54 protein-coding genes (2 of these 54 only partly in view) are annotated in these 57671 nt (G+C 44.9%); 28 read left to right on the top strand and 26 right to left on the bottom strand.

The features are described from left to right. Both araA and LDX50_RS27780 read left to right on the top strand, forming a co-directional pair. Window positions 1-1066, top strand: partial view of an L-arabinose isomerase gene (gene araA, locus LDX50_RS27785; protein WP_225699576.1) — the 3' portion only. Its footprint begins 425 nt before the window's first position; 1066 of the gene's 1491 nt are visible here — the last part of the coding sequence; its start codon lies off the left edge, out of view; the stop codon is at window positions 1064-1066. Window positions 1067-1069: 3 nt separating this feature from the next. Continuing rightward, window positions 1070-2230: an aldose epimerase family protein gene (locus tag LDX50_RS27780; protein WP_225699557.1), complete on the top strand. Its 1161-nt coding sequence runs from the start codon at window positions 1070-1072 to the stop codon at window positions 2228-2230. A gap of 20 nt (window positions 2231-2250) precedes the next feature. On the opposite strand, the gene LDX50_RS27775 is transcribed toward LDX50_RS27780, so the two are convergent. Then, on the bottom strand, window positions 2251-3573 hold the full coding sequence (locus LDX50_RS27775) for a Gfo/Idh/MocA family protein (RefSeq protein WP_225699556.1): 1323 nt from the start codon (window positions 3571-3573) through the stop codon (window positions 2251-2253). 9 nt (window positions 3574-3582) lie between these two features. Further along, window positions 3583-4968, bottom strand: a complete 1386-nt coding sequence (locus tag LDX50_RS27770) for a 3-keto-disaccharide hydrolase (protein ID WP_225699555.1) — start codon at window positions 4966-4968, stop codon at window positions 3583-3585. Window positions 4969-5152: 184 nt separating this feature from the next. Here LDX50_RS27770 and LDX50_RS31065 point away from each other — a divergent pair, with 184 nt between their 5' ends. The 10 genes from LDX50_RS31065 (at window position 5153) to LDX50_RS27720 (ending at window position 15042) form a co-directional block, all read left to right on the top strand. Beyond that, a complete protein-coding gene (locus LDX50_RS31065) occupies window positions 5153-5827 on the top strand; it encodes an NUDIX hydrolase (protein WP_225699554.1) in 675 nt (224 codons plus the stop codon). Between the two features lie 138 nt (window positions 5828-5965). After that, window positions 5966-6802, top strand: a complete 837-nt coding sequence (locus tag LDX50_RS27760) for an SDR family oxidoreductase (protein WP_225699553.1) — start codon at window positions 5966-5968, stop codon at window positions 6800-6802. A gap of 12 nt (window positions 6803-6814) precedes the next feature. After that, window positions 6815-8056, top strand: coding sequence for a tagaturonate epimerase family protein (locus tag LDX50_RS27755; protein ID WP_225699552.1), 1242 nt, complete (start codon window positions 6815-6817; stop codon window positions 8054-8056). Then, window positions 8053-9240: a mannonate dehydratase gene (gene uxuA, locus LDX50_RS27750; protein ID WP_225699551.1), complete on the top strand. Its 1188-nt coding sequence runs from the start codon at window positions 8053-8055 to the stop codon at window positions 9238-9240. Before LDX50_RS27755 ends, uxuA begins: the two co-directional genes overlap by 4 nt. Next, window positions 9237-10643, top strand: a complete 1407-nt coding sequence (gene uxaC, locus LDX50_RS27745) for a glucuronate isomerase (RefSeq protein ID WP_225699550.1) — start codon at window positions 9237-9239, stop codon at window positions 10641-10643. Before uxuA ends, uxaC begins: the two co-directional genes overlap by 4 nt. 8 nt (window positions 10644-10651) lie before the next feature. Next, entirely contained in the window at window positions 10652-11665 is a 1014-nt protein-coding gene (locus LDX50_RS27740) for a sugar kinase (RefSeq protein ID WP_225699549.1), read from the top strand. Window positions 11666-11669: 4 nt separating this feature from the next. Then, window positions 11670-12323: a bifunctional 4-hydroxy-2-oxoglutarate aldolase/2-dehydro-3-deoxy-phosphogluconate aldolase gene (locus LDX50_RS27735; protein WP_225699548.1), complete on the top strand. Its 654-nt coding sequence runs from the start codon at window positions 11670-11672 to the stop codon at window positions 12321-12323. After that, entirely contained in the window at window positions 12316-13290 is a 975-nt protein-coding gene (locus LDX50_RS27730) for a TRAP transporter substrate-binding protein (RefSeq protein ID WP_225699547.1), read from the top strand. Before LDX50_RS27735 ends, LDX50_RS27730 begins: the two co-directional genes overlap by 8 nt. Continuing rightward, window positions 13287-13760 carry a TRAP transporter small permease gene (locus LDX50_RS27725; protein ID WP_225699546.1) on the top strand — a complete coding sequence of 158 codons (474 nt, stop codon included), beginning with the start codon at window positions 13287-13289 and terminating at the stop codon, window positions 13758-13760. The genes LDX50_RS27730 and LDX50_RS27725 overlap by 4 nt, the downstream gene beginning before the upstream one ends. Continuing rightward, on the top strand, window positions 13750-15042 hold the full coding sequence (locus tag LDX50_RS27720) for a TRAP transporter large permease (RefSeq protein ID WP_225699545.1): 1293 nt from the start codon (window positions 13750-13752) through the stop codon (window positions 15040-15042). Before LDX50_RS27725 ends, LDX50_RS27720 begins: the two co-directional genes overlap by 11 nt. Window positions 15043-15049: 7 nt before the next feature. Here LDX50_RS27720 and LDX50_RS27715 read toward each other — a convergent pair whose 3' ends face one another. Next, complete coding sequence (locus LDX50_RS27715; protein WP_225699544.1) at window positions 15050-16117, bottom strand: endonuclease/exonuclease/phosphatase family protein; 1068 nt, start codon at window positions 16115-16117, stop codon at window positions 15050-15052. Window positions 16118-16511: 394 nt separating this feature from the next. Between LDX50_RS27715 and LDX50_RS27710 the strand changes: the two genes are divergently transcribed. Together LDX50_RS27710 and LDX50_RS27705 are read left to right on the top strand one after the other, a co-directional pair. Beyond that, the gene (locus LDX50_RS27710) at window positions 16512-18035 is read left to right on the top strand and encodes a hypothetical protein (RefSeq protein WP_225699543.1); all 1524 of its coding nucleotides are present in this window, start codon (window positions 16512-16514) and stop codon (window positions 18033-18035) included. Window positions 18036-18047: 12 nt separating this feature from the next. Next, a complete protein-coding gene (locus LDX50_RS27705) occupies window positions 18048-19526 on the top strand; it encodes an O-antigen ligase family protein (RefSeq protein WP_225699542.1) in 1479 nt (492 codons plus the stop codon). A gap of 3 nt (window positions 19527-19529) precedes the next feature. On the opposite strand, the gene LDX50_RS27700 is transcribed toward LDX50_RS27705, so the two are convergent. From LDX50_RS27700 to LDX50_RS27690, 3 genes are all read right to left on the bottom strand, one after another. Then, window positions 19530-21143, bottom strand: a complete 1614-nt coding sequence (locus tag LDX50_RS27700; RefSeq protein ID WP_225699541.1) for a hypothetical protein — start codon at window positions 21141-21143, stop codon at window positions 19530-19532. Window positions 21144-21270: 127 nt separating this feature from the next. Beyond that, on the bottom strand, window positions 21271-22053 hold the full coding sequence (locus LDX50_RS27695; protein ID WP_225699540.1) for a Stf0 family sulfotransferase: 783 nt from the start codon (window positions 22051-22053) through the stop codon (window positions 21271-21273). Window positions 22054-22141: 88 nt separating this feature from the next. Then, window positions 22142-22876, bottom strand: a complete 735-nt coding sequence (locus LDX50_RS27690; RefSeq protein ID WP_225699539.1) for a hypothetical protein — start codon at window positions 22874-22876, stop codon at window positions 22142-22144. 241 nt (window positions 22877-23117) lie between these two features. Between LDX50_RS27690 and ftsH the strand changes: the two genes are divergently transcribed. The 3 genes from ftsH (at window position 23118) to LDX50_RS27675 (ending at window position 26040) form a co-directional block, all read left to right on the top strand. Continuing rightward, window positions 23118-25052, top strand: a complete 1935-nt coding sequence (ftsH, locus tag LDX50_RS27685; protein ID WP_225699538.1) for an ATP-dependent zinc metalloprotease FtsH — start codon at window positions 23118-23120, stop codon at window positions 25050-25052. Next, a complete protein-coding gene (locus LDX50_RS27680) occupies window positions 25049-25510 on the top strand; it encodes a hypothetical protein (RefSeq protein ID WP_225699537.1) in 462 nt (153 codons plus the stop codon). The genes ftsH and LDX50_RS27680 overlap by 4 nt, the downstream gene beginning before the upstream one ends. A 65-nt stretch (window positions 25511-25575) precedes the next feature. Next, window positions 25576-26040 (top strand): MaoC family dehydratase, encoded by a 465-nt coding sequence (locus tag LDX50_RS27675; RefSeq protein ID WP_225699536.1) that lies wholly within the window; start codon window positions 25576-25578, stop codon window positions 26038-26040. On the opposite strand, the gene LDX50_RS27670 is transcribed toward LDX50_RS27675, so the two are convergent. The 5 genes from LDX50_RS27670 to LDX50_RS27650 all read right to left on the bottom strand — a co-directional run bounded on the left by LDX50_RS27670 (window position 26037) and on the right by LDX50_RS27650 (window position 33917). Beyond that, a complete protein-coding gene (locus LDX50_RS27670; protein ID WP_225699535.1) occupies window positions 26037-26609 on the bottom strand; it encodes a hypothetical protein in 573 nt (190 codons plus the stop codon). The genes LDX50_RS27675 and LDX50_RS27670 overlap by 4 nt on opposite strands. Then, window positions 26606-28129 carry a 2,3-bisphosphoglycerate-independent phosphoglycerate mutase gene (gene gpmI / locus LDX50_RS27665; protein WP_225699534.1) on the bottom strand — a complete coding sequence of 508 codons (1524 nt, stop codon included), beginning with the start codon at window positions 28127-28129 and terminating at the stop codon, window positions 26606-26608. Before gpmI ends, LDX50_RS27670 begins: the two co-directional genes overlap by 4 nt. 63 nt (window positions 28130-28192) lie before the next feature. Next, window positions 28193-30073: a DUF3857 domain-containing protein gene (locus LDX50_RS27660; protein WP_225699533.1), complete on the bottom strand. Its 1881-nt coding sequence runs from the start codon at window positions 30071-30073 to the stop codon at window positions 28193-28195. A gap of 5 nt (window positions 30074-30078) precedes the next feature. Beyond that, window positions 30079-31989 carry a DUF3857 domain-containing protein gene (locus LDX50_RS27655; RefSeq protein WP_225699532.1) on the bottom strand — a complete coding sequence of 637 codons (1911 nt, stop codon included), beginning with the start codon at window positions 31987-31989 and terminating at the stop codon, window positions 30079-30081. Further along, window positions 31986-33917, bottom strand: a complete 1932-nt coding sequence (locus tag LDX50_RS27650) for a DUF3857 domain-containing protein (protein ID WP_225699531.1) — start codon at window positions 33915-33917, stop codon at window positions 31986-31988. Before LDX50_RS27650 ends, LDX50_RS27655 begins: the two co-directional genes overlap by 4 nt. A 94-nt stretch (window positions 33918-34011) precedes the next feature. Here LDX50_RS27650 and radA point away from each other — a divergent pair, with 94 nt between their 5' ends. Further along, window positions 34012-35379 (top strand): DNA repair protein RadA, encoded by a 1368-nt coding sequence (gene radA / locus LDX50_RS27645; RefSeq protein ID WP_225699530.1) that lies wholly within the window; start codon window positions 34012-34014, stop codon window positions 35377-35379. A gap of 5 nt (window positions 35380-35384) precedes the next feature. Beyond that, a complete protein-coding gene (locus tag LDX50_RS27640) occupies window positions 35385-35996 on the top strand; it encodes a DUF2179 domain-containing protein (protein WP_225699529.1) in 612 nt (203 codons plus the stop codon). Here the strand turns inward: LDX50_RS27640 and LDX50_RS27635 are convergent. Continuing rightward, window positions 35983-36909: a 1-aminocyclopropane-1-carboxylate deaminase/D-cysteine desulfhydrase gene (locus tag LDX50_RS27635; RefSeq protein WP_225699528.1), complete on the bottom strand. Its 927-nt coding sequence runs from the start codon at window positions 36907-36909 to the stop codon at window positions 35983-35985. The genes LDX50_RS27640 and LDX50_RS27635 overlap by 14 nt on opposite strands. A 107-nt stretch (window positions 36910-37016) precedes the next feature. Here LDX50_RS27635 and LDX50_RS27630 point away from each other — a divergent pair, with 107 nt between their 5' ends. From LDX50_RS27630 to LDX50_RS27605, 6 genes are read left to right on the top strand one after another with little or no spacing between them, the layout of a single operon-like run. Then, window positions 37017-37598 (top strand): DUF6134 family protein, encoded by a 582-nt coding sequence (locus LDX50_RS27630; protein WP_225699527.1) that lies wholly within the window; start codon window positions 37017-37019, stop codon window positions 37596-37598. Between the two features lie 52 nt (window positions 37599-37650). Then, on the top strand, window positions 37651-38562 hold the full coding sequence (locus LDX50_RS27625) for a sterol desaturase family protein (RefSeq protein WP_225699526.1): 912 nt from the start codon (window positions 37651-37653) through the stop codon (window positions 38560-38562). Next, window positions 38540-38860, top strand: coding sequence for a Rieske (2Fe-2S) protein (locus LDX50_RS27620; protein WP_225699525.1), 321 nt, complete (start codon window positions 38540-38542; stop codon window positions 38858-38860). The genes LDX50_RS27625 and LDX50_RS27620 overlap by 23 nt, the downstream gene beginning before the upstream one ends. Window positions 38861-38863: 3 nt before the next feature. Further along, the gene (locus LDX50_RS27615) at window positions 38864-39280 is read left to right on the top strand and encodes a VOC family protein (RefSeq protein ID WP_225699524.1); all 417 of its coding nucleotides are present in this window, start codon (window positions 38864-38866) and stop codon (window positions 39278-39280) included. After that, complete coding sequence (locus tag LDX50_RS27610; protein WP_225699523.1) at window positions 39280-40296, top strand: hypothetical protein; 1017 nt, start codon at window positions 39280-39282, stop codon at window positions 40294-40296. Before LDX50_RS27615 ends, LDX50_RS27610 begins: the two co-directional genes overlap by 1 nt. A gap of 30 nt (window positions 40297-40326) precedes the next feature. Further along, window positions 40327-41592: a metal-dependent hydrolase family protein gene (locus LDX50_RS27605; RefSeq protein WP_225699522.1), complete on the top strand. Its 1266-nt coding sequence runs from the start codon at window positions 40327-40329 to the stop codon at window positions 41590-41592. Between the two features lie 25 nt (window positions 41593-41617). On the opposite strand, the gene LDX50_RS27600 is transcribed toward LDX50_RS27605, so the two are convergent. Both LDX50_RS27600 and dxs read right to left on the bottom strand, forming a co-directional pair. Beyond that, on the bottom strand, window positions 41618-42367 hold the full coding sequence (locus LDX50_RS27600; RefSeq protein WP_225699521.1) for an alpha/beta fold hydrolase: 750 nt from the start codon (window positions 42365-42367) through the stop codon (window positions 41618-41620). A 3-nt stretch (window positions 42368-42370) separates the two neighbouring features. Further along, window positions 42371-44293 carry a 1-deoxy-D-xylulose-5-phosphate synthase gene (dxs, locus tag LDX50_RS27595; protein WP_225699520.1) on the bottom strand — a complete coding sequence of 641 codons (1923 nt, stop codon included), beginning with the start codon at window positions 44291-44293 and terminating at the stop codon, window positions 42371-42373. Window positions 44294-44489: 196 nt separating this feature from the next. Here dxs and LDX50_RS27590 point away from each other — a divergent pair, with 196 nt between their 5' ends. Both LDX50_RS27590 and LDX50_RS27585 read left to right on the top strand, forming a co-directional pair. Beyond that, window positions 44490-45239 (top strand): segregation and condensation protein A, encoded by a 750-nt coding sequence (locus tag LDX50_RS27590; protein ID WP_225699519.1) that lies wholly within the window; start codon window positions 44490-44492, stop codon window positions 45237-45239. Continuing rightward, on the top strand, window positions 45240-46292 hold the full coding sequence (locus tag LDX50_RS27585) for a lysylphosphatidylglycerol synthase transmembrane domain-containing protein (RefSeq protein ID WP_225699518.1): 1053 nt from the start codon (window positions 45240-45242) through the stop codon (window positions 46290-46292). Here the strand turns inward: LDX50_RS27585 and coaE are convergent. The 7 genes from coaE to LDX50_RS27550 all read right to left on the bottom strand — a co-directional run bounded on the left by coaE (window position 46283) and on the right by LDX50_RS27550 (window position 51437). Continuing rightward, window positions 46283-46867: a dephospho-CoA kinase gene (gene coaE, locus LDX50_RS27580; protein ID WP_225699517.1), complete on the bottom strand. Its 585-nt coding sequence runs from the start codon at window positions 46865-46867 to the stop codon at window positions 46283-46285. The two genes, LDX50_RS27585 and coaE, sit on opposite strands and share 10 nt — an antisense overlap. Continuing rightward, window positions 46864-47820, bottom strand: a complete 957-nt coding sequence (locus LDX50_RS27575) for a YbbR-like domain-containing protein (protein ID WP_225699516.1) — start codon at window positions 47818-47820, stop codon at window positions 46864-46866. Before LDX50_RS27575 ends, coaE begins: the two co-directional genes overlap by 4 nt. Then, on the bottom strand, window positions 47821-48138 hold the full coding sequence (gene yajC / locus LDX50_RS27570) for a preprotein translocase subunit YajC (protein WP_225699515.1): 318 nt from the start codon (window positions 48136-48138) through the stop codon (window positions 47821-47823). A 102-nt stretch (window positions 48139-48240) separates the two neighbouring features. Further along, window positions 48241-48759, bottom strand: a complete 519-nt coding sequence (locus tag LDX50_RS27565; protein ID WP_225699514.1) for a DUF1573 domain-containing protein — start codon at window positions 48757-48759, stop codon at window positions 48241-48243. A 58-nt stretch (window positions 48760-48817) separates the two neighbouring features. Beyond that, window positions 48818-49126, bottom strand: coding sequence for a YtxH domain-containing protein (locus LDX50_RS27560; protein WP_225699513.1), 309 nt, complete (start codon window positions 49124-49126; stop codon window positions 48818-48820). Between the two features lie 15 nt (window positions 49127-49141). Beyond that, window positions 49142-50278, bottom strand: a complete 1137-nt coding sequence (gene nusB / locus LDX50_RS27555; protein ID WP_225699512.1) for a transcription antitermination factor NusB — start codon at window positions 50276-50278, stop codon at window positions 49142-49144. 58 nt (window positions 50279-50336) lie between these two features. After that, a complete protein-coding gene (locus LDX50_RS27550) occupies window positions 50337-51437 on the bottom strand; it encodes a Glu/Leu/Phe/Val family dehydrogenase (RefSeq protein WP_275951760.1) in 1101 nt (366 codons plus the stop codon). A gap of 167 nt (window positions 51438-51604) precedes the next feature. Between LDX50_RS27550 and LDX50_RS27545 the strand changes: the two genes are divergently transcribed. Next, window positions 51605-53395: an ABC transporter ATP-binding protein gene (locus tag LDX50_RS27545; protein WP_225699511.1), complete on the top strand. Its 1791-nt coding sequence runs from the start codon at window positions 51605-51607 to the stop codon at window positions 53393-53395. On the opposite strand, the gene LDX50_RS27540 is transcribed toward LDX50_RS27545, so the two are convergent. The 5 genes in view from LDX50_RS27540 to truA are tightly spaced (at most 51 nt apart) and all read right to left on the bottom strand, a layout consistent with a single transcriptional unit that may run on beyond the window. Continuing rightward, entirely contained in the window at window positions 53396-53902 is a 507-nt protein-coding gene (locus LDX50_RS27540) for a hypothetical protein (protein WP_225699510.1), read from the bottom strand. A 12-nt stretch (window positions 53903-53914) separates the two neighbouring features. Further along, window positions 53915-54511 (bottom strand): hypothetical protein, encoded by a 597-nt coding sequence (locus LDX50_RS27535; protein ID WP_225699509.1) that lies wholly within the window; start codon window positions 54509-54511, stop codon window positions 53915-53917. A gap of 16 nt (window positions 54512-54527) precedes the next feature. Next, on the bottom strand, window positions 54528-55241 hold the full coding sequence (locus LDX50_RS27530) for a hypothetical protein (RefSeq protein WP_225699508.1): 714 nt from the start codon (window positions 55239-55241) through the stop codon (window positions 54528-54530). Between the two features lie 51 nt (window positions 55242-55292). Then, window positions 55293-57071: an ABC transporter ATP-binding protein gene (locus tag LDX50_RS27525; protein ID WP_225699574.1), complete on the bottom strand. Its 1779-nt coding sequence runs from the start codon at window positions 57069-57071 to the stop codon at window positions 55293-55295. Continuing rightward, a protein-coding gene (gene truA, locus LDX50_RS27520; protein ID WP_225699507.1) for a tRNA pseudouridine(38-40) synthase TruA crosses the window boundary here: on the bottom strand, window positions 57068-57671 show its 3' portion. It continues 161 nt past the right edge of the window; the window shows 604 of its 765 coding nt (coding positions 162-765); the start codon falls outside the window, past its right edge; it ends in the stop codon at window positions 57068-57070. Before truA ends, LDX50_RS27525 begins: the two co-directional genes overlap by 4 nt.

Here is a 57671-nt window from a genome sequence, read left to right as displayed (position 1 = left end):
CAGAAGGAAGGTGATTGTAGGTCACTGGAAGGAGCGATCGGTAACCGAAAAACTGGCGCAATGGTCCCGGACCGCTGCCGGCTGGAATGCCCTGCAACAAACCAAAGTCGCCCGTATCGGTGATAACATGCGTGAGGTTTCTGTAACCGAAGGTGATAAGGTCGAAGCACAAATAAAACTGGGCATATCGGTAAATGGGTATGGCGCTGGAGACCTGGTCCGATATGTAAATAATATTTCCGATTCAGCGATTCGGCAATTGACCGAGGAATATGCACAGAACTACGTCATGTCCGACGACGTCCGGAATAGCGAGTCCCTGAAAGAAGCAGCCAGGATCGAACTCGGACTCAGGGCATTTTTATCGGAAGGCGGATTCCATGCCTTCACCGATACGTTCGAAAATCTCCACGGCCTCCGTCAGCTCCCCGGAATTGCGGCACAACGGTTGATGATGGACGGCTATGGTTTTGGCGCCGAAGGGGATTGGAAGACTGCCGCCCTGGTATATGCAGTTAAGGTTATGGACCAGGGTCTGTCGGGCGGGTCTTCCTTCATGGAAGATTATACCTATGATTTCAGCGGCGACCGGTCCCGGGTTCTTGGATCCCACATGCTGGAAATTTGTCCGTCGATCGCTTCCGGCAAGCCGTCCTGCCAAGTGCATCCACTCAGTATCGGTGGAAAAGAGGATCCTGCCAGGCTGGTCTTCGATGTAGATTCCGGGCCTGCCATTAATGTGTCACTCATCGATATGGGGACCCGCTTTCGCCTTTTGGTGAATGAAGTAGAGGTAGTAAAGCCGGAACAATCGCTTCCGAAACTTCCCGTAGCCCGGGTTTTATGGGATCCGCAACCAAACCTGGATATTGCCGCTCAGGCGTGGATACTTGCGGGAGGAGCCCATCACACGGTTTTTAGCAAGGCAATCTCAATGGATTATATCGAAGACCTGGCCGAGATGGCCGGCATAGAGCTGGTAGTCATTGACAAGGAAACCAAAATGCGCATGTTCAAGGAATCGCTACGCATGAATGAAGTATATTATCACATATTCAACTCTTAGTACATGAAGAATTACATACTGCTGCTTTTCACGGTTATTTTTCTCGCGGCTTGCGGAACAAAGAATTCTACAAATGAAGAATCTTCCGAACCGGAAATGAGTTTACCGTCGATAGAATCACGATCATTCGGGAGTCTCCCGGACGGACAGGAAATTCAGGAGTATACGCTCAGGAACAGCTCAGGAATCGAAATGAGCGTTATTACCTATGGCGGGATCATCCGAACGCTCATGCTGCCCGACAGAAACGGGGAAATGGCTGATGTCGTGCTGGGCTATGATAACATCGAGGGATACCTGGCGCAATCACCCTATTTCGGAGCCATTATCGGCCGGTATGGAAACCGTATCGCCAGTGCAAAATTCAGCCTTGATGGTGTTGAATATCAATTGGCTGCCAACGATGGCAGCAACCATTTACATGGTGGACTAAAGGGGTTCGACAAGGTGGTATGGCAAGCAGAGCCTGTTGAAACCGAAGATGCTGTAAGCCTGATAATGACCTACAGAAGTACGGATATGGAAGAAGGCTATCCGGGAAACCTCGATGTGACAGTTACCTATACGCTGAACAATAAAGATGAACTCATTTTCGATTATTCCGCCACAACGGATAAAAAAACGGTGGTGAATCTTACCAACCACGCTTATTACAACCTGACTGGTAAGGAAGGAACTATACTGGATCATGAGCTGAAGCTGAACGCACCGGAATATCTTCCGGTGAGTGCTTCATTAATTCCCACCGGTGTAGAATCTGTCAGCGGCACTCCATTTGATTTTTCAGACTATAAAGCCATCGGTAAGGATATCAATGATGAGAATGAACAAATATCCAATGGTGGAGGCTATGACCATTGCTGGGTGCTTTATGAAGGTGAAGAATCATTAAACATGGCAGCCTCCATTATTGAACCCGTTTCGGGCCGGCGCATGGATGTTTATACGTCAGAGCCTGGAATCCAGTTTTACACCGGAAATTTTCTTGACGGCACCATTACCGGAAAGTATGGAATCAACTATGGTTATCGATCGGGATTTTGCCTGGAAACACAGCACTTTCCTGACTCACCCAACCAGCCCGAATTTCCGTCGGTAGTTTTGAATCCTGGTGATACCTATCATTCCCAAACGTTAACGAGATTCATGGTTGAGCAGCCATAGAAATCGCGAATTACCGGTTTCTAGACCTTAGGTTCCCAGCCGGGTTCGTATTCGCGACCCCATAATTTCATCGCATCGGCATCATCGATATGTCCGTTTTCCGGATTTACTTTGAAGGCCTTTTTCTTGCGATAGGCAATATTAGCCAGGTGACACAGCAGTGTGCTCTTCGCTCCTTCGTCGATGGGCGAATTGAGTTTCTCCTTCCCGCGGATCGTTTCGAAGAAATTATTCAGGTGGAGTGTAGACATGGAGCCGCCACCGCCAAGTGCTGTTCCCTGTTCATCTCCGTTTCCAAGTCCTTCAGAAACCTGTTTCCCATAGCGGTCGAACATCCTGTACCCGTTACGGTTCACAAATACAGATCCTTCGGTACCATAAATAATGGTTCCCCGGTCTGACCCGTAGGTCTGAAATGCATTTCTGCTTTTCCCGTCCCAGTTGATCACCCGGTCATTTCCAAAATCAAAAGTGGCATACATCGTATCATACATTTCCCAACCGTCATCAACGAAGTGCTGTTTGGAGGCGTCCACATGTACATATTCAGGAAAATCAACCTGAAGTGCCCACCGCGCAATATCCAGCTCATGTGTCGCATTATTTCCGGTTTCTGCGGTTCCCCACTTCCAGCCATACCAGTGCCAGTTGTAATCCCAGGTGTCATGACGGTAGGATTCTCGTGGCGCCGGACCCTGGAACAACTCCCAGTTAAGGTCTTCGGGAGGCGGGGCCGCCTTCGGAACCGGTACTTCACCGCGTCCGTTACTGTAGAATGCGATAGCTTTATACGCCCTTCCGATAGCACCCTTATGTATTTCTTTAATCACCTCAATGCTTCGGGGGGCCGAACGCTGCTGGTTTCCCATCTGTACAACACGGTCATATTTTTGTTGGAAATGAACCAGTAATTCTCCCTCCCTCGGATTATGCCCGCAAGGTTTTTCCACATACACATGCTTGCCGGCCTCCATCGCCATCCAGGCGCCAGGGGCGTGCCAATGGTCAGGCGTTGCATTGAGAATCGCATCTACTTTTTTATCAGCAATTACTTCCCGCACATCATCGGTTTGTTTTGGCTTGTAGGAAATCCTGTCACCCAGATCTGCAGCCGCTTTTGTACGCTGGCTCGCTTTCACATCACAGAGATAGGAAAGTTCCACATTGTAATCCTTGTGCAGAATATCATAGTAAGCACCAACCCTCCGGCCCAGTCCAATAAACGCAATATGAATTCGGTCGTTGGCACCCATGATCCGTCCGTAGCTTTTTGCTGAAAGACCCAGTGCCAGTCCGCCGGCGCCCAGCGCAGATTTTAGAATGAAGTTTCTCCTGTTATCCATAATGTCTGATTAAAATTCACGGATTTTGATGTTTTTAAAAGAAACGGTATTTCCATGATCCTGCAGCAGGATCGGACCTTCCGGGATACGCCCGAAATTCTCCCATTTCTGATACTTGCTATAGGCGACGAGTGCTTTGAATATCTGGGAAAAACGGTCATATTCCACTACTTTCTCATTGTTCAGCCAGTGTTCCACATGACCATTTTTTGAAACGATACGTGCACGGTTCCACTGACCCACACCCTTGAACTGTTTCGACCGACCTGGTACCGAAAGATTCTCCGCAGTGATGAGATCGTACAATGATCCTATGGTTCGGTTTCCTTGAACTCCCATTTTCGCGTCGGGATGCTGCCGATCATCAAGGATCTGGAATTCACAACCGATGGCGGAACCCTCGGCCTTGTTGAGTTCAGGATCCACAAAATATTTGATCCCACTATTAGCCCCTTCGGTAATTCTGAAATCCACAATCAGCTCGAAATCTGAAAATGATTCCGTTGTGATGATATCCCCCGGACCCGCCGCTTCACCGCCGTCTGTCGCAAGCACAGTAAGTTCACCATTTTCTATTTCCCAGCCGGATTCAGGAAAGCCATCAAGCTTCGCGCCCTTCCAGCCGTTAGAAGTTTTACCGTCCCAAAGCAGACGCCATCCATGATCCTTTTCATAGTCGCTCAGTTTATTGTCCAGAAAGCTCAACTCAACCACCGTCGGATCGGTTTCCCACCGGAGATGTTCAAGATTGGTGGTGGCGATACGAATGTTCTTCCATTTTACTTTGGCACCTTCAAGGCTTTTATCATTGCCAATGGAGTGGATCTGCAAAGCGATGAATCCTTCAGAAGTGAGGTCATCCACAAGACGTGCACACTGCACCCCGTTGATCCATGTATTAAGCGTATTTCCAATAAATTCTATGCGGAACTTGTTCCATGCCGACATCTTAAACGCCGGCATCGCCTTGGTATTCCTGGAAAGAGGGTACATCCAGCCCCGTCGGGCTTCGTCATATATTCCCCCGCTGAAGGCCCGGTCGCTCGGGTCAATCTCAACCTGGTACCCATGTGCACGACCATCCATGTAATCGTCATAGCTGTTTGAGCGAACCAGTATACCGCTGTTTAACTGTGTATCACAATATACCTCAAACTCAAGAATGAAATCGGTATAGGTTTCTTTGGTTGCCAGAAATGAATTCGGTGAATCCGTGACAGCCGTACCTATCAGGACACCGTCCTCCACCCTAAAAGGGGCCTTGCCGTTTACCAATTCCCAGTTCGAAAGCTTATTTCCGGAGATCAGCTCTTTCCAATCCGATTGAGCGTGAACCATTACGGAATTTCCTGCTATCAGCAGAAAAACCAACACCCTGATTCCAATCCTAGTCATATAAATCAAATTTAATACTGTGTAATTTATACACACTTGTTAGTTTTTGCAAGCGTATTTCACACAAACGGAATATAAAAATTCCTTCGCACTTTCCGGTTCACATTCATATTTAGTTTAAAAGAGAATCATTGATACTCAATTTTTGTTAAACTTGAATTACCAATAATTTTAAACTTCACGCGTGCCTTCTGCATTACCTCACTTCCGAAAAACAATTAGCAGTATTGACCAGGAATCCTATGCCTGTCCGATTACGGTAGATTGTGCCATATTCGGTTTTCAGGAAGGGGAACTACAGCTTCTGCTTGTAAAAAGGGCCATCGAACCCTACAAGGACATGTGGCTTCTTCCCGGTGGTGCCGTAGAAGAGGGACAGTCACTGAATGAAGCAATGGATGCAGTCCTCTATCATCTCACGGGGATTAATGGAATCCATAAGGAACAAGTAAAGTGTTATGGTGATGTGAACCGCCATCCGGTACGACGGGTAATTACGCTATGCTACTATGCCCTCATCAAGCCTGAAAATCATCCGGCCATTCCCAGCAGTTACATCTCGGAAGTAAAATGGTTTCCCTTCTCAAAAATACCAGGGCTTGCTTTCGATCATGACCAGCTTGTTCAGGATGCTCACGAACTGCTACAGCGAAACCTGGAGGAAAAGCTTCTTTTTGATGAACTGCTCCCGGAAAAATTTACGCTCAAGGAATTGCAGGATCTCTATGAATCTATTCTGGGTGTTTCACTCGATCGAAGAAATTTCCGTAAGAAGATGATCCAGAAAGAATTACTGATAAACACCGGGGAAAAAAAGCCAGGCTTGCGCGGAGGGCCCGAACTCTACCGGCTTAAATAGTTGGCAATCCCATTGTTTAATTTTTATTCTGTGTATATATTACACACAAAGATATTTCGTCCCCCGGCAGACATTATATTTCTATTCATAAGGGTTTAGCTTATATTTTGTGGGGGACGTTTTTTTTAACTCATCGTCATGGTTCCTGCTTACTCAGATTATATCGGAAAGAATGTGGTTATCACTGGTGGCGCTGGCGTGATTTGCAGTCATATGGCACACACCTTTGCCAGCCAGGGAGCCAATGTCGCCATTCTGGATATAGACCAGGCGGCTGCCAACCAAATCGCTGCAGAAATCACGAATAAAGGAGGATCCGCTATTGCCATCGCAGCAGATGTTCTCTCGAAGCAAAGCCTGTTAAACGCAAGGCAAATACTTCATGACCGTTTTGGCCCCTGCCAGATCCTGATCAACGGGGCCGGCGGAAATCACCCGAAGGGCACGACCGGAATGCTGGAGCACGATGAAACCCAAAAATCACTTACGTCCTTTTTTGATCTTGACCCGGAAGGGATTCAATTTGTATTTAACCTGAATTTCATCGGGACGCTCTTACCTACGCAGGTCTTTGCCGAAGATATGGTGAACAACGAGGGAAGTGTAATCCTCAATATTTCATCCATGAATGCTTTCAGGCCGCTTACCAAGATCCCTGCATACAGCGGTGCGAAGGCAGCGGTCTCGAATTTCACCGAATGGCTGGCAGTTTACTTTGCCAAGAGCAACATACGGGTAAACGCACTGGCCCCCGGGTTTTTCCTTACCAACCAGAATCGTGCCCTCCTCCTCGATGAAAATGAGCAGCTCACACCACGCGGACGGACCATCCTGGGTCATACTCCGCAAGGACGCTTCGGTGAACCGGAGGATCTGGACGGAGCGATGCTTTGGATATGCAGTGAGAGCGCCAGGTTTGTTACGGGCATCGTCCTGCCAGTCGACGGAGGATTCAATGCCTTCAGTGGGGTATAAAAATGAGGTTATATGGAGCTTTCAAAATATTCGTTTGGTATTGGAGATCGGTTCGGGATGCAGGGCTCAAACCAGCTGAAAGCCTTTATAAACCTGGCCGAACAAGGGATTTCTGTTACTCCTGTCTGGAATAAATCACACCGTGAACACAGTACCGTCGGCACCGAGCCCCTATCAGTCATGGAAGAAGCCAAAAATGCCGTTCATGAAACAGATTGGAAGGATCCCTACCACGTCGATGCAGATCATATCACTCTTCAGACTGTTTATGATTACCTTGAACATGCCGACTTTTTTACGATCGATGTCGCTGCACAGATTGGCGTTCACCTCGGTCGCGAGGAAATGGATCACTACCTGGAATTCTTTTCTCCCTTTTCTGGCAGCATGCAAATCGGGGGTTCCGTATCCTGTGAGGTAGATGATACCATGCTGCGCAAACTGGGGAATAACTACTGGAAGGCAGCTGTCGAGGCCGGTAAGATCTACTCGGTCATTTCTGAAGTTAAAGGAACCAATGCATTCATTGCCGAAATTTCAATGGACGAGGTACCTCAGCCCCAGAATCCGGTTGACCTGTTCTTCATCCTGAAAATGATGGAGCTCAATGGCGTCCGGCTTCAAACCATTGCTCCGCGTTTCCCCGGAAAATTTAATAAGGGTATCGATTATATTGGAAATCCCGATGAATTCGAAACCGTTTTTCGCCAGTATCTCACTGTCGTTAAGTCGGCCATTTCCCACTTCAAATTGCCTGAAAATCTTAAATTGAGTATTCATACGGGAAGCGATAAATTTTCACTTTACCCGATCATGAACAGACTGATCAAGGAGCAGAATATGGGAATTCATGTGAAGACTGCGGGCACCACCTGGCTCGAAGAGGCCATTGGCCTTGCCGAAAGCGGTGGAGAAGCATCGGAATTCATTGCAGACATCTATTCGCAGGCATATCATCGTATTGATGAATTAACGGCTAACTATTCCACCGTATTGAGCATTGATCGGGCCGAATTAAAGTTGCCGGAAGTGTTTTCTGCCCTTTCTCCTGCAGACATGGCAGCTACATTCAGACATGACCCACAGGATATGCGTTATAATCCAAACATCCGGCAACTCATGCACACGGCCTACAAGATAGCCGGAGAAAATAACCGGCAATTCATGCGACTGGTAAAAAGACATCAGGAAATCATTGGCAACAATGTTTACCATAACATTATGAACCGACATCTGAAACCTCTATTCTCATGAGCCTTGAACAAACATGGCGCTGGTACGGTCCGAATGACCCTGTAAGTCTCGATGACATAAAGCAGGCAGGAGCAACGGGAATTGTAACTGCCCTGCATCATATTCCGAATGGTGAGCTTTGGGATACCGCCGAAATTGAAAAGCGAAAAGCTATCATAGAACAGGCCGGACTGAAATGGTCGGTCGTTGAAAGTATTCCTGTTCACGAGGATATCAAAAAACGCACGGGGAATTACGAAAGGTATATCGAGAATTATTGTAACAGTATCCGAAACCTGGGAAAATCAGGAATCGACATTGTCTGCTACAATTTCATGCCCGTCCTGGACTGGACCCGGACAGATCTTGCCTATGAAATGCCGGATGGTTCCAGGGCGTTGTATTTCAACAAAACAGCGTTTGCAGCATTCGAATTATTCCTGCTGTCCCGGCCAGGGGCACAATCGGCCTACGCGAAAGAGGAAAAGGAAGCAGCAAAGAAACTTCTTGACAGCATGAGTCGTGAAGACAGGACCATTCTTATCAATAATATTATTGCCGGTCTGCCCGGTGCCGAAGAAGGTTATTCACTCGATTCCTTCAACGATGTGCTGGCTGGTTACGATGGCATCGGGGAATCAGTACTGCGTGAAAACCTGAAATATTTTCTGAAGAGAATCATTCCGGTCGCAGAGAAAGCAGGTGTTTTGATGGCCATACATCCGGATGATCCTCCCTACCCGATACTCGGACTACCGCGTGTAGTTAGCACGGAGAGTGATGCGGTGGAATTGCTTAACGCTGTTGACAGTCCGTCGAACGGGCTTTGTTTCTGCACCGGATCCTATGGGGTGCGTGCCGACAATGATCTCGCGGGCATGGTACAGCGTCTTGGTCACCGAATCAATTTTATTCATTTGCGAAGTACCCGTCGTGATGAACATGGCAATTTTTATGAAGCCGATCACCTTGATGGCGACGTCGATATGTACAGTGTGATGAAATACCTTTTACTGGAACAGGCGAGACGGCAGCAGGAAGGACGGGCCGATCAAAGAATGCCAATGCGTCCCGATCACGGTCATCAGATGCTCGATGATCTGAAGAAAAAGACCAATCCCGGCTATTCAGCAATAGGGAGATTGCGGGGCCTGGCAGAATTACGTGGATTGGCATTGGGAATCAGTAAATCACTCGGATTATGAAAGAATTTCTCGACAAGAATTTCCTGCTTGATTCCAAAACGGCTGAAATGCTTTTCCACACATTTGCCGAAGAAATGCCCATCATCGATTATCATAACCATCTTTCACCTAAGGATATCGCAGAGGACAAGCAATTCAAAAATTTGACCGAGGCCTGGCTGGAGGGTGATCATTATAAATGGCGTGCCATGAGAGCCAATGGCATCGATGAAAAATTTATAACAGGGGATGCACCTCCCGGGGATAAATTCCTGAAATGGGCGGAAACCGTACCGAATACTTTACGGAATCCTTTATATCACTGGACACACCTGGAATTACGAAGGTATTTCGGAATTCATACATTGCTCAACGAGAAAACCGCTTCATCGGTATATGATACCGCGGGTCAATATCTTTCAAAACCTGAATTCGGCTGCCGGGGTCTTTTAAAAATGATGAATGTAAAGCTGGTCTGCACGACCGATGACCCCATCGATGACCTGCGATACCACCGGATGATGGATGATCCTGATCTTCATATGCTGCCATCATTCCGGCCGGATAAAATTTTCAGAATAAATGAAAAAGATCATTTCGAAAATTACCTGGGTGCGCTTGAAGAGATAAGCGACAGCAATATTCACACCTTCGACGATTTACTGGCTGCACTGGAAAACAGGATTCGGTTCTTTCATGATACTGGCTGCCGCCTGGCTGATCATGGGCTCGAGCAGTTATATCCGTTGAATTTTACCGCATCTGACATTCGCACCATTTTCAACAACGCGCGTGCGGGTAAATCAATTTCAGTTGCCGAAAAGGAACAGTTCACTATGGCTGTCCTTCTTGAAGTATGCAAAATTTATAATCGTCTTGGCTGGACACAGCAGTTCCACCTGGGTGCACTTAGAAACAACAGTAGCAGAATGATGCAAACACTGGGGCCAGATACCGGTTTCGATTCCATTGGCGATTTCTCGCAGGCTAAAAATCTGTCGGCTTTTCTAAATTCACTGGATAGTACGAATGAATTGGCACAGACCATTTTGTATAATCTGAATCCCCGGGATAATGAAGTCATGGCGGCCATGGCTGGTAATTTTAACGATGGAACAATTCCCGGCAAGATCCAGTACGGGGCGGCCTGGTGGTTCCTGGATCAAAAAGACGGAATTGAAAAGCAGCTCGACGCCCTGTCCAATGTAGGATTACTTAGCAGATTCATTGGCATGCTTACAGATTCAAGAAGCTTCCTTTCATTCCCCCGTCATGAATATTTTCGAAGAATTTTATGTAATCTCCTGGGTAATGAAATAGAGAAAGGGCAGCTTCCCGATGAACCTGAGCTGGTAGGCGGAATGATCCGAAACATCTGTTTTTACAATGCAGTCAGGTATTTTTCTTTCAATGAATTAAAGTAAATTGAGTTATGGTATTAAGTCTGGGTGAATTAATTCTGCGGTTCGGCACGATCAATCAGGAAAAGTTTGAGCAGGCATCGCAATTCGGGGTATCCTACGGGGGCTCAGAAGCGAATGTGCTGATTGCGCTGGGCCAGTTTGAAATGGCCGGGAGAATGCTGTCAAGGGTAACGGATAATCCGATTGGGCAAACGGCCTGCCGAAAACTGCATGCATTCGGGATAGATACCTCTTATATTTCCTACGGCGGCGACCGGATGGGTCTGTATTATCTCGAACATGGGGCATCCGTACGTGCGGGTAATATTATCTATGACCGAAAAAACGCTTCCTTCAATACCCTTAGAGTGGAGGATGTGAATTGGGATTCCCTGTTCGAGGGAATTACCTGGTTTCACTGGTCGGGAATTACCCCGGCATTATCGCAAAACGCGGCTGATCTTTGCAGGAAGTCTGTCGAAGAGGCGGCCAGCAGAGAAATCCCTATTTCCTGTGATTTGCACTTCAGAAAAACACTTTGGGATTATGGCATTTCGCCCCTCGACGTAATTCCGGAATTACTTGGTAAAACTTCTTTACTTGTTGGAGATCCGCTGACCATCGCCCGGATGACCGGTGACGAATTTGCAAATGAAAGTGCACATCTGGATGACAAGGAAATACTTGAATTTTTCAGGAAGACCAGCGAATCCTTTCCTTCTATTCAGACATTGGCAATGTTGTCCCGGGAAGTTATCAGTGCAAGTGACAATAAATTAAAAGGAATACTTTTCGAAGGTCAGCCCTACCTCTCTTCAACTTACCGGGTAAGTCCGATCGTCGACCGAATCGGTGGGGGCGACGCATTTATGGCGGGTTTGATCTATGGAAAAATAAATGAACAGCCGTTGCAGGAAACAATTGAATTCGCGACAGCAGCTGGCGCATACAAGCACACGGTCTCCGGTGATCATCTGGTGGGTAGCGCTGATGATATTAAGTCAATAATCAGTGCATCGCACAGGGGAAAATTAAACAGGTAGGATCTTGAAGAACTGTATCGAAAGAATGCACGAGTCCGGTATGGTACCGGTATTTTATCACCCTGACCCGGAAATTTCAAAAAAGGTCATGGGGGCCTGCTATGATGCTGGAATTCGGGTTTTTGAATTTACCAACAGGGGAGAAAATGCAATGAGGGTTTTCGAAGCATTGAACATATCAAGAAAAAATTCGATGCCAGACATGTTCCTGGGGGCTGGTTCAGTTATGGATAGTGAAACAGCAGATGCCTTCATTCAACAGGGTGCTGATTTCATTGTCGCTCCGCTTTATTCTGAAGAAGTCAACCAGGCTTGTAATGAAATGGGTGTGCCCTATATCCCTGGTTGCGGATCAGTAACGGAAGTGGGCAATGCCCAGCAAAAAGGGGCTTCACTGGTAAAACTTTTCCCGGCGAATGTTCTGGGTCCCGGATTTATCGGGGCGTTACTCGGGCCAATGCCCTGGAGCAGGATCATGCCTACCGGAGGGGTCAAGCCCGAAAGGGAAAACCTTAAACAATGGTTTGATGCAGGGGCCTATTGTGTCGGGATGGGTTCAGCCTTGTTTTCTGAGGAGCTTGTACGAAGTTCCGCGGAAGTCATTACTGCAAAAATCAGGGAGGTTTGTAATATGATCAGGGAGGTTCGGAATGTTTAGGTATATTCTTTTTGTCGGCAGTATTTTTCTTTTATTCGGTTGCGGACAGGAAAGCACAATTAAGGAATTAAAGCTTGCGCACGGACTGGATGTGACGCACCCGGTTCACAAAGGCATCGTCGATTTTGCACGGCGTGTGGAAGAAAAATCTGGAGGTAATCTTACCGTCCGTATCTATCCCAACGGTCAGCTTGGCAATGAACGTGAGTGCCTGGAATTGCTTCAGATCGGTAGTGTGGCGATTACGAAAGTGTCAGCGGCAGTGATGGAAAACTTTGTACCAAGTTACAGAGTTTTGGGGCTGCCCTATTTATTCCGTGACGGCGACCATCTGTTCGATGTATTGGAAGGTCCGATTGGCGAAGATCTGCTGGAGCAGGGCGGACGTTTTCGTCTTCGCGGGTTATGTTTCTACGATGCCGGAAGCAGAAGCTTTTACACCAAAGATGTTCCCGTGAACAGTCCGGAAGACCTCGACGGACTCAAGCTGCGCGTAATGAAAAGCAACACCGCAGTAAACATGGTGACCGCCCTCGGTGGTTCGCCCACACCCATCTCTTTCGGGGAATTATATACAGCGCTTCAGCAGGGTGTTGTTGATGGTGCCGAAAATAATCCGCCAAGCTTTTATTCGGCGCGTCACTACGAGGTTTGCAAGTACTATTCACTGGATGAGCATACCATGGTGCCGGATGTATTGCTGATCAGTACCGAATGGTGGGACCGTCTTTCAGAAGAAGAGAAAACCTGGGTTACTGAAGCGGCCAGGGAGTCTGTCTCCTATCAGCGCCAGGTCTGGGCTGAATCGGTTCAGGAATCCTTAAAAAAGGTCCAGGAAGCCGGTGTTGAAATCATTTATCCGGATAAGGAAAAATTCAGCCGGGAGGTAATGTCGATACACGAGTCATACCGTGATCAGCCGGAGCTGTATAAAATGATCACCGACATTAAAAAAACCGGCCTATGAGGGAACGTGTCGATTCTATTCTTGCGCGTATCCTGGTTATCCTGATGGGGATTATGGTCCTCAATGTTCTATGGCAGGTATTTTCACGATACGTCCTGAATGACCCCAGCAGTTTCACCGACGAACTGGCGGGATTTCTCATGATCTGGACAGGCCTTCTCGGGGCTGCCTTTGCTTCAGGCAAGGGCCTTCATCTTGCCATCGATATAGTTCAGGACATGTCGAACGATCGCTGGAAAACCCGGCTGGATTATATCATCAATTCCCTGGTGATAGTATTTGCACTCACCGTTCTTACCATCGGCGGAGGTCGCCTGGTATATCTTACGTTATACCTTGAGCAGTATTCGGCAAACCTCAATATTCCGGTGGGATATGTATATATCGTTTTACCCCTGAGTGGAATTCTGATTGTTTATTACAGTATTTCCAACATCATAAAACTTAAGTATTCGGGAGATGGGGGTTAATGAAGTATTGATATTACTCCTGAGCTTTTTTGTACTACTGGCCATCGGTGTTCCTGTAGCATACAGCATCGGACTTTCTTCCCTGTTCACGCTGCTGGTTAGCATGCCCTCACTGCCCGCCGTAACCACGTTAGCACAACGTATTGCCACCGGGCTCGACAGCTTTGCGCTGTTGGCCATCCCATTCTTCATTCTTTCCGGTCAGCTGATGAACCGTGGAGGAATTGCCACCCGCCTTATTGATTTTGCCAAGGTCCTCGTCGGTCGGTTACCGGGCGGACTTGCTTACGTGAACATCCTGGCGTGTATGCTTTTTGGTGCTATTTCGGGATCTGCCGTAGCAGCGGCATCCGCGATTGGCGGATTCATGATTCCCAGGATGGAAGAAGAGGGGTATGATAAGTCTTTCAGTGCTGCGGTAAACCTCACCAGTGCGACAACCGGGCTGATCATTCCACCAAGCAACATTCTGATCATCTATTCACTCGCCAGCGGCGGGGCATCTATTGCCGCTTTATTTCTGGCCGGCTATATTCCCGGCCTACTTATTGGCGCAGCCCTGATGGTCGTGGCCGGGATTCTTTCGCGAAAGACAAAAGTTAAGACCGAACGCATTACCATATCGAGGGGATTGCATATTATGCTGCGTGCACTGCCGAGCCTGGTCCTTTTACTCATTGTAATCGGAGGAATTGTGGCGGGAATATTTACAGCAACGGAAGCTTCAGCGATTGCCGTGCTATATACCTTTATTCTGGCCTTTCTCTACAAAGAAATCACGACCCGGGATATACCTTCGATCCTGCTTGAAACCGTCAAGACAACATCCATCGTCATGCTGCTGATCGGCACATCGATGGGTATGTCATGGGTTATGTCGTACGAGAACATTCCGCAGGATCTGACCTCATTCATGATGGGGATCAGTGACAATCCGATCATCATTTTACTCATCATTAATGCAATTTTACTTGCGGTTGGTATTTTCATGGATATAACACCGTCGGTACTCATTTTTACACCCATATTCCTGCCCGTAGTTACGGAGCTTGGGATGAGTCCAATCCATTTTGGAATTATTATGGTGATGAACCTGTGCATCGGACTATGCACACCCCCGGTTGGTTCCGTTCTTTTTGTCGGTTGCAGTGTAGCGGGTGTAAAGATCCGCCAGGTTCTTCGTCCGCTCGTGCCTATGTTTCTGGCCATGCTTGTAGTACTGTTGCTTACTACTTTTATTCCCTCGCTCAGCACCTGGATTCCGTCTCTATTCGGTTTCTGATTTCCATTCAGGCACTTCCTCTGTCTATGGCATTCTCAATTTTTGTCTGCGCTATGTCGTGATCCTCCTCATCTGCTTCCTCAGGCATAAATTCGGGACCTTCGGGCGGATTGAATTCGAGTGAAATAAAGAGCGGAAAATGATCAGATCCGATGTGACGAAGCCGTTCAATCTTTCGTACGGCAAAATGCTCCGAGTGATATACGTGATCCAGCGGCCAGCGTAAGAGGGGAAGTTTAGCATTAAATGTATTGAAAAAGCCGCGCCCGATCCGCGGGTCCAGTAGTCTGCTGAGTCGCTGAAACCTTCGGGTAGACCGGGACCACGCAACGTCGTTGAGGTCTCCGGCGATAATGACCGGCGTGTCCAGTTGTTGAATCTCATATGCGAGCATGAACAACTCCCCGTCCCGTTCGGTACTTTCCTCATTTTCCGTGGGACTTGGGGGCTTGGGGTGCACCGCATAGAGAGTAATCGGACCTTTACCATGGGGCTGAATTTCAGTAACAATCGAGGGGACATCATCTTCAACTACATACCTGACGCGCAGCTGAAATAGCTCAAACTTTGAATACAAATGCATCCCATACATATTTGAAAGCGGAATTTTACAGGAATACGGATAGGATTTCTCCAGAATTTTCAATGCTTCTTCCCACTGATCGTCTGATTCGAGTGTTATGAATATATCGGGGTTTCGTTCATTAACTAAGGCGGTAAACTGGTCATATTGCCGGTTATTCATGTAAACATTTGAAATAAGTATCGAAAGACCCTGTTTCTGACGGGATTCCGGAACACGTGGCACCTGTTTTGGATATAAGGGCGTGAATGGCAGAATTACAATGGACTCATAAACAATGGCAAGAAATAATATGATCGCTGTTACCCAATGATACCAAACGGTAAATGAAAAGAGGTAAATGTCAACACCCAGCAACAAAACGCAAAGTACAAGGATCTGCACCTGCGGAAAATCGAAAAATCGAATGGCCCAATGGGGGTTCCTGGCCATTTTTGTTACAACAAACAGCGTCACCAGGAAACTTAATGAAAGGGCGATGATCTCTGTCATCCTGAAATAAGTATGGATATTTTACCCTGAAGCATCATTAAAAACTTTTAAGATCATTTATCAAATGTCATTGAATTTGTTGTTGGGGAAACCCTTATTAATCAGATCATCCGGCAAATGCACATGTTTCGGTGTATTTTAGTAATCTTTATGGTTACAATTTAGCTTTTTAGATGATTGATCTACGTAAACCCGGGTATTGTTTCAATAGCCGTGTAGGATCGGATATTGATCAGAATAAACTTAAAAGAATTTTATGCGATTCATGAGGTTTTTAATAATTCCTGTTCTTTTGGTCACAGTCATCGGATTTTATTTTATTAAAGATACTTCCGGGCCCCGTACATTTAATGAGTGCATAAATTCATTTGACGAATTTTTAAGCATTAATTCTGTGCGGGAAGACAGGCAGCCATGGCTGGAAGATCAGTACAAGGTAGCATTAAACCACAGGGTTTTTGCAATGAATGCTATGACCTTCACAGGAGAAGAGGTTTTGAAAGGCGCGAATGGCCGATTCTATATTGTTGACCTGACCGTCCCTCATGATGAATATCCGAATGATAAAATGGGTTTCAATCCCGCCAGGGGAGCGAATGGTTTCAACTTCGACAAATTCCTTTCTGAAATGAAAAAGAACGGAATGAGCAGTATACCGGTGCTGAATGGAAACCTGCTGTATACCGATGTCGAACAGGATACGCTCATTCCGCAGGGACAACTTCCCTGGGATACCAATGGAAACAGAAAAAACCCCATGGATTATAAGGCCTTCAGTTCTTTTCTGTATCAATTCGCAGCACGATATGGAAAAAATCAATTCACGGAGGATGGAGGGACCATCGACCGGAACTTAATAAAGGTGATTGACAGTAATGAAAAGCTTGCAGGTCTGGATCTGATTGAAGCCATAGAGCCAGGCAATGAAATGGACCGTAATTGGTTTACAGATAAGGAAGAAGCTTCACCGGGTGATATGGCGGCATTTCTTTCGGCAGCGATTGACGGACATATGGGCTTGATGGGGCCAGGTCATGGTATCCGCAATGCAGATCCTTCTATGAAAATCGTTTTTCCCGGACTTATCGATATAAAAGAAGACTATTTTCTGGATGTACGCGATGAACTACTTGATCTGCGGAAGGATGCTGAAAAATATGGATACCCGATTAATCCACTTACGAATTTTGTGATTAATGTTCATAAGTATCCGGAATATGGACGTATTTACCGAAAACTGAATGACACAAAAGGAAGGCCGCAATTTGAGGATACTGATATCTATGAACAATCGGTACGATTTGTAAATGAAATGAGGGAAGAATTTCCTGATTGTGATATCTGGATGACCGAAAGCGGTTATGATAAAATGACGGCAGAAGAGGGGCGTATGGGAACCCCAACAGCACCGGGTGATTCTGTAACCGATATGGGTATCAGTCCGAAAGCACAGGCACGTCAATTGGCCAGGCTGTCATTATCCATGTATGGATCGGGCTTCGACAGGCTTTACTTATTTACACTTAAGGATCCGAAAGCCATTGGTGCAGGCTACTATAAAGTCCAGTTCAGCACTTCCGGTTTAATCCGTAAGAACGGTCAAAAGGATCTGGCCTGGTATGTAGTAAACGGAATGAGATCGAAATTAAGCGGATATTTCCTCAGGAATTATGAAATTGTGGATGGCATGCATATCATGACATTTTCAAAGAATGGGGAAAGCGATATTCAGGCATTATGGCTGGCCAGTGTTACCGGGGCAAGTACCGAAAAAATGATCAATGGAGACAATAAAGGCGGTATGTCTGTATTCGCGCTTGAAAAATCGGAAGATCCGGATTGGTTATCCGGTGAAACCTATGAAAAAAACTCCATTGAAGTGAAAGTAACCGAGTTTCCAATTCTTGTACAATTGTAATTGACCGGGTGAATGAATCAGGATAGGAATTCCATCGGCAACTGGCTTCAGGAAAAGGTCATCAAAGAGAAATTCAATAATTGGTTTGGATTCGCGATTCTCCTGCTGCTCGGACTTTCAATTGCATACTTCATATCGGGACAAGGCAAGGAAGTTTCATTGATTGCATTGATGGGTATCATTGCAATTCCTGTTATCACCATAAGTTTGATATCCTTACGGGTTGGGTTTTATATCCTGTTTATACTCACCTCATTTTTGCCCATCATTGAGCGAATTTTCTATCTAAATGTGAAATCCGGAACCATCATCGATATTTATATTTATGTATTGATGTTTGCGGTTTTAATGCGAAAGGCGGTGAAAACGCACGAGTGGTCTTTTATGAAAGAACCCATCACGATCGTTCTCCTGATCATATTTGGATATGACCTCCTTCAGGTCTTTAACATCAATGGTAACTTTACTGCCTGGTTTTTCGGCGCGAGACTTTCTTTTCGAACCATTTGTATCTATCTGATTGCAGAAGGAATATTTGAAACGAGGAAGGACATTTTTACCTTCCTGAAAGTCTGGTTAGGAGTTGCCGTTCTTGCTTCATTTTACTGCTTTTATCAGGAATTTGTAGGACTTCCAAAATTTGACCTGGACTGGGCATCGAAGACCACAGAAAGAATTAACCTGCTTTTCATTGGGGGCAAATGGAGAAAATGGTCCTTTATATCTGATGTTGCCACATTTGGATTATTTATGTCATTTGCCGGTATGATGGCATTTACGCTTGCACTCGCGAAGTTTGTCTGGTACAAGCGGGTTATGTTATTTATTGCCGGGATCCTGTTTTGGACAGCCATGCTTTATTCCGGAACACGTACAGCCTATGTCATCGTTCCTATTGGTGTCGCCATTTATGTTTTACTCAATATCAACAAAGTTAAAACTCTTGCATTTGCTGTAATTGCCGGCGTTGTATTCGTTTCACTTTATTTCGCCCCGATTTACAACCCAACACTAACCCGGCTAAGGTCTGCCTTTAACCCATCGCAGGATGCTTCCATGAATGTTCGTGATATGAACAGGGCACGAATTCGTCCGTATATTTTCAGTCATCCTTTCGGTGGTGGCCTTCTTACAACAGGTGATGGTGGCGAAGAACATTATCCGGGTCATCCGCTTGCAGGATTTCCGCCAGACAGCGGCTTTCTTCAAACGCTCCTTGAAACCGGTTGGCCGGGTCTTATGCTGGAAATGTTTTTGTTCATTGTGGTACTGGGCACAGGTGTGAGAAACTATTACACCATCAGGGATCCGATCCTGAAGGGCTATTATCTTGCCTTTATTGCGTCCTTTTTTGCGCTGACCGTTTCACTGTATTCGCAGATGTCGATGGACGGATTTCCGCTTTTATTCATTTATCTGGCCAACTATGTTTTTATGTACCGGCTTAAAAAACTTGATCAGGCACCAGAAGATTCTGCGGAAACGATATAATCATTATTTCTGTTTCCGTTCATAAACCTCTATCGTAGAAAATTCAGGGATTCTGGGAGCCATAAATGTCTTGACAAGATTGTATTCGGTCATCAAACATTCTCTAACCGCAGGCGGGTAAAAATCATTGAGATTCGGAATGATTTCAAAAAGCACAATGTCATATTCCTGATTTTGGATGGCTGAACAAAGTTTCAATTGTTCACGCTCGAATACAGAAACATTTCGGTGGAACCATAAAGGAAAATCCGCCCCGGAATCAGGGGTGATCCCGAGTTCATAATAAAGCTGGGGAAGTTCACTCATATTCAGCAATCTCAATGAAGCATTATCTCCATATTGTTCAACGATCCAACCGAATCCTTCTACCGTTTCTTTGGGCATGGTGACCTGTTTAAGGGATGCAAACCCGGAGGTTATCCAATCCGACCTGTCGGATTTAACCGTATCAGTTTTAAGAATGTAGGTATGTTTATTTACAACATCCCCTGTGTTCGCTGCAGATGGAAAGGTTCGCTGCAGAATTCTTTTCGAATATTTCCATGCGTCCTGTGACCAGACGAAACCCACCAGAATGATCATCATCGCGAGATAGTATTTTCTGGAAAGATTGACATAAAAATCCTGAATTATCTGAAGGACAAATACGATAAAGAAGGTGTGAAAGTAGAAATGTGCATTCAGCGGAACATAGGAAGTCACGCCTGCCAGTATGGACTGAGTAAGGGAGCCAATGGTTAAAATGAACAGTATTGCATATTCCCTTGACTTTTCCCTGGACATTGTTCGGCTCAGGAGACAGAACATCGCACCAATCATTGCGATGAAATACAGGCGGTAGATGAGGTTGACCTCGCTGAAGATCTCGTCGAAGTAATCCATGCCTGAAATTCTTGTAGAATGAGGATCCTGGCCATAATTATACCAGTAACCAAATTCGTATTCGGTAAGGGGCCAAATCAGCAACAGGCCGAATAGTACCACTGACGAGAGATAGACTAATCCCGTTTTAAAATCCCGGCTGAAATAAAAGTCAGTCGCGATCACCGCAATAGCCAGAAAAACTCCCAGAGCACCTATGTCCTGTTTGGTAAAGACGGAAAGGAACCCGAACATACCGGCAAGGCCCGCCCAAATGATCTTTTTAATACCGACAGATCGGAATGAAGCGACCAAGAAGGCAAGTGATATCCATTCATAAACATAGACAGTATGATTATACCACGGCCAGAAATGGATGAACACGTAAGTAAGGCAGAATATTACCGTGCCAATAGTTCTGGTCACCTGGCTAACCCCAATGTTTTTCCATAGCAGATTCAGAGCCAGAATAGACAGTAAATTGATCAAAACCTGGGCTTTGATAAGGGAAGACATGAACGGTCCGAAAATTTTAAAAAACAGCGCAGGAATAATCCAGAATCCATATCCCAGCGGCATTCCGAAGTCACGGAACGGGACTTGCCCTTCAGACATTCGAAAGGCACCTTCCCAGGCGAGGTAGAGGTTAATTTTATAGGGGAAGGTGATAAATAATGGAAGGCAACAGAAGATCAGGGAGAAAGCGACCTGAATGCCCAGAAGTTGACGATCCGTCAGAATTTTGTTAGCCAACATAAATGTTACGGTAATTATTAATTTGTAGCCCTTACCTCGTTGTAAGTCAGTCTCTTTATATCATTAAAGGTATAAAGGTATCCACCATTCTCCAATTTAAATTGACACAGTATTATCAGAAGAATATTTAATTCTCCGGGGCGGATTGTGACCCCGTGTAAATACTCCATCGGGTATTATTCAGTCTCGAACGAACTTCCTGGAAATTCGAGACATATGTTTCGATGGGGCCTTCGTGCTGCCGGTGAAGAACAGAATGCAGCCGGCATGGTTCGACGCCTAAAAATAGCTGGATCTTGTGCAATTCTTCCTGTGGCTCAGCAACGAGATCTTCATAATACACAGTAAGCATCTTCCTGCCTGAAAGATATTCATCATATTCCTTTTCCCAGGATTCGAGCTTAACCAGGTCATGAAGTAACTCCTCAACATTCAGCTCTACGGGGAGGCGTTCAGATTCTGATCCGGTCCATGCGCTGGTCGCCCTGGCAATCTGATAGCTAATGGCTGTCCTTAATTTATTTCTGCGTTTAAGATGGATAAACAATAATTCTGGATCAGAAAGCATAAGATCCAGAATTTCCTGACCCCCGGACAATTCCTCGTATTGATAAAAATATTTAAACCCTACCGCGTTAATAATTCGGGGAAAAGGACTTGTGAAATTTTTGTTGTAGAACTGCCGTGCGCTCAGGTTTTCTGCAGCCAGCCGGGAATCCAATTGCATTGAAAGCAACTCTCCATATGAATGCAGGTTCCAGTGATCATTCAGATAGGTATGTAAGAGCGTACTTCCCGTTCTGGGATGGCCGGTAATAGCAAACCTTCGGTATCGCGTATGTTGCGGAAAAATGGAATTTCGGAGCAACCGTTTAATATGAATTTTCGATGATATCAGAATCCTTCGCATGATTTGTCCGGTTGACATCCGACCTCCGCAAGATAAAATAAAAAAGGCACACAGATCGCTGTGTGCCTTTTCTATTATTGCCCCTCTGTCAATCCCTTCGGCTATATCGGCCAGAATTTTTCTTTACCGGAGAACTTCCCCTTCCGGAGTATGTTCTGACACTTTTATTATTTGCACGTCGTTCGCGCTCAATTTCATCATAGTCCCCACGTCTTCTGTCCGGATAATTCTGCACATATTTCACATCGCGGTTCTGGTAAGCCGACTTAGACCCGTGATGTGAGGATTTCTTCTTATATCCGTTTCCATGGCCGTTATTTCCGTTATGAATCACCGTTGTGTTGTATACAACCTTATTATAGGAAGGATACTGATAATAATGACCCCAAACATAGTTCACAGGACGTGGACGGTAGATTATATGATTATGTCCATGGTGATAGTGGCTGTTACAAGCAATGTTAAATGAGTTATAATAATATTCATGATAACCGCATGAAGCGCCACATATATGGCCTGCCAATGGATAATAATCAAATGATCGAACATAATGTACATACCCGAACTGACCGATATTCACTTCAAGGAAGGTATTACCTCTTTGCAGAATGACATTATAGGCCAGACGTCCATGGTGCAATGTTTGAGTCGCATGTACCCAGTCATACTGGTAGTAGTCATTGTACACCACATGTGCGACAGGCGTAGGAATATTCCATGTCCGCGCTGCTCCGTATGAAGCAATGAAACTAATGTGTTGTGCCCATGCAGCTGCTGCAGTTGCCAGCACAAAAAAAGCGGTGATGTAAATTGACTTTTTCATGATCTTAAAAACTGGTTATGCATATGGAAATACAAGTTGCGTGCCATTTCTGCTCAAGCCTGGGTCCTCTTGAAGTAAAATTCCATTCATGTCATTGATTATCTGTGTTTTATATTTTATTGAGTCCTCTAAAAAATATTCTGAAACTCATCGAAAAAGCATAAAAATGGCTGATTAGCATCATAGGATTCAGGCTGGAAAATATTTATTCTTGATATAGCAAGGAATAAAATCAATGTCCATGCCCGTGAAAAAACACGACCTCAAAAATCCCAAAAAACCAGCCGGAATTTCGGTTTGGCTGTATCTGCTGATGGCTGCCTTTCTGGGTTTTATCTGGTTCACCGGGACCTCCTCGGTCAAGGAAATAACGTGGAATGAATTCAGGGATGAAATGTTAATGGCCGGTGATGTCGCCAGGGTTGATATAGTAAATAATCTGCGGGCGGAGGTTTACATCAAAAAAGACAGCCTGCAAAAACCGCAATATCACGATCTTCCCAGTGGATGGTTTGGAAGTGATTCACAGGCCGGGCCACATTATTTTTTCAACATAGGGTCTGTAGAGGTTTTTCATGAAAACCTGAAAGAGGCACAGGCAGAAATGACTCCCGATGAACGGATCAGTGTCACATATTCGGAACGTCAGAATTGGTGGACTGGTATACTGGCCTGGACCTTCCCACTCATTTTGATTTTTGCCTTCTGGTACTGGATGTGGCGGGGTTCCTCGCGGGCGAGAGGCATGGGTGATTCCTTTAATTTTGGAAAGTCAAAAGCTCGTGTAATCGAGAAAGGGCAGAGCAGTAAGGTTACATTTGCAGATGTTGCCGGACTGGAAGAGGCAAAGGAAGAAATTTATGAACTTGTAAAATTTTTAAAGGATCCGGGGAAGTATACACGCCTTGGAGCAAAAATTCCAAAAGGAATTTTACTGATTGGCCCTCCGGGTACTGGCAAAACATTATTGGCAAAGGCAGTAGCAGGTGAAGCAGGTGTTCCATTTCTATCCTTGTCCGGCTCCGAGTTCATTGAGATGTTTGTGGGCGTGGGGGCTGCGCGTATGCGGGACCTTTTTGAAAAGGCAAAAAGCAAAGCCCCCAGTATCATTTTTATTGATGAGATTGATACCATCGGCCGGGCTCGGGGTAGAGCCAGCGCATTTCAGGCAAATGATGAACGCGAAAGTACGTTGAACCAGCTATTGGCCGAACTGGATGGATTTGATACAGATGCGGGGGTCATCGTATTGGCAGCAACCAACCGTGGAGATATTCTTGATCCGGCATTGCTTCGCCCTGGCAGGTTTGATCGGCATATCCACCTGGAACTGCCAACTCTGGCAGAACGCAAAGCTATTTTTGATGTGCATATTATACCAATTAAAACCAGTAAGGATGTAATTACAAATACACTTGCCTCCCAGACACCGGGATTTTCAGGGGCTGACATTGCCAATATTTGCAATGAAGCAGCATTAATTGCCGCACGTCGCGAGAAGGAGGCGGTTGAGAAACAGGATTTCATGGATGCCATTGACCGTGTGGTTGGTGGACTCGAAAAGCGTAGTAAAATCATCAGTGCCGCGGAAAAGCAGCGGATTGCATTTCACGAATCCGGCCATGTTCTTGTGAGTTGGTTCCTGCCGAACGCCCATCCTGTTCAAAAGGTATCGATAATCCCCCGGGGCAGGTCGCTCGGTGCGGCCTGGTACCTGCCGGAAGAACACCAGGTAATTACACGATCTGAATTTTATGATCAGATTTGTACCGCTCTTGGCGGAAGGGCCGCCGAGGAGGTTGTTTACGGGGATGTATCTACAAATGCACTGGATGATCTGGAGAAGGTGACTAAGCTGGCCTATAACATGGTTCTGAACTATGGATTGGGCGGCTCTATACGCAACCTCAGCTTTTATGACTCAACCGGACGTTCAGAGAATTCCCTTCAGAAGCCGTACAGTGAAAAAACAGCCGAAAGAATTGACGAGGAAGTACAGTCTATGGTGGATGAGGCATACGGTGATTGTCTGCGCATTTTACAGGATAACCGGGAAAGCCTGGACCGCCTTGCTTCAGAATTAATTAAAAAAGAAGTAATTTATAGGGAAGAATTAATCAGGATTATTGGAAAAAAGAGTCCGGGAGAAAAAGTTAAAGAAAAGGGCGCACTATGAACAAAATTGAATTTAAGCGGGAAGCCTTGCAGCAAGCCCGGATATCGCATCAAAAAGTTCTTGAGGATCTGAAATATGGTATTGAGGAGTTACAAAAGAGTGAAATGGGGCTTCATGAAGATCAACTCGATATGGACCAGCAATCACTTGATGATGTAAGCAATGAAACCATAATCCGCTTGGGTGAGCAACTGAATTTTGCCCGGGATGAGATGGAATTGCTAAACCGTATGGTGGTTCAGGAACCCTTGCATTCCGAGGTTACCCTGGGTTCAATCGTTGAAACAGATCAACGCACATTTTACGTTTCAGCCAGCATTGAAAAATATACCGTAAATGATCGGGAGATTTTCGGTCTCAGTACCCATACGCCTGTTTATTCGGCAATGAAAGGAATGTCGAAAGGAGATACTTTTTCATTCAGAGATACAACCTATAAAATCCTTGATGTCTATTGATTCAGTAAGCTGGTTGTTTGCGTTTTGTTCGCTTTCAGACTAAATTCATGGCTTTACATTGAAATATGGATAAAGTTATTATTGGTTCCTATGAGGAGTTCAGTGCATTTGATGGTAAACTCATCGGTATTTCTCCCTGGCTAACGATTACACAGGACCAAATCAATCAATTCGCAGACGCTACACTTGATCACCAATGGATTCACATTGATCCCGAAAAAGCTAAAAGCGGCCCATTCGGAAAGACGATCGCTCACGGATATCTCACACTTTCGGTAGCTCCCTATCTGTGGCAGCAAATTGCTGAAATAAGGAACCTGAAAATGATGATTAACTATGGGATTGAAAAACTGCGTTTCAATCAGCCGGTAGTGGTTGGAAGTGAGGTTAGGCTAAAGGCCGAGTTGGAGTCAATTGCCGACCTGCGCGGAGTAACAAAAGCCCAATTAAAAATCACGCTGGAAATTAAGGATAATCCAAAGCCGGCGTACGTCGCCTCTCTTGTTTTCCTTTATCATTTCGAGAGCTAACGATAACGGACTTTGGCGGTCAGATCGAATTCGACCGTGTCACGTAATTTCATACGCTGACCACCCTGGATGAAATACGAAGATAAAACGGAGGTGCCATCAATCTGATCGAAGGACATTTGTATTAAGCGTTCACTATTATACAGCGGATTTACATCTTTGATGAGGGCCTCCAGCATACGAATCTGATTCCGGTTCCCGGCGTAACGAATTGTAAGATTCCGAACTGGAAGATTTTTCTCCCTCTGCGCGGTATATGAAATCCATTCCCCGTCCTTATCCGATCCTTCTTCAACGGAATATTGCTCACGCAAACGGGGCTTGTTAATGTCTGCCCGTCTGAAAATCGCCAGTTCACGTGTCCACTGCAAACTATCCGGGATTACAACTGACTCCCCTGCATCTTCCCTGATTTCACCAGTTTTTACAACTTCAGGTCTCATTTCCACAAGGTAATTTACCTGGGCATTCACGAGACTGTCCACATTGTAAAATACAGTGGGTACATCCGGGTTTAAATTTTCACATCCCGCTAAAACGATGAGCAATAACAGTGTGAACAGCCTCATGCAAGCAGAACGTTACCTGTCATATCCGAAGGAATTTCAATGCCCATCAGTGTTAGAATTGTTGGGGCAAGGTCTCCTAGCTTGCCATCTTTCAGCGGCCCGTGTTTGTCCCTGTCAACGAGGATGCAGGGAACAAGATTGGTGGTATGGGCAGTATTTGGTGTTCCATCCGGATTGATCATAATATCTGAATTACCATGATCAGCGATTACGATGGTTGCATAACCATGCTCCAGTGCAGTTTCTATCACATCACGCGCGCAGGCATCAACCGTTTCACAGGCCTTCACGGCAGCCTCAAAAACCCCTGTATGGCCAACCATATCCGGGTTGGCAAAATTCAGACAAATGAAATCGGGCTCTTCGCTTTCCAGCTCAGGAATTATCTTATCCCGGATATCTTTGGCGCTCATTTCTGGCTGAAGATCGTAGGTAGCCACCTTTGGTGACGGGCACAAAAGTCTCTTCTCCCCTTCAAACGGTTCCTCCCTTCCCCCGCTGAAGAAAAATGTCACATGGGGGTATTTTTCGGTTTCTGCAATTCGGATCTGCTTGCGCAGATTATTTTCAAGAATCTCTCCGAGCGTATTACTCAGGTTATCCTTTTCAAAAATGACATGAACTCCTTTAAATGTATCATCATAACGGGCCATGGTCACATAGTAAAGATCCAGCTTTTTCATATCCTGCTCCGGAAAATCCTGCTGGGTGAGGGCCATGGTTATCTGTCGTCCGCGATCGGTTCGGAAGTTAAAGCAGATTACCACATCACCATCCTGAATGGTGGCAATAGGTTTTTCGTTTTCATCGACCTGAACGATAGGCTTAATAAATTCATCGGTGATCCCTTCCTCATATGATTCACGTACGGCATCCAGGATATTCCGGGTATGCTTACCAACGCCTTTCACCATCAGATCATAAGCGAGTTTAACCCGTTCCCAGCGCTTATCCCTGTCCATCGCATAGTATCGGCCAATCACTGAAGCAATGCTGCCTGTGGTCTGTTTCATGTGATGCTGCAGATCTGTTAGAAATGCTTCTCCCGACTTTGGATCCGTATCACGGCCATCGGTAAACGCATGGACAAAAACATTGTCAAGACCCTCCTCCGCAGCCACTGAACAAAGTCCCTTTAAATGCTCAATATGTGAATGAACGCCACCGTCCGAAACCAGTCCGATTAAATGCAGACGTTTTCCAGGCTTTGCCGCCTCTTTTAAGGCATCCATAAGCACTTTATTCTGCTTTACTGTTCCTTCCTTGAATGCAAGATTTATTTTTACCAGATCCTGGTAAACAACACGTCCCGCGCCAATATTCATATGTCCTACTTCTGAATTACCCATCTGTCCTTCCGGAAGTCCGACCGCCAACCCTGATGCTTCAAGACGGCTGTGTGGATATTTTGTATATAAGGAATCTACAAATGGGGTATTTGCCGAAGCGATGGCCGAAACCTTGGGGTCTGTTCCCAGTCCCCAGCCATCAAGGATCATTAATAATACTTTCTTACTCATCACTGTCTATTATAACACAAACAACGTGAATTTGGTGCTGGTTTTCAAGGATCAAAGAAAGTATCATTCTGCCTGTCGGCGCAATACTATCATCTCACTTTGTTTGGCAATCACTTGTTGAATCATATCCCTGAAGTCTGCATAGTACTCGGGCAATACGATCAGTGCCGGAATTTCGAGGGTTGCATTTATCTGGATAACGTTACCCATGACTGCGGCATCAAAACGATAATGACCAAGCCGGTTTGGCAATTCAATGGTACGTTTATCCGGCAACTCATCAACCACATAACCATCAGGAATATTAATAATTCCAATCATCTGTCGATAAAATGGGTAAGAAAGTTCCACAGGGTATGATCTTTTTTCTTCCCTGAATGGCATTTCATTGTAGAACTTAAAAAGCTGGGCAGGGATATACACGACTTCTTCCAATTCATTACCTCCGCTTATGTAGCGGGCAGCAATCTTAACCGGCAGTCGATAATTCTCCGGAAACTCCGGCCGCAGTGAATCCGGTTCATACTCGGGTAAGTTAAAATAGTCCAGTTTTAATGACCCATGGTTGAACCATTGCTGCCTCAGCCTGGCGGCATCATGGGCAGTCGCGCTAATACGGGCATCCACGACCCGGCCAGCTGGGTCGAACTGGTAGTTCACCGTAAGTTTTGAAAGGTTTGGAGCAATGGTAATCCAGCGAGGGTTGTCTTGTTCAAAAATAAGCCCTTTGAAATTCTGATCCTTCGGTGGAAGTGTTGCGAAGTCATAAAACGGCTCAGTCGCGTCAACCAAAATGCCGTCATTAACTTTCACATTTAAAATAAGGTGATTGAACTGATTCAATGCAGGGGTTGACTCCTCCGGGAACCCGTGGGAACGGGTAGAAACCAGTACGATATCTGAAGGAATACTATATTTATGAAGAATAGCCCGCATAAGGAGATTCACCTCCCCACTATGACCCCGCCTATCGCGGACTACCTCCATGTTATTATCCCCCACAAAATAGTTGTGTTCGCCTGTCCAGGCTATGTTATTCTGCACATATCGGTAAATATTTTGGGTGGTTTGCAGTTCATTGTCCCCGGCCAGATCATTAATCCCCTCCATCGAATTGATATAACGATCATCCAGCCAGCCCCGATAGTAATCATGCAAATAATACTTGCGATAAATGTCTGACTTGGTATTGAATTCAACCGTCCGCGTGCTGCTGTAGGTATGCTGAATATTCATATACTCATAGCTGTCGAGGAAAAAGTTAACTGCCTCGGCGTATTTATTCACGTTATAAATGTACGGGTCAGGATTGATGGAAGGAAGGTCAACCAACGACCAGGTCCCCAGTTGTCTTTCGGCATATTTTTTCCGAAGACGATTCCCCTGCATGCTTACACGGTACACAATGCCGCCGGGAAGTCTCGCATCCAGCATACTGAACAGCACCGGCACCTGTTTCTGGAAATACCAGGTAGGTATATAATAGAAATCATCATACTGGTACGTGTATTCAAACTCAATGATCGTTCCTGGCACAAGCCTGGGAAAAACAAACCGGATTTCCGACAGGAATTCATCCAACTTTGTTTTAACGATCTGCGATTTATCAAGCGTAATTTTTTCGCCTTCCGGGGTGCGGATCTGCGCCCGTACATTGAACATTTTTGTAAGGTCCTTATTGTAAAACCTGACGGAAGACAAGGATAGCCGGTCGACCAGATCCTTACCCTCCTCCTTCAGAATTTTCAATCGGGTGTGAACCTCATAATTGATATGCCGGTCAAAATAAATCCTCCCAACTTCACCCAGGATAACAACACTCGCTTCGGGTTCATAGGAAACTTGCGTCAAATCAATTTCAAAGTCCTCGTATCTGCCCCATTTCATCGCCTGTTGTGCATTCGAAATGAAGGGAAAAAGGACGAGCAGAAGAAAAAAACGCATATGAATTATGTTCCGTTAAGGAGAACAACTTTTTTCTTGTCGTTTCGGGAAACCTCATTGAAGAATTCAAACAGATCCTGATACTTTTCGGCGGGATGTTCTCCACTGTATAGCGTAAAAGTACGAACATAAATTAACTGGCCTTGTATAAAGGCATAGTGAGATTTATATTTTCCAAATTCACTTTCAATCACCATCGGTTCCGGCAGATATTCCGGCCTTAGATGGGAAGGAAAATCAAATACCACTGTATCGGACTCTACAAATCCCCGCCGGATTTTTACAGGCTCTGTCCGTGTATCGGTTTTGGGCAATGGGTTTTCCCATTGATTCATCAAATTCGGCTCAAAGAACATTCGCTTTCCGCCAACTGAGGAAAACTTTGGAAGAAACAACTTCATTTCAACATCCGCGAAAGGCACAAGACCCTCATGATTGGTCATCCGAAAGGATTCCAGTTCATAATGCGGAATCCGGGAGGTTCGGTAAATCCATTTCTTCTGATCCTCCTCACCGAGATGAAGCACTTCGGAAAGACCACCATATTCATATTGAAGCCCGCTGAATCTTGTTTTCACCTGGGCTACTGCGTTACCGTCATCCCGTATTTCAATGTTCGCATGTCTGGACTGCACATTTTCAGATGGCCCGTATTTGGGAGTGCGCACAATTTCGGCCCCATTTTCTGTAATCATCAGTACATCCCGGTTATCGGTATGACTGCCCAGGAATCCATTGGGGTTGGTCTGACTTGTACATTCCAGCCAGACAGTATCTGCACCCATAGGCACGGCCAGAATGGCATGATTGAAGCGAGGTGCAGGAAAGTCACTATAGAGCGCAGCTGGACGGTCACCTGCAGAGACCAGAATATAATTGGACGGAACGCCCACTGCCTCAAGCATGGATTTTGTATAGAAAGAAAGCGCCTTGCAATCACCATAGCCCACATCGTCCACAAGGCCTGATTCGAAAGGCTGATACCCGCCAATTCCAAGCTGAATAGACACATAACGGGTTTTATTTTGCATATAATCGTATATGGTCATCACCTTGTCATAGTCAGACATCCCCTTTGTCATATCCTGCAGCTTTCTTTTCGTTTCTTCTGACAGGGTATTTCGATCTTCGTTCAGCAACAATATCCACTTTGCAAATGAATCCCATGATGACATATCGCCCTCATATCCTTCAAACCTGAATTTAGTAGGAGAAATTAAGACATGCGGTGATTTATCCGTTATGGAATATCCAAAAGGTTCGGTCTCTGTTGCCGCAAGGTTTCGAACTTCCCACCGTGTCACCTTCTTACCATTTTCACTTCTGGATTCAACGGGATCATTCGGGAAATTCACCGGCTTAAACCTGGGGTAAAGATCATCATTGGCAATTAACGCATAGGAGGCCTGCATTACAGAGATATTCTCATCCTGTACCGGAATGAACGGACGAATTGAAAACAGGAAATTATACGTCACTTCGATCTCACTGTAAACAGTATATGGAAATTGTTTCTGAGACATATCGGCCCATTTCACCCTGTTATCTTCATACAGTGAGAATCCCGAGATAAAACTCTGATCATTGATATCACTTTTTTTAAGCTTTGATATCTCATTACCATTTTTGTCGTAAATCTGTGCGCTAATGGAATTAATCCTGGTAAGATCATCGTACATCTCGTAAACCACTGCAAGGGATTGTCCTTTTTCAGAGAAAATCGTGACTGCCTGTCTCACACGATAGACTGCCTTATCAATATCAATGATCTCATATTCCTCCTCACTCATCCGAATGACCGCATGAGCATTTTTTTTCATCTCATCCGGAATCTCTGAAACGGGGAATCTATTATCACCACCGGCAAGGGAGGTGATTGACGCTGAAATCAGCAGTATTAAAGCCAATAATCTCATAATTCCTTTTTCAATACGACCTGTTCCGATTGTTTTGCCACGACCTGTGCATAAAACTGTCTTAATATCGGATATTCATCCGGTAAAAACTCAGTTTTGTTGATCATAAACTGCGAAGTAATAGTCATTATCCTTCCGGTTGATGATATGCTGTATATGAATTTGCCCGCATTTTCAGGTAAAGCCATGGCTACCGGCTGAGGCACATCATCCAGCACATATCCTTCAGGGATTGTGATCGAAAAGCTGGTTAATTCCTTGACGGGAGCTGCATAATTTACCGGGTATTCGCGTTTTTCCGATTTATACGGGTTTTCTTTCATACCCCCGAATATCATCGGGTTTACATAAATAACATCTCCCATGGACTGTGCATAACCCGGAACCTCAATTTCAATCTCCTCATTCACATAATCTTCCTTTTTTTCCAGCCCTTCAAGTTCATGACTATTGATGGTCCAGTTTGCCAAAGATTGTGAAAAGTTCTTAACATAGTCATCCTTGCTTTCCATGTTCTTCCTTCGGAAACCGATTGCCTCATATCCTTTCCTGGACATCTGCATATGACCTTTCAGGTTCCCATCAGAATCCAGTTCCAGCTGCGAGGAAATATATTTCAGGTTCTGAAATGATGGATTTAGTTCAACCCAACGCGGCTCGTTTTCTGAAATTACCAATCCGTTACCGTTCAAGCACTTTTCTCCAATGGCGTTAAAGGGAAGTAGTTTATCACTGGCATCCAGCAACCATGTAGATTCACCTGCTGTAACAAGGGATATCATATGATTAAAATTATACTGGGAAGGATAGAACGGATGAACCTTTCCGTGTGCACGGGTGCTGATCAACACGGGCTCCACTTTGAACCCCGCCTCCTTCATCATCATCATCAGGATAAAGTTGATGTCTTCGGCATAGCCTTTTCGCTCGTCAAATATCTTCTTATAATTATCTTCATAGAATTCGGTATCGACAATAAAATTCTCCTGCACCCAAAAATAAATTGCTTTGGCTTTTTCTTCGTCTGTCGATAATCCTGCAGTGATTTCAGCAACCTGGTCCTCAACGAACTTTCCCTTGTTCATTTCTTTTTCGAACATATCGGTAGTAGCCAGGTGCCTGCTTAAATGGGCATAACTCTTTGGCATGAAATACCTGATTGGTTCACCAGGTACCCTGATCATATCCAGTTCAAATGAGATCTTTGACATGTAATCGTCCGGTGAAGCCACGCCGGCTTCTTCACGAAATGCCGGAATATCGGTCGCCACATAACGCTGTGCAAATATGCGGATGGGAATTCCCTGGAAAGTAGTATTGCGGGATTCTGTCTCTGCCTCGTCGAGCGAAATATAACCGGTCATAATCTTTTTGTACTCAAACGGCTCGGGAAGTTCAACGCGGTATTCACTGTACATTACCGGAATATCATGCTGAAAATACCAGGGCATGATCTTTCTGAAAGAACCGTAGTTGACTTCAAAGGTGTATTCTATGATAGACCCTTCCTTCACATTAGGAAATGAAAACGACCTGTTTTCCATGTACTTGCTGGCCTTCTCATCAAACATATCCTTTTTATCAACTTCGCTCTCGACGATCTTACCGTTTTCAAGATTGTAGGTTGACGCCTTCAGCCGTGTGACCATATCACTGGAATAATGAGGTATCTTGATATCGGCCCTGTCGAATTCACTTTTATTTAGAATCTTTATTTTCACATGACGTGAAAATGAAACTTCAAAATTGTGATCAAAATTGGTCATCCCGTAATCGTACAGTATAACAGCGCCCGCGCTGCTATCGAGGGGATATACCTCCATCTTTAGGTTTTCAATATCAATTTCGCCAAATTTGACAGGCTTTTTTTGCGCCCAGGAAAGGGTGGCAATTGCACCCATAATGAGTGCTAAAAAAAAACGTAGCATAAAGTTTTGTTGGTTGAAAAGTGTGTGTAATGATTTATTATTTTTTTAATAAATAAAGACTTTTCGGTGACAGTTCATTTCTAAAAGAAACATCTTGGCAAAGGAAAAAACAATATTTTTCTGCACAAATTGTGGATACGAATCTGCAAAGTGGCTTGGTAAATGTCCCTCCTGCAATAACTGGAACACGTTTACAGAGGAGAAATTCACTCGGGCTAAAGGTTCACAAAGCAGTTGGAAATCAACCAGTAAAGATCGAGAACAGGTTCAGGTCTTATCGGAAATAACCAGTGAAGATAAACCGCGTATTAGTACCACTAATTTAGAGCTTGACAGGGTCCTTGGCGGAGGCCTTGTGGCAGGCGGAATCACATTGATTGCAGGTGAACCCGGCATAGGCAAATCAACCCTTCTACTTCAAATTGCCCTGCAAATGCCATGTAAGGTTTTGTACGTTTCTGGTGAAGAAAGTGCTCATCAGATTAAAATGCGTGCCGACAGGATGCAGGCAAAACTTAACCCGGAGTGTTTAATTTTATCCGAGACCAATGTTGATCATATAGCTGATCAGATCAATGACACTCCACCGGAACTCCTCATCATTGATTCTATACAAACACTGAACAGTCCGGCGCTGGAGTCTGCAGCTGGCAGCGTTTCACAGGTTAGGCAGTGCACCGCAGAACTGATCAAGGTTGCTAAATCCCGTCATCTGCCCGTATTTCTGGTTGGCCACATTACAAAGGACGGAAGCATTGCCGGTCCCAAGGTCCTGGAACACATGGTAGACACAGTGCTTCAGTTTGAAGGGGATCAGCATTTGTCATACAGAATGCTACGCACCACCAAAAACCGTTTCGGATCAACTTCAGAGCTTGGGATTTACGAAATGCGCAGCGACGGCCTCCATGAAGTTTTAAATCCTTCGGAAATCCTGATCACGCAGCGAGAAGGTGACCTTAGCGGTGTTGCCATCGGTGCAACCATGGAAGGAAACCGCCCGCTGCTGGTTGAATTACAGGCATTGGTGAGTACGGCAACCTATGGAACTCCTCAACGAACCCCCACAGGATTTGATAACCGGCGTCTGAACATGCTTCTCGCTGTTCTTGAAAAGCGTTGCGGATTCAGGTTCGGCAGCAGCGACGTGTTTCTCAACGTAGCCGGGGGATTGCGCGTAGAAGATCCTGCCATGGACCTCTCTGCCTGCGTTTCCATGGTTTCCTCACTTGAAGATATCCCGGTAAGTGACCGAATTGTATTTGCGGCGGAAGTTGGACTGGGAGGAGAGCTTCGGGCGGTACAGCGCATGGAACAACGCATAGGAGAAGCGGAAAAACTGGGTTTTGAGCAAATTATCGTATCCAAATTCGGATTAAAAGGCACCGATTTATCCAGATTTAAGATAAAGGTACATACCTTCGCAAACCTCAATGAGGTATTTTCATTGCTTTTTGGATAATTAAAATGGAAGAATTTTTTTCAACTACTTTCGGCGTTTCCGGTGAAACTTTTCGGATCATCATTTTGCCATTGCTGATTTTCTTTGCCCGCATTTGTGATGTTTCCATCAACACAATCCGAATCATTTTTGTCATGAGCGGGCGAAGAATGATCTCAACGATCCTGGGCTTTTTTGAATCCCTGATATGGCTTCTGGCTATCGGGCAGATCTTTCAGCATATCGACAACATCTATTCCTACATAGCTTATCCTGCAGGGTTTGCAGCAGGTATCTTTGTGGGTATGTTCATCGAGGAAAAACTCGCCTACGGAAAAGTGGTAGTACGATTGCTTACAAATGAGGATACCGCGCCCCTGCGTGCTTTCCTTGACGCCAGAAAATGGCGATATGTTATGATCGACGGAATCAGTTCAGATGGTCATCAGCAAATTATTTTCACAGTGATCAACAGGGAGCATATAGAACTGCTTCTGGCAGAGTTCCATGAACATTTCCCGAACGGATTTTACACCATAGAATCTGTTAAAAGTGCTGCTGAAACCAGCTTACTGGCGCAGAAACCCGCTGGCAGAAGGACAATAGGCAGCTGGCTGGAATCCATTAAAAGGAAGTAGGGTCAATCCCATACCGTTCTCTGATGCCGTTCCAGCCCTGTAATCCGCCTGTATGTATTGCACAAATGGATGACCCCGCGGGAAAAAGGTCCCTCCGGATCATATCATAAATTCCGAACATCATTTTCCCCGTATACACCGGGTCCAGCAATATTCCATGAGCACCGTAAAAACTTTGAATGAAGGCGATGAGTTCATCAGATATACGGGCATATCCGCCATGGTGATAATCAGTGATCATACGCCAATGCTTCAGATCGCGTTCCGGAAACGCTTTTTTTAACAAGCCATTTACTTCTTCGCTCAGAAAATCCCCCTTCAGGGCTGAAAATCCCAGGACCACGCCATGATTTTCCATGCCTCCAATAATTCCTGCCATGGTTCCGCCAGTTCCTGCGGGCACACACACATAATTCATTTCCTTCATCCTGTCATCAACAATGGCTGTACATGATAAAACTGCCGCTTCATTTGTTCCCCCTTCAGGCACAACATACAAGTTGGGTATGATACGTTGATACTTCTCGCTTATCTGAGCATTATTCCTGTATTCGGATCTTGATACCGACACAAGTTCCATCCCTTTATCGCTGGCAAAGGTGAGGGTAGCATTCCTGGGTTCGGGAATTTCTCCACGGACAATACCTATACAGGGAATACCTAATTCCGCACAGGCTGAGGCAGTAGCATACAGGTGATTTGAGTAAGCACCGCCAAATGTGAGCAGGGTAGGCGAAGATGACTTATCAAGTATTTCCTGTAAATTTCCAGAAAGTTTCCACCATTTATTCCCGGATATTTCAGGATGAATAAGGTCCTCCCGTCGTATCCAAAGGGAAATTTCCCGATCCCCGAGCAGGGGTTCGCTGATACGCTGGAGAAAAGATTCCTGAAATCGGGTGATTACATTCATCGGAATTATCGGATCAATAAAGAAAGTTATGCCGGTTGTCCCTTAATTTAGACTAACTTAAGGCATACCTTTCCCAATATAACAGTAATTGCATCGTTGCTAAGCTAATGTTAAATAAGTATATCCTATATCTCACGCTTTTCCTCCTGAGCACTTTTGCTCACGGTCAGCAGCATATATATCGGATTGACTGGAAAGGTGATTCGATCGGGTATCTCATTGCTGAACAAAGCAAGAGCGGTTCTCTGGTTACGTTTGACCTTAAAAGCAGGACCAAGTTCAGCTTCCTCATGTCCTTCGATATGTACAACGAGTACTATTCGGTTTACCGGGATGGAAAACTGCTAAGCGCTTCATCGGAAAATACGGTGAATAATAAACGCAAATCACATTCATCGGTGAAATTCCTCGAAGAGATGTATCATATTCAGGTAGATGACAAGGACAGGATCGAAGAAATGATCATTTCTGAAAGCATTTCAACCTTATATTTCAGGCCTCCGGTGAAAGCTAAAATCTTTTCAGAGCGGTATGGGCAGTTTTGTTCCATTCAACGTTCAGACTCTCAGACCTTTGTACTTATTAAACCCGACGACCGTAAAAATCACTATTTCTACGAAAATGGGATCTGTACCAGAGTTGAGGTGGACCTGCCCCTTGCAACCATAGAACTGAACAAGATCAATTAAATTTTAGGATTGCTTATTATTCGATGAGTTTATCTTCTTATATTCGAAGCTTATGGAGCTTTTCACGGAGAAGAAACAACTTACAATCGAGCAGGTATTCGCCATGGATTTGCCGAATATCATCCTTTACGCTGCCCCTGTGATGTTTATTCTTGTAGCTGCTGAATGGATCATCAGCTATCATCAGAACAGGGATATCTATAACCGAAAAGATACACTTGCAGCGACAACGATCGGGTTAGTAAATGTTGGATTAAGTGCTTTACTGAAGGTAGCCACCTTCGGAATTATCCTCTTTTTCTACAACCTGGTTCCCTGGTCCATTCCAAATACATGGTGGTCCTACGTCCTGTGCCTCATCTGGATTGATTTCTGGAGATACTGGGCACACCGGATCGCACATGAAAACAGATTTTGGTGGGCAACACATGTAACGCATCATAACTCTGAAAAATATAACTGGTCGGTAAGCTTCCGGCTCGGCTGGACCCAGCATTTGAAAATTATTTTCTTTATTCCCGTGGCCCTGGCTGGTTTTCATCCGGTGGTATTCTTTATCTGTCACCAGATCGAGGTTTTATACCAGTTCTGGATTCATACAGAATACATCAGAAAAATGCCGCGGTGGTTCGAATTTATATTCGTAACTCCCTCTCACCACCGTGTTCATCATGCCGTTAACGAAGATTACCTGGACAAGAACTATGGCTCAACGCTTGTCATCTGGGACCGGATGTTCGGAACCTTCCAGCCCGAAGGTGAGCAGGCAAAATACGGTATTACCAAGCCTGTGAATTCTTATAATCCTGTTTATCTTTGTTTCCATGAGTGGATGGATATTTACAAAGATGTCTCCCACTCAAAGTCGATTCGGGAAGCGTATGCCATGATAATGACCAGGCCCGCAAGGCTCGAAGAGGTGAAGAAAAAGTTCGCCGAAAATGAGATGGGTAAGAATCTTTAAAAGCTGGGAAGATACCTGTAAGGCATTACCGGAAAATGATCCCTATCAGTTGAAGATTGGGGAACGAAAGGTTACGGTGGTTCGAAGAAATAATGAATTATTTGCATTTGCTCCTCTTTGTCCGCACCAGCACGAACCCTTGTTCAAAGGAGATGTGAGTCCTGAAGGAGAAATCGTTTGTCCACTCCACTCATATCGGTTCAACTTAAAGACTGGCAGAGAATGCCAGCAGCGGACAGAAGACCTGGAAACATACCCTGTACGAATCGACACTGAAGTATTTCTTGGAATTGATTAAACTATGATACAACCATTTCATCTCGCTTTTCCTGTACATGATTTGCAGGAAACCCTGGAATTTTACACCAAGATCCTGGGATGTACCACCGGAAGGACTTCCGACCACTGGATTGATTTCAATATGTATGGTCACCAGGTTGTTGCACATCTTTCTCCAGAAGAAGCCAAAAGATCAACCACAAATGACGTAGATGGCGACCAGGTGCCAGTCCGTCATTTTGGTGTGGTACTTGGCATGAAGGAATGGGAAGAACTTGCTGAACGGTTGAAACAGGAGAAAATTTCCTTCATCATTGAGCCACATATCCGGTTTAAAGGCCTTCCTGGTGAACAGGCAACTATGTTTTTTCTTGATCCCAGCGGCAATGCACTTGAATTTAAAGCGTTTAAGGATATGAATCAGCTCTTTGCTACCTGATGAAAATAAAATTTATCATATTCCTCTACACACTTGCCCTTTTTATCACGGGTCATTCATCAGACCTGTTTGCTCAGTCGGCCCCTGTTGACAGCCTCGCTGTAGGTTCCGAACTACCTCCTGATCTGCGTAGCGGAAAATCACTGATGATCGTCGATCCGTTGCCGGATCCTAAAGATCGGCGATTACGTGGAGAATGGCTTTCTATTGCCGAAGAGGCACAGCCGTTCATGAAGCGATCGGGAATTGATGTTGTCGCCGCATATCATATGGGCGATATACAAAGCGGACCAGAAACTGAGAAAGCCCTGCTACAGGTTTTTGACCAGCGAAACATCACCCACCTGGTACTTATTAAACAGAATCCCGGCAATTATGTAGTGCGGGTTGCGGCTTTTGATAAAAATACGTTTATCGATCCCAAAACCGCGGTTTGGCAAACCAGCGCTCCGGACCTGAGCACGGCACTGAACCAGTTATACCGTGCAGCAGCTACTTCCGGACAGGAATTAAAAAATCTCCTTATCCTTGAGAATGCGCTTCCCGGGAAACTGATAACGCCGATAAACGGCCGAAGGTCAGAATTTTACGATCTGAATCTTCAATCGGATAAACTGGCTGTTCAACCATTTGCAGATACTGCGATGATCCGGCAAACCATGGCTTATTATCCATATAAATATGAAATCGTTGATCCTACCCGTGAAGAACGTGAATTGCGATCTGATGGCTTTCAGTTTATACTTTACTATGTACATACTACCGGCGAATCGGTTCGTGATATCCTGGAATATGAAATTGACCCGGGTGCCGAAAGCTATGAATCCGGTTCCATCAGAGACAATAAGCCCTATTCACTTTCATTCGACAAGGATCTGCCAGTTTATAAATTCTATATCAAGCATATCTACAGCGGTAATGTGTTTTTGGGTAAAACCTATGATGCTGCGCCTGACTGGCAGCAGGCTTTAACGATGTATATCGCCAATCTTCGCAAGGAGCTCATGGGTAATTAATGATGTTTGGCTAAATTCAGCTAAAAAAATATGCGCCTTCTTTCCCTGATCTTTCTGCTTCTGATGGGCCACAGCCTGAGCGCCCAGAATAATGACACTTATATCCTGATACCCGACAGGGTTTTCGACGGGATACAGATGCACAGCAACTGGAAGGTTGTCATCAGCCAGGGTATGATTGCATATGCCGGCAATAAAATTCCGGATAACTACGCGAATACAAGAAGGATCGAACTTCCTGAAAGGACCCTGATGCCCGGGCTCATTGAAGGCCATGCGCATGTGTTATTACATCCTTACAATGAAACTCCATGGAATGACCAGGTATTAAAAGAAGCGCCGGCTTTACGGGCAATCCGCGCGGTAGATCATCTTAAGAGCTCCCTGGAGCATGGCATAACCACACTCAGGGATCTTGGTAGTGAAGGAGCGGGATACACCGATGTGGCAGTAAGGGAAGCACTTGAACAGGGACTCATTTCAGGGCCTGAGATCATCGTTGCTGGTCCGGCAATCGTTGCAACAGGCAGTTACGGTCCGAAAGGATTCCATGACGGGGTCACAGTTCCCCTTGGAGCGCAGGAGGCAGACGGGATTGACGGGGTGCGCCGCACCGTTCGGGAACAGCTGGGCAACGGTGTAGATTTTATCAAGGTTTATGCAGATTACAGGTGGGGGCCCGAAGGGTCTTCACGGCCTACGTTTAGTGAGGAAGAACTGCGCACCATGGTAGAAACAGCAAAGAGCGGAGGAAGCTATGTGGTAGCACATGCCGGCACCGAAGAAGGAATGCGCAGAGCGATCATGGCGGGTGTTGAAACCATCGAACATGGAGATGCGGGTACGGCAGAAATATTTAAACTGATGCAGGAAAAAAATATTGGATATTGCCCGACGCTTGCGGCGGTGGAAGCGATCTCGGCTTACAATAACTACAACAAGGGCGTTGATCCCGAACCTGCGCGTATCATTCAGAAAAAAAAGTCATTCAAAGCGGCGCTTGAGAGTGGTGTTCAGATCGTATTTGGTGGGGATGTTGGTGTATTCAGTCATGGGGAAAATGCCTGGGAGCTTGAACTCATGGTGGAATACGGGATGAAACCACTGGAGGCACTTCGCTCTGCCACCTCGGGGAATGCACAAAAATTTCATTATTCAGACCGGGGCATGATCGCCGAAGGCATGAGGGCAGACTTAATTGTCGTAGACGGTAATCCTGGTGAAGAAATCTCTGTTACTCGAAACCCGCTTTTAGTAGTTCAAAACGGTGTGATTGTGGTCGATAAGCGAAATTAAACGCTTTGTTGAACAGATTCAGTTGTCAGGAGACAATAAAATCCCTGATTATTTTGGCACTTGCTTCGGGATCTTCCATCATCCCGAGATGACCGATGCCCGTAAGAACAGACAGCTGAAAGTCAATCTTCGTTTGGAGATCTTTGAGTGATCCCAAGGGAATAAATTCATCATTACTGCCGGCCAGGATCAGAAAGTCCCGGCCAAACTCTTTTACAACGTGCTGATTATCTGCCCGGTCCCTCATCCATGCCGTATAAGCAAGCAAGGTGGCTTTGCTGGTTTTACGTATCTCCTGTTCCAGCCGGGTTTTCCAGGATCCTTCCCGGTAATAAAGTGACGGAATAAAAACATCAAAAAAAGGGGCTGCGCCGTGCTCCTGAATAAATTTGATCGATTTATCCCGGTTTTGCTTTTTTTCGGGGCTGTCGGGAAGGGGTGTACTGTGGAAAAGGCCGGCTTTTGAATATAAACCCGGTTGCTGATCGATGGCTTCCAGCAGAACATAGCCTCCCATGGAGTGTCCAATTATTGTAGCTTCTGTTATTGATTCATCCTGAACCCATCTATTTACAAGGGCCCCAAGATCCCGTATTGAGTTAATGGAATCTGATAAGGGAGTAAGCCCATGGCCGGGGAGATCCGGACAGTAAATAGTAAAGTCATTTGATAAAAAGGGAATGATATTCTCCCAGATATACCCTGCTTCACAGAAACCATGGAGAAGAATCAGTGCCGGGCCATCACCGACGGAACGGTACCTGAGAAGTGACATTTTTTAAACCGTTACATTGCTCTCCGCGAGCTTACGTACAGCATTTGCGATTCCTTCGGGGTCGAAATTACACTCCGCATGCAGCTCTCGCTGTTCACCATGTTCAACTATCCTGTCGGGAATACCTAATCGCTCAATCCTTGCCTGATAGCCGTGATCAACCATGAATTCTGCCACGGCACTTCCGAATCCACCCATGATACAACCATCTTCGACAGTCACGATTTTACGGAATTTCTTAAATACCTTATGCAGAAGAGCTTCATCGAGTGGTTTAACAAACCGCATGTCATAGTGTGCGGGGTCCAATCCGTCTTCCTGGAGGTATTCACAAGCTTCAACCACGTAATTGCCAATATGGCCAATAGTAAGTATGGCGACCTCACTTCCTTCGCGAACCGTTCGTCCGGTACCAATTTCAATTGCCTGCATTGGCTTTCTCCAGTCTGACATCACACCCTGACCCCGGGGATATCGAATGGTAAAAGCACCACCTTCACGTGGTAGTTGTGCTGTAAACATTAAGTTTCTCAATTCCTCCTCATTCATGGGAGACGATACGATCATATTGGGTATACACCTCATATAAGCAATATCGTACGCCCCGTGGTGTGTGGGACCATCGGCTCCTGCGAATCCGGCTCTGTCGAGGCAGAAGTTAACGGGAAGGTCCTGAATACAGACGTCATGAATAACCTGATCATAGGAGCGCTGCATAAACGTGCTGTAAATATTACAGAACGGGATCAGGCCCTGAGTTGCCAGTCCCGCACTGAATGTTACAGCGTGCTGCTCTGCAATTCCAACATCAAATGCACGCTCGGGCATTGCATTCATCATGATATTCATTGAGGATCCCGAAGGCATCGCCGGGGTAATTCCCATTATCTTATCATTCTTTTCGGCAAGCTCCACGATCGTGTGACCGAAAACATCCTGATATTTTGGAGGCTGAGGGGTCTCATGGACCTTTTTATGAATCTCACCCGTAACCTTATCAAATTTACCCGGTGCATGCCATGTGGTCTTGTCGCCATTTTCAGCAGGTGCGTACCCTTTACCCTTGGTAGTTACAATGTGGAGTATTTTAGGGCCTTTGATATCTTTCAGGTCTTTGAGAACATGCACCATATGACTTACATCATGGCCGTCAACCGGACCGAAATAGCGCAGATTTAAGGATTCGAACAGGTTACTCTGACTAAGCAGGAGGGACTTGATGCTATTTTCAATTTTTCCGACGATCTCCCGGGGATTCGGACCGAATTTGCTGAATTTCCCGAGCACATTCCAGATTTCATCACGCACCTTATTATAGGTATGTGAAGTTGTAATATCTGTTAGATAGTCTTTGAGCGCGCCGACATTGGGATCAATCGACATGCAGTTGTCGTTAAGAATAATCAGCAGGTTCGTATTACTTACCCCGGCATGATTCATCGCTTCGAATGCTAGTCCACCGGTCATTGCTCCATCACCGATCACAGCAATATGCTGTTTATCATCCATACCCAGAAAATGAGATGCCTCTGCCATTCCCAGCGCTGCAGATATGGAAGTTGAGGAGTGCCCAACGCCAAAGGTATCATATTCACTTTCCTTCCGTTTAGGGAATCCTGAAATCCCGTTATAAAGACGGTTCGTATGAAAAACGTCCCTTCTTCCGGTTAATATCTTATGTCCGTACGCCTGATGACCCACATCCCAGACAAGCTGATCATAGGGCGTATTGAAAACGTAGTGCAGTGCAACTGTAAGTTCAACGACGCCAAGACTTGCTCCGAAGTGTCCTCCATAGACCGAAACATTATCGATGATAAAATCGCGAAGTTCTGTGCTGAGGGTAACTAGTTGTTCAGGAGAGAGTTTCTTGAGGTCTGCGGGAGAATTGATTTCTGCAAGTAATTTTCCGGGTTCAATCAACATTTGTCTGTGCTCGTCATTTGATAATCAATGAACAATTACATAAGGTAAGTGTTTTGTTTTCGTATTCCAAATAGCCTGTAGAGGGATGGAATGTACAAAAATACATTTTTTAGTAGTAGGAATTACGCTGATACAAGGTTAAAATAATATCTTTGATATTCGGCGGAATACAAAACACCTTGAAACTGTTCATACCTTGAGCTTTGAAATAAAACTTCCACTTTTCGAAGGTCCGTTTGACCTGTTGCTCTTTTTTATCGAAAGGGATGAACTGGATATTCACGATATTCCGATTGCCAAAATCACAAATGACTTTCTGGACTACCTTCATCACCTGGAATCGATGAATATTGAAGTGGCAAGTGAATTTATTCTGGTTGCCGCCACATTAATGAAGATCAAGTCAAGAATGCTGCTTCCAAGGCCTCAGCTGGATGACGAGGGAAATGAGATAGATCCCAGGGAAGAGCTTGTTCGACATCTGCTTGAATATAAAAAATACAAGTCGGTCCTTGCCCAGCTTCAGGAGATGGAAGAAGCTGAAATCAACAAAGAAAAGCGCGGTAATCTTCTGAAGGAGATTCGTTCACTTTCAGAACATGTCAACGTAGAAGCTGAAATACAGGATATTGATCTGTACAAGTTGATGCGGGTATATCAAAAGGTGGTGGAGCGATTTACGGAAGCCCAGAACCGTCCTGTACATGAAGTAATTCAATACCCGTACACCATCGAGGCTCAGAAAGATTTCATCCTGTATGAGCTTAAAAATTCAGATCGAATCTCATTCGAGCACGTAATCACTAAATTTCCGAACAAAATTGCCGTGATCTTTAATTTTTTAGCAATACTCGAGCTCCTTCAACTTCGAATTGTAACCCTTCATCTGGGTGAAGGATTCAATAATTTCTGGATAGAGAAACTGGAGGAGATAGAGGTAAGCTAAATGAATCTTGATACCAGAAAAATATTAAAGACCCTAAACCCAAATAAGGTCTGGCTCCCGGCAGCGATCAGTATTGGCTTTGTTATTTTCAAGGTCATTAGTGACGATCAGTTTACCCCGGAAAGACTTCGGCTCATTTTCGACGCGCGCATTTGGCCGGTAGTCATGGCTTTCATTGTACTGCTCATTAAAGAAGCTGCCTACATTTACCGTATCCGGACACTTACGAACGAAGAGCTTTCCTGGACCAGCAGCATTTATGTGATCATTTTGTGGGAGTTTGCCTCAGCTGTAACGCCTTCGGTGGTAGGTGGTACCGCAGTGGCTGTATTCATCCTGGTGAAAGAGGGGATCTCCCTGGGAAAGTCGCTGGCCTATGTCATGCTCACCGCCATACTCGATAATCTTTTCTTTGTGCTGGCGGCACCCCTGGCTTTGCTCTTCCTTGGTGAAGATATATTTCCTGAATCAACAACCGGCTCGCACTATATTTTTATTACCAGTTATTCGCTGATCGCTATCTACACTATTATCATGAGCCTGGCATTATTCTGGAAGCCCCGTTTATTCAAATGGGTATTGATCAAGCTAACCTCAATTAAGTGGCTTCGTCGTTGGAGATATGCAGCATATCAACATGGTAACGAAGTAATGTGGGCATCGTCTTTAATAAAGGGTAAACCTGCCGGTTACTGGATTCGCATTTCCGTTGCGACAATCGTAGCATGGGTAGCGCGTTATTCCATTCTTAATTTTCTGGTGGCGGCTTATACCAAGGGACTTTCGCTCTATGATCACCTCATCATTTTTGGCAAACATCTGATTCTTTGGATTGTGATGCTCATCTCTCCAACCCCGGGCAGTACCGGCACTGCAGAGCATTTTTTCATGAAATTCTTCAATGAGTATTTATTTGAATTCACGCTTGGAGCGGCGTTGCTATGGAGGATCATTACATTCTATCCGTACCTGATCGTAGGGGCCCTTGCCTTACCGAGATGGATTGCCCGGGTCTTCTTTAAGAAAAAGAAAGAAGATGCCCTTCAGAGCTGAGAAAGCATTGCATGAAGTTTTAATACTTGCGGAATTACAAGGGTGTGTCCGTCATTTATGATTTCAAAGTCAGACTTTGCCAGTCGCTCATCATCATTCATTTGCCGTGCAATGATTGCCTCTATTTGTTCCCTGCCTCGCTGCTTATCCCGTTCAAGGGTTCGTTTTATGCGCAAATCCATTGGGGCAGATACATGAATAATTCCGTCAAGCTGGCGAAAGCTTCCGCTTTCAAAAAGCAATGCGGCTTCTTTCAGGACATAGGAAGTGTTCTGCTGCAGAACCCATTTTTTGTAATCCTCACCAACCGCCGGATGAATTATGGAGTTTAAATTTTCAAGCAATTCAGGTTTTCCAAAAACCTGTGAAGAAACACGGTTCCTGTCAAGCTGCCCGTCACGATAGGCAAATTCCCCAAGTAAGGACTTAACCTTCTCTATGATGGCGGGGTCATGATTGGTGATCCACTTTGCCCGGTTATCGGCATCATACACAGGGATACCGAGACAATTAAAAATACGGGCTACGAGAGATTTTCCCGAGCCTATACCGCCGGTGATACCAATCTGTTTCACTTTTTATGCTGAATTCTTACCATGAGGCTATCCATCCTCACGCCCGAAAGGCGCTCGGGAAAGGCTGCAATCCGCGGACTAATGAGCGAATCGGACTGATTCATACGGTTAAAGTCCGCAACGATTCTAAACGCTGAAGGGTTTACATCAACGTCATCTTCTGCATCTACCCGATATCTGACAAGAACCTCCGAAGGTTCTGCAATCCACGAACTGTCGTCCGGAAAATTCTGTCGCTGGATAGGCACCCGAATCGACCGCTCCACATATTCTGTGATCTGAAAAGAAATCCTTACCGCGTTAGTATTTAAAGCAGCAACTCCCGGAGGAAGGTCTATACCAACGATCTCATCAAAATCTGAATTGATCTGATCACTGTCAAGGTTGATAACAATTGTATCGTTCAAGGCCTGAATCATGGATGCCGCCCCTTCCAGAACTACTGAATCAGGGGTGATATTAACCTTCGACCTGATGCGGGTATTTTCTGCAAGAACTATTCTTGAAGTATCCACTTTCAGGTATACCGTATTCCGAAGCTTTCTGTCGATATGCAAATGCAAGGTATCCGTCAGCACATAATTCAGCTGAAAATCATTGAGTTGTTCTGAGATAAGTGCCGGCAGCGTATTAGCCGCTATTTTGCGCGTATCTACAGGATTATCAATGGGTATTTGAAGGGGGGATACCTTAATTCCGAGACTGTTCTTTAATAAATTCCAGCCGATGCTGTTTACATTGATAAGGACATCCTCTGGTAATTCCTCCACCGAGACATATGTTGACTGATCATACAGGAACTCCAGTGGGTATCGAATCGTAGCTGTATGCTCTTTATTCAGGGCATTCAGGAACCAAAAAGTCGTCGCCGCCAGAAAACACAGTAATATTACCCGGACGCGATTTGTGCTTCCATCTCTAAAATCCCGGATAATATCACCAAACTCTGCCAATTACTTTGATTTACCTGATTCTTTGGGTTTGCTGGACTCAAGTGACAATGCACTTTTATTCACAGTCATGATGCCTTTATCTATTTCGATTACGACCGTTTCCTCATCGATTGATAATATTTTGCCATGAACACCGCCGATCGTAACTACACGGTCTCCTTTCTGTACTTCTGAGATAAATTTCTTTTGCTCCTTCTGTCGCTTTTGCTGCGGTCTGATCATGAAGAAATAGAATACGAGAAATATACCGGCAAGAAAAACGAATTGGAACATTCCGCCGCCTTCACCTGATGCCTGGGCAAGTATAATTGATAACATAGTATAATGATTAAAGAGTATTGAGCAAAATACGCAAAATGAAATAAAATATCCCAACCCCGGCAAGAGGTTGGGATATTATCAATATTTAAGGGGTACTGCTTACTGTATTGTCGCAGCAGCCGGGTTCACCATTGCCTTGATACGAAGCATGGTCTTTTTAGGCCATGTATTTGCAGTGATGGTCACGGTTTTATTCTGAAGATTCGGCTTGCCTTTGGAATCAAACTTTACAAAGATCTCACCTTCCCCTCCAACCGGGATGGGCTCGCGTGTGTAAGTAGGTACTGTACATCCGCATGACCCGATCGCATTCTCGATTACCAACGGCGCTTCTCCGTTATTGGTAAACCGGAAAATATGCTCGACTACGTCACCTTCACTGATAGTGCCAAAATCATGCTCAATCTCATTAAATGCAAAGGTCGGAAGGGGTCCTTCCGGCTTTTGATCGGGCGCATTCGCCTGAACTGCAGGGGCAACCTGGGTTCCGCCGTTTTCTAGTTCTGCAAGACGACTCTCCAGTTCAGCAATTCTCTTTTCAGCATCACGGTTTCCACACGAAAACGTAAGCAACGCTGCCATTCCAGTCATCAAAAAAAATGTTGCAAATTTCTTCATTTTAAAATATTAAGGTTAATAATACATGTTATAACAATAAATGATTCTATTCGTTCCGCTAATTATCGGTTTTCTTGTTGATGTGGCTTAATAATTCATCCACATCCTCCAGTAGTTTTTCAGCCTTTTCACGCGCGTCATTTACTACTTTCTCACCGTGGGATTTCGCTTCACTGAATGCGCCGTTTCTTTCTGATACGAGATCATCCAGCAGGTCTTCCAGACTCTGTCTGTATTTATGCAGTCTGTAAGACAGTTTATCCCGTGTATTGGATCCTTTGTCTGGTGCAAAAAGAATTCCCGCAATCGAACCTGCGGCGGCACCGACTAAAAAAGCCAATATTGCATTTCCGCTATTTCTATTCATAACTATTAAATTTTATTACTTATTATCTATTAATCCTCTTCCGCTCTTCTTTATAACCCCTTTCGACACTAATTCATTCGATAAAACGTCGAGAATTCCGTTAATAAACTGTTTACTCTTCGGAGTACTGTACTTTTTTACGACCTCAATATATTCATTAATCGTCACTTTTACCGGAATACTGCTAAAATTGATCATTTCAGCAATTGCCATTTCAATCACCACACGGTCTGTGAGCGCTATTCTTTCAATGTCCCAGTTTTTCGTTTTTTCACCAATCAGACCTTCATATTTCTTTTCGACAATGCAGGTTGAATTATACAGATCGATAAAAAACTCCTTGTCCTCTTCCCAGTTATACGATATTTCCTGCAGTGCAAATTTCCCTTCCTCAAAAAAGCTTTTTGCTGTCTTGGAGGTAAGGCTTTTTACAATTGCTTTATCTTCCGCCCAATTCAGGTCACGCTCTTCCAGGAATTTATCAATCGTATCATTTTTAAAAATGATCGTTTTGATCAATTGGTTGATGAATTCTGCATCCTTCTCCTCATCGGTCTTATCCAGCGCGAGATAAGCCTGATATTTATCATTCCCCCTCAGAAAATCCTTAAACCATTGTCGAACCGTCGCTGTATCATTATCCCAGCTTATGTGTTTACGTAAAAACAGCACTTCGAGTTCTTCATCTGTTTTCAGGGCCTGAATAAACGGATTGTGAATGAAGTTTGAATGGTCCCTCTTCGAATCACTTTCAGCAAGATCCTGAAACAAGATCAATAGCTTCAGCATCGAAAGGTAACGATCATAAATTCTGTCCACCTCCTGAATCATCGTCTTCCGGAAGTACACTTCATCATTCTGATTCGCATTATGGTACTCTCTGATCCCATCATTCACCGCTTCATCAACCCGGGGATCGGAAGATCCGGCACATATATATCCTGGTTCAAGATAATGAGCCTGGAACCGCTCCAAGGCCTCTTCCCCAAGTTCCTTCAGGCGTACCGGATCCTGTATTTCCATGGAATTGAGATCGGGCAAAAACGATTCCCTGATCTTCTCCAGTGCAATGCCATAATTGGCCATCCTGCTCTGGCGCAACGCATACAAGGTTTGCATTGCTTTTATTCTGAGGGTCCTGCGATTCAGCATAAGTAATAAATAAAAGAACTTTTTAGTACAATATGTCTACTGTACAGATAAATATAAACTAGCGGGGCAATTTTACCCGCCCCATATCTTCAATTCGCTTTTCAGCCATTTTAATAGCCGCCAGCTGCGTTGTAATCCCTTCTGCTTCGGCAGAATTAAGAATATTCAGGCACGTATCATAAATCTTTTCAGCGGTGGCATACGCCCTGTCCCGATTATAGCTGCCTAGATATTCTTCATATACATTGATGAGACCTCCTGCATTAATAAGAAAATCAGGCGCGTAGATTATTCCCATTTCTGCCAATTTCTTTCCATGGACGACCTCATCTTTGAGTTGATTGTTAGCGGCCCCTGCAATTACACGGCATTTAAATTTCTTTAGGGTATCGTCGTTGATGGTCGCCCCAAGTGCACAGGGAGCATAAATATCTACGTCTAACCCATATATTTCTTCCTGGCCAACAACCTGGGCTCCTGTATCCTTCGCCACTTTTGCCACCTTTTCCGAATCAATATCGGTAATGAATACCTTTGCATTTTCCTTGATAAGATAATCTACCAGGTACATCCCTACCTGCCCAACTCCCTGAACCGCAATTTTTTTGCCTTCCAGGGAATCCGATCCGTATGCCTTCTTTACTGCTGCTTTCATACCAAGATAGGTACCATAAGCTGTTACAGGAGAAGGATCGCCACCACCGCCACGGGACTCCGAAATGCCGGTCACAAAATTGGTTTCCATATGGATATATTCCATATCGCGCGTTTTCATATTTACATCCTCGGCGGTCCAGTATTTGCCGTTAAGGCTGTTCACAAACTTCCCGAATCGCCGTAGAAACGGCTCGGTCTTCATCGTACGTGCATCTCCAATTATTACTGCCTTACCTCCTCCAAGGTTCAAACCCGTAATCGCTGCTTTGTAAGTCATCCCGCGCGACAGCCTCAGAACATCCGTCAGAGCTTCCTGCTCAGTAGCATAATTCCACATACGGGTTCCGCCTAATGCCGGACCGAGGATCGTATTGTGAATACCGATGATTGCTTTCAATCCGGTAGCCTCATCATTACAGAACACCACCTGTTCATGTCCCATCGCAGAGAGTTCCTCGAACAAACCCTTATTTTCAACCGATTCTAGTACGTTAATCTCCATCTTTCCAAATTGTAAATTGTTTGTAGTAGATTTGTCTGCACAAATGGAGGAAGTCCCCTTTTGATGACGCCGCAAAAATAGGATTTTTTATGATTTTAACTCATAGAAACCGTTTGCAAAAAACCAAATGACGTCTTTGTCGTTTCCTTTGTTACGGCCCTGTAGGCATGAAAGAACTAAGCTATCTCAATAAATACCTGCTCAAGTACAAATATCATCTGATATTCGGGCTTCTTTTTACCATCATTTCGAACATTTTCCAGATCGTTCCGGGGGTTATGGTACGCTATGCCATTGACCTGGTGACCGATAATATAAGCGTTTACGGAATTTTCGACGGAATAGAAATTCAGGAAACATTGTATGACCAGTTCGCTATAAACCTGGTCATCTATGCCCTGATCATCCTGTTAATGGCATTGCTTCGCGGTATTTTTCTTTTCATGGTTCGCCAGACGATCATTGTGATGTCAAGACTGGTTGAATATGACCTGAAAAATGAGATATTCAATCATTATCAGTCGCTCCCGTTGAGTTTCTACCGCCGCAATAACACAGGCGACCTGATGAACCGCATTTCAGAGGATGTAAGCAAAGTGCGCATGTACCTGGGGCCTTCCATCATGTATGGGATAAACATGATCACACTTTTTGCTCTCCTTATTCCCTATATGCTTTCGATAGATGTTACCCTCACACTCTATTCCCTTATTCCGCTTCCGATTCTGTCGGTGAGTATTTACTATGTGAACAACATCATCAATAAGCGATCGGAAGAAATCCAGGTAAGTCAGTCGGGTCTGTCAACCTTCGTTCAGGAGGCATTTTCCGGTATCCGGGTCCTGAAATCATTTACCCGGGAAAAGGACAGTGGAGAACAGTTTGAGGAAAGGAGTAATGAATATAAAGACCGCTCTCTGGAGCTTACCAGGGTACAGTCCTTATTCTTTCCACTCATCCTTGGACTGATTGGCCTGAGCACAATATTAACTGTCTATGCGGGAAGTGCCAAGGTTATTGAAGGCACACTCTCCTTCGGAAACATCGCCGAATTCATTATTTATGTAAACCTCCTTACCTGGCCGGTAACGTCCCTGGGCTGGATCTCTTCGATCATTCAGCGGGCAGCCGCCTCACAGAAACGGATCAATGAATTCCTGCTTGTTGAGAATGATATTGTAAGTGACCGGAAGCTCATTAAAGAACTCGATGGTGAAATCATCTTTGAGCATGTCTCCCTGGTATATCCGGATTCCGGCATTCGCGCCCTGGAAGATGTGTCTTTTACAGTTGAACCCGGAGAATCAATGGCGATTATCGGGACTACCGGCTCCGGAAAAAGCACCATCGCTAATCTGATAACCCGAATGTATGATGTAACGGAAGGGAAAATATATATCGACGGGGAAGATATTCGGGATTACGAGGTCATGAGTCTGAGGAGTCAGACCGGATACGTACCCCAGGATGTATTCCTGTTTTCCGATTCTATTTTCAATAACATTGCCTTCGGAGAAGAAGAAGCCAGCGAAGAACAAATTTATGAGGCAGCAAGACAGGCTGACGTTTACGATAATATCATTGAATTCCCCAATGGGTTCAGAACCCGACTGGGGGAACGGGGAATCACATTAAGTGGCGGACAAAAACAACGCGTTTCAATTGCGCGCGCGCTCGTGCGCAATCCGAAAATCCTAGTGATGGATGATGCCCTTTCGGCGGTAGATACCAAAACAGAAAATATGATCCTCAACAGTATGAAACGGATCATGCAGGGCCGAACCACCATCATCATCTCTCACCGGGTATCTTCGGCCAAGCTTGCCGATAAGATCATCGTTCTGGATGATGGAAAAATAGTAGAAGAAGGCACAAATGAAAGCCTGCTTGCCACTAATGGCGTATATAAAGAACTTTATGAAAAACAGATGACGGCCGAACAACCGCTGGAAAACTGATCAGTCCACTACAGGAAAAAGTACGGTTAGAACATCCTCCGCTGTAAATATTTCAAGATTCCAGTCGGCAACCTGAAGTCCCTTATCCCTGGCGAAATCAACGGCACCCTTGCGCACATTCGCGGGCGAAGGTCTCACCATAGCGTGCATATCAAGCGTGACCTGAACAAACTGTCCGCCTTCCACAATCTTTTGAACAGATGAATCTGCATTGAACGAGGAATGTTGAGTGCCAATAAATTGATACAGTGTATCAACCTCGGCTTCAGTGCCATAGGAAATGATCGTAAGGAATCTGCCGGTTTCAAATGAAGATGCATCCCTAACTTTGAAAAACAATTTTTCGAGTTCGGGCTGCGTTGGCCGGCCACGATATTCATACCCGTAAAGGGCTATTTCTTCTTGTTCAACCAGGGAGTATTCCAGGGAGGAAGAGCCCCCCAGCCACACAAATATCACTGCGATTATCGCGAGCAGGACAAGTATGGGCAGGATGTATTTTTTCAATTCCAGGATCAATTAAAATGCGTAACGAATTCCGATTGCTCCAAAAACACGAAAATTGAACGGACGATCAACAAGCTCCATTAACAGACTCACCTCGCCAAATGCTACCATAGGAATATCGGCTAATTCGTATTCCATACCAACTATAGCCTCCGGCCCAAAATCGAAATTGGTATGATTGTCGGTGAAGATCCTGTCCTGGGGATCAAAATATTGATATTCAAGTGTTGAAATCCTGAACTGAATTCCGGCTCCGTAATACCAGTCAAGGCGGCCTTCCACATGTGCAGGAAACGATTCATGAAGAAGATACCTACCCATCAGTACCATCGTGAAATTCACGTCATGTGATTGATACAGGAAATCATCATACTTATTGAGTTTCTTAAAGGAATCACGGTAGTAGCTGGAATGATTATTTCTGGAAACAGTTCCGAGACCAAGTTCAATAGCCGAACGTCCTTGAAGATATGCCTTGTAGGAGATTCCGAACGGATCCCCGATACGAATGCCGATACCCTGGTTATATTGCTGCGCGTTTCCCGAAGTAGTAAAAAACAACAGGCCCGTCATTATCATGAGGCCTGTAAAAACAAATTTCTTGATCATAATTCAGTAAAAAAATTTAAAAAACATACCGGAGCCCAACACCTCCCTGCAGCCGCGTCCAGCCCGGATCCTGTTTCAGATCCCGAAAGACTTCAACTTCAACAAAAGCCGCCATCGGAATCTTAAAATATGAGTATTCTATCCCAATTGCTCCGACGGGTCCGCTGTAGGTCCGATTCACGACAAAATTACCGGTTTCATCGTCATTTAAACCAAAAAACAACATATAATCATACTGAATTTCTGTGGTCCTGTACTGCCAGCCGCCCCCGCCGTAGAGCGAAAGACCTTTAACCGCTTTGGCAAGGCTCAGATGATAAACAATTTTAGCCTCCACCATCCAGTCGGACAAAACCTCATGATCAATATAAGCGATCGCTTCACCCTCGCCAAGGGTGTCGTATTGTAAATATTCTACAAAATTTCCTTTGTTATAGCTGTCGTACAGTCCACTTGACGGACTTCCGGCATCAATTGCCAGTGCAAAATTCCGATATGGATATATTTTATAGGTAACCGCGAAGGGGTCTCCCAGTTTTGCTCCAATGCTCTGATAGGGGTATTTTCCCTTTTCAAAAAGGGGACATTGCAGAGTAGGGCTGGATTTCGGCGCTTTCTGCTTCTTATAACGGCTCTGGTCGAACGTTTTAGTACGTTTTACCTGGGCATTAACAGGGTTGCCAAAAAAAATTAACGCCCCGAGCAGGAAAAAAAATATACGTCCTGACATGGCTAAAAGGCATTTTTATAACATAAACTACGTAAAAACGCTCGCCGAAACCTATACGATTTCTTTGTATTGCATTTTATGCAGTTGAGTATATATACCGTTCTGTGAAAGAAGGTAATCGTGTGAGCCGCGTTCTTTGATTTCGCCCTTTTCCAAGACAAGAATTTTATCTGCTTTCTTAATGGTAGAGAGCCTGTGTGCGATGACGATAGAGGTACGGCCTTTCATCATGGTGTCGATGGCTCCCTGGATGAGTTCTTCGGTCTCAGTATCCACAGAAGAGGTTGCCTCATCGAGTATGATTACGCTTGGGTTATAAACCATTGCCCTGACAAACGAAATCATCTGGCGCTGCCCTACAGATAATGTCGCTCCACGCTCCATGACATTATAATCAAATCCACCCGGCAGCCTTTCGATGAATTTCCTGGCTCCCACTTTTTCAGCGGCTTCATAAACCTGCTCACGTGTGATGTTGGGATTACCAAGGGTGATATTATAAAAAATGGTATTTGAATACAGAAATACATCCTGAAGGACAACCCCTATCCGTTCGCGCAATGATTGAAGATCATATTCCTTGATATTGATATCGTCGAGAAAGATACCGCCGCGATTTATATCATAGAAACGTGTCAGGAGATTAATTATGGATGATTTTCCGGCTCCGGTTGCACCTACCAGCGCCAGGGTTTGTCCGGATTCAACCTCAAATGAAATATCTTTCAGTACATATTCTCCTTCATTGTAGGCAAACCAGACTTTCTCGAAACGCACATCGCCTTTAATGGATTGCGGGCGATACTCACCTTCATCCGGAATATGCTCGTCATTATCGAGCAAATTAATGATCCTGGAAGTACTTACAATGCCCAGCTGAAGTGTATTGAACCGGTCGGCGATCATCCGGATCGGACGGAAGAACATCTGAATATACATGATAAACGCGATCAGACTACCCAGTGTAATTCCCGTTTCCACCTGATTCATGGCACCCTTCGCTCCATACCAAATCAATAACCCAATTCCTGCGGCACTAATAATTTCGGCTACCGGGAAATAAACAGAATAGTAAAGTACCGATCGCAGGTTGGCTCTTTTATGGTCTTCGTTAATTTTTTCGAACTTATTGTACTCCCTTTTTTCACTTCCAAAAATCTGGACCACACTCATTCCTGAGATATGCTCCTGTACGAATGAATTCAGATTTGAGACTGCGTTACGAACGTCATTAAAAGCAACTTTGATCTTCTCCTTGAAAACGTAGGTACTCAGAATGAGGATCGGGAGTGTTGAAAGACTGATAAGTGCCAGTTTCCAGTCGGTAGCGAACATCATGATCAGGATGAAGATCAGCTGCAGCAGGTCTCCAACCATTGCTGCGAGCCCCTGACTGAAAACATCTGCCAGTGTTTCAACATCCGAGATTGTCCGGGTTACAAGTCTTCCAATGGGTGTCTTATCGAAAAACTTCAGACGTAGCCGGACCAGGTGATTATAAAGTTGAATTCGAATATCCCTGATTACGTACTGGCCGATCCATCCCGAGAGATAGGTATGAAGATATTGTACCACTGCCTGTATGATCAGGAGCCCTATGAGGATAAGGATCATACGAACCATCCCCTGGTAATCTCCAAGCGCAACATAGTTATCAAGGGTAAGTTGAATAACCCACGGTCTTAACGGGGCAAGTAAGCCCAGAGCGATGGTTAGGAAGATCAAAAAATAGAACCTGCCGTTGTAAGGTTTTACAAATCGCATCAGCCTTTTAAGGACACTCAGGTCTACTATATCACCGCTATTGATCGCTTCTTTTTTCAAAATCAGTTTAAATAAATTTCTTCCGGATATTCAACGGCAACGAGATACAACCCTTCTGGCGGAGCTGCCGCGCCAGCTTGTTTGCGATCCCGGCTTTCAATGATCTCTGTAAATTCAGACATGTTTATTTTTCCTTCCCCAAGCAACAGGAGCGTTCCCACTATTGCTCTTACCATACCCCGGAGAAACCGGTTCGCTGTAATGCGAAAATGATATTCTTCGCCTGTTTCCTCCCACGATGCACCCAATATGTTGCACAGAAAATGATTCACATCGGTATTGACTTTACTAAACGCCTGAAAGTCTTCAAAGGTTTTTAATATTTCTGCCCCCTTATTCATGATTTCCAGGTCCAACGGACGCTCATATCTGTATGTAAGACCGTCTGCAAATACATTTTTGTTACGGCTTATCCTGTATAAATAGGATCTGCTCACAGCACTGAACCGGGCATGTGCATCTTCTCTTACACTTCGAATTTCCCGAATTGCAATGTCATTGGGTAATATTCTGTTCAGGCGGTAAGCTGCCTTCTGCAAATTTTTGATTCCTGGTAAATCAAGGTGAAAATATTGTTGTTCACAATGAACCCCGGTATCTGTTCTG

This window comes from Fulvivirga sedimenti (assembly GCF_020328055.1).
The sequence above is the reverse complement of the archived record's forward strand: the minus strand, read 5'-3'. Positions and strand labels throughout refer to the sequence as shown.

What these genes read in the sequence shown, in the direction of transcription:
- LDX50_RS27780 (WP_225699557.1), top strand. Translation starts at nt 1,070, where the DNA reads ATGAAGAATTACATACTGCTGCTTTTCACGGTTATTTTTCTCGCGGCT.
- LDX50_RS27775 (WP_225699556.1), bottom strand. Translation starts at nt 3,573, where the DNA reads ATGGATAACAGGAGAAACTTCATTCTAAAATCTGCGCTGGGCGCCGGC.
- LDX50_RS27770 (WP_225699555.1), bottom strand. Translation starts at nt 4,968, where the DNA reads ATGACTAGGATTGGAATCAGGGTGTTGGTTTTTCTGCTGATAGCAGGA.
- LDX50_RS27760 (WP_225699553.1), top strand. Translation starts at nt 5,966, where the DNA reads ATGGTTCCTGCTTACTCAGATTATATCGGAAAGAATGTGGTTATCACT.
- LDX50_RS27755 (WP_225699552.1), top strand. Translation starts at nt 6,815, where the DNA reads ATGGAGCTTTCAAAATATTCGTTTGGTATTGGAGATCGGTTCGGGATG.
- uxuA (WP_225699551.1), top strand. Translation starts at nt 8,053, where the DNA reads ATGAGCCTTGAACAAACATGGCGCTGGTACGGTCCGAATGACCCTGTA.
- uxaC (WP_225699550.1), top strand. Translation starts at nt 9,237, where the DNA reads ATGAAAGAATTTCTCGACAAGAATTTCCTGCTTGATTCCAAAACGGCT.
- LDX50_RS27740 (WP_225699549.1), top strand. Translation starts at nt 10,652, where the DNA reads ATGGTATTAAGTCTGGGTGAATTAATTCTGCGGTTCGGCACGATCAAT.
- LDX50_RS27730 (WP_225699547.1), top strand. Translation starts at nt 12,316, where the DNA reads ATGTTTAGGTATATTCTTTTTGTCGGCAGTATTTTTCTTTTATTCGGT.
- LDX50_RS27725 (WP_225699546.1), top strand. Translation starts at nt 13,287, where the DNA reads ATGAGGGAACGTGTCGATTCTATTCTTGCGCGTATCCTGGTTATCCTG.
- LDX50_RS27720 (WP_225699545.1), top strand. Translation starts at nt 13,750, where the DNA reads ATGGGGGTTAATGAAGTATTGATATTACTCCTGAGCTTTTTTGTACTA.
- LDX50_RS27715 (WP_225699544.1), bottom strand. Translation starts at nt 16,117, where the DNA reads ATGACAGAGATCATCGCCCTTTCATTAAGTTTCCTGGTGACGCTGTTT.
- LDX50_RS27705 (WP_225699542.1), top strand. Translation starts at nt 18,048, where the DNA reads ATGAATCAGGATAGGAATTCCATCGGCAACTGGCTTCAGGAAAAGGTC.
- LDX50_RS27700 (WP_225699541.1), bottom strand. Translation starts at nt 21,143, where the DNA reads ATGTTGGCTAACAAAATTCTGACGGATCGTCAACTTCTGGGCATTCAG.
- LDX50_RS27695 (WP_225699540.1), bottom strand. Translation starts at nt 22,053, where the DNA reads ATGCGAAGGATTCTGATATCATCGAAAATTCATATTAAACGGTTGCTC.
- LDX50_RS27690 (WP_225699539.1), bottom strand. Translation starts at nt 22,876, where the DNA reads ATGAAAAAGTCAATTTACATCACCGCTTTTTTTGTGCTGGCAACTGCA.
- ftsH (WP_225699538.1), top strand. Translation starts at nt 23,118, where the DNA reads ATGCCCGTGAAAAAACACGACCTCAAAAATCCCAAAAAACCAGCCGGA.
- LDX50_RS27680 (WP_225699537.1), top strand. Translation starts at nt 25,049, where the DNA reads ATGAACAAAATTGAATTTAAGCGGGAAGCCTTGCAGCAAGCCCGGATA.
- LDX50_RS27675 (WP_225699536.1), top strand. Translation starts at nt 25,576, where the DNA reads ATGGATAAAGTTATTATTGGTTCCTATGAGGAGTTCAGTGCATTTGAT.
- LDX50_RS27670 (WP_225699535.1), bottom strand. Translation starts at nt 26,609, where the DNA reads ATGAGGCTGTTCACACTGTTATTGCTCATCGTTTTAGCGGGATGTGAA.
- gpmI (WP_225699534.1), bottom strand. Translation starts at nt 28,129, where the DNA reads ATGAGTAAGAAAGTATTATTAATGATCCTTGATGGCTGGGGACTGGGA.
- LDX50_RS27660 (WP_225699533.1), bottom strand. Translation starts at nt 30,073, where the DNA reads ATGCGTTTTTTTCTTCTGCTCGTCCTTTTTCCCTTCATTTCGAATGCA.
- LDX50_RS27655 (WP_225699532.1), bottom strand. Translation starts at nt 31,989, where the DNA reads ATGAGATTATTGGCTTTAATACTGCTGATTTCAGCGTCAATCACCTCC.
- LDX50_RS27650 (WP_225699531.1), bottom strand. Translation starts at nt 33,917, where the DNA reads ATGCTACGTTTTTTTTTAGCACTCATTATGGGTGCAATTGCCACCCTT.
- LDX50_RS27640 (WP_225699529.1), top strand. Translation starts at nt 35,385, where the DNA reads ATGGAAGAATTTTTTTCAACTACTTTCGGCGTTTCCGGTGAAACTTTT.
- LDX50_RS27635 (WP_225699528.1), bottom strand. Translation starts at nt 36,909, where the DNA reads ATGAATGTAATCACCCGATTTCAGGAATCTTTTCTCCAGCGTATCAGC.
- LDX50_RS27630 (WP_225699527.1), top strand. Translation starts at nt 37,017, where the DNA reads ATGTTAAATAAGTATATCCTATATCTCACGCTTTTCCTCCTGAGCACT.
- LDX50_RS27625 (WP_225699526.1), top strand. Translation starts at nt 37,651, where the DNA reads ATGGAGCTTTTCACGGAGAAGAAACAACTTACAATCGAGCAGGTATTC.
- LDX50_RS27620 (WP_225699525.1), top strand. Translation starts at nt 38,540, where the DNA reads ATGAGATGGGTAAGAATCTTTAAAAGCTGGGAAGATACCTGTAAGGCA.
- LDX50_RS27615 (WP_225699524.1), top strand. Translation starts at nt 38,864, where the DNA reads ATGATACAACCATTTCATCTCGCTTTTCCTGTACATGATTTGCAGGAA.
- LDX50_RS27610 (WP_225699523.1), top strand. Translation starts at nt 39,280, where the DNA reads ATGAAAATAAAATTTATCATATTCCTCTACACACTTGCCCTTTTTATC.
- LDX50_RS27605 (WP_225699522.1), top strand. Translation starts at nt 40,327, where the DNA reads ATGCGCCTTCTTTCCCTGATCTTTCTGCTTCTGATGGGCCACAGCCTG.
- LDX50_RS27600 (WP_225699521.1), bottom strand. Translation starts at nt 42,367, where the DNA reads ATGTCACTTCTCAGGTACCGTTCCGTCGGTGATGGCCCGGCACTGATT.
- dxs (WP_225699520.1), bottom strand. Translation starts at nt 44,293, where the DNA reads ATGTTGATTGAACCCGGAAAATTACTTGCAGAAATCAATTCTCCCGCA.
- LDX50_RS27585 (WP_225699518.1), top strand. Translation starts at nt 45,240, where the DNA reads ATGAATCTTGATACCAGAAAAATATTAAAGACCCTAAACCCAAATAAG.
- yajC (WP_225699515.1), bottom strand. Translation starts at nt 48,138, where the DNA reads ATGTTATCAATTATACTTGCCCAGGCATCAGGTGAAGGCGGCGGAATG.
- LDX50_RS27565 (WP_225699514.1), bottom strand. Translation starts at nt 48,759, where the DNA reads ATGAAGAAATTTGCAACATTTTTTTTGATGACTGGAATGGCAGCGTTG.
- LDX50_RS27560 (WP_225699513.1), bottom strand. Translation starts at nt 49,126, where the DNA reads ATGAATAGAAATAGCGGAAATGCAATATTGGCTTTTTTAGTCGGTGCC.
- nusB (WP_225699512.1), bottom strand. Translation starts at nt 50,278, where the DNA reads ATGCTGAATCGCAGGACCCTCAGAATAAAAGCAATGCAAACCTTGTAT.
- LDX50_RS27550 (WP_275951760.1), bottom strand. Translation starts at nt 51,437, where the DNA reads ATGGAGATTAACGTACTAGAATCGGTTGAAAATAAGGGTTTGTTCGAG.
- LDX50_RS27545 (WP_225699511.1), top strand. Translation starts at nt 51,605, where the DNA reads ATGAAAGAACTAAGCTATCTCAATAAATACCTGCTCAAGTACAAATAT.
- LDX50_RS27535 (WP_225699509.1), bottom strand. Translation starts at nt 54,511, where the DNA reads ATGATCAAGAAATTTGTTTTTACAGGCCTCATGATAATGACGGGCCTG.
- LDX50_RS27530 (WP_225699508.1), bottom strand. Translation starts at nt 55,241, where the DNA reads ATGTCAGGACGTATATTTTTTTTCCTGCTCGGGGCGTTAATTTTTTTT.